At 66.6% G+C, this 53,821-nt stretch carries 64 protein-coding genes and 2 tRNA genes (1 of these 66 cut by a window edge); 36 read left to right on the top strand and 30 right to left on the bottom strand.

Annotation, left to right across the window (positions count from 1 at the left end; genetic code table 11):
- The 18 genes from ACT54L_RS19850 to ACT54L_RS19765 all read right to left on the bottom strand — a co-directional run.
- On the bottom strand, positions 1-2,176 hold the 5' portion of the coding sequence (locus ACT54L_RS19850) for a host specificity factor TipJ family phage tail protein (RefSeq protein ID WP_476087360.1). The gene continues 1,742 nt to the left of window position 1, outside the view; 2,176 of the gene's 3,918 nt are visible here — the first part of the coding sequence; the start codon lies at positions 2,174-2,176; the stop codon falls past the left edge of the window.
- A 2-nt stretch (positions 2,177-2,178) separates the two neighbouring features.
- Positions 2,179-2,604: a hypothetical protein gene (locus tag ACT54L_RS19845; RefSeq protein WP_476087359.1), complete on the bottom strand. Its 426-nt coding sequence runs from the start codon at positions 2,602-2,604 to the stop codon at positions 2,179-2,181.
- A 63-nt stretch (positions 2,605-2,667) separates the two neighbouring features.
- Complete coding sequence (locus tag ACT54L_RS19840; RefSeq protein WP_476087358.1) at positions 2,668-3,072, bottom strand: hypothetical protein; 405 nt, start codon at positions 3,070-3,072, stop codon at positions 2,668-2,670.
- A 69-nt stretch (positions 3,073-3,141) separates the two neighbouring features.
- On the bottom strand, positions 3,142-3,675 hold the full coding sequence (locus ACT54L_RS19835) for a DUF1833 family protein (RefSeq protein ID WP_476087357.1): 534 nt from the start codon (positions 3,673-3,675) through the stop codon (positions 3,142-3,144).
- Between the two features lie 9 nt (positions 3,676-3,684).
- Positions 3,685-4,140 (bottom strand): hypothetical protein, encoded by a 456-nt coding sequence (locus ACT54L_RS19830; protein ID WP_476087356.1) that lies wholly within the window; start codon positions 4,138-4,140, stop codon positions 3,685-3,687.
- A gap of 2 nt (positions 4,141-4,142) precedes the next feature.
- Positions 4,143-6,437 carry a phage tail tape measure C-terminal domain-containing protein gene (locus tag ACT54L_RS19825; RefSeq protein ID WP_476087355.1) on the bottom strand — a complete coding sequence of 765 codons (2,295 nt, stop codon included), beginning with the start codon at positions 6,435-6,437 and terminating at the stop codon, positions 4,143-4,145.
- Positions 6,430-6,657 (bottom strand): DUF7697 family protein, encoded by a 228-nt coding sequence (locus ACT54L_RS19820; RefSeq protein ID WP_476087354.1) that lies wholly within the window; start codon positions 6,655-6,657, stop codon positions 6,430-6,432. Before ACT54L_RS19820 ends, ACT54L_RS19825 begins: the two co-directional genes overlap by 8 nt.
- The gene (locus ACT54L_RS19815) at positions 6,642-7,097 is read right to left on the bottom strand and encodes a hypothetical protein (RefSeq protein ID WP_476087353.1); all 456 of its coding nucleotides are present in this window, start codon (positions 7,095-7,097) and stop codon (positions 6,642-6,644) included. The genes ACT54L_RS19820 and ACT54L_RS19815 overlap by 16 nt, the downstream gene beginning before the upstream one ends.
- Entirely contained in the window at positions 7,094-8,032 is a 939-nt protein-coding gene (locus ACT54L_RS19810) for a phage tail tube protein (protein ID WP_476087352.1), read from the bottom strand. The genes ACT54L_RS19815 and ACT54L_RS19810 overlap by 4 nt, the downstream gene beginning before the upstream one ends.
- An 18-nt stretch (positions 8,033-8,050) precedes the next feature.
- The gene (locus ACT54L_RS19805) at positions 8,051-8,482 is read right to left on the bottom strand and encodes a hypothetical protein (protein WP_476087351.1); all 432 of its coding nucleotides are present in this window, start codon (positions 8,480-8,482) and stop codon (positions 8,051-8,053) included.
- A 10-nt stretch (positions 8,483-8,492) separates the two neighbouring features.
- Entirely contained in the window at positions 8,493-9,149 is a 657-nt protein-coding gene (locus tag ACT54L_RS19800) for a DUF6441 family protein (RefSeq protein ID WP_476087350.1), read from the bottom strand.
- Positions 9,146-9,460: a head-tail joining protein gene (locus ACT54L_RS19795; RefSeq protein ID WP_476087349.1), complete on the bottom strand. Its 315-nt coding sequence runs from the start codon at positions 9,458-9,460 to the stop codon at positions 9,146-9,148. Before ACT54L_RS19795 ends, ACT54L_RS19800 begins: the two co-directional genes overlap by 4 nt.
- Before the next feature lie 2 nt (positions 9,461-9,462).
- Positions 9,463-9,795 (bottom strand): DUF2190 family protein, encoded by a 333-nt coding sequence (locus tag ACT54L_RS19790; RefSeq protein WP_476087348.1) that lies wholly within the window; start codon positions 9,793-9,795, stop codon positions 9,463-9,465.
- Between the two features lie 72 nt (positions 9,796-9,867).
- On the bottom strand, positions 9,868-11,871 hold the full coding sequence (locus tag ACT54L_RS19785; protein WP_476087347.1) for a prohead protease/major capsid protein fusion protein: 2,004 nt from the start codon (positions 11,869-11,871) through the stop codon (positions 9,868-9,870).
- A gap of 17 nt (positions 11,872-11,888) precedes the next feature.
- Positions 11,889-13,406, bottom strand: coding sequence for a phage portal protein (locus ACT54L_RS19780; protein WP_476087346.1), 1,518 nt, complete (start codon positions 13,404-13,406; stop codon positions 11,889-11,891).
- A gap of 5 nt (positions 13,407-13,411) precedes the next feature.
- Positions 13,412-13,621, bottom strand: coding sequence for a phage head-tail joining protein (locus tag ACT54L_RS19775; RefSeq protein WP_476087345.1), 210 nt, complete (start codon positions 13,619-13,621; stop codon positions 13,412-13,414).
- 13 nt (positions 13,622-13,634) lie between these two features.
- Entirely contained in the window at positions 13,635-15,596 is a 1,962-nt protein-coding gene (locus ACT54L_RS19770) for a phage terminase large subunit family protein (protein ID WP_476087344.1), read from the bottom strand.
- Positions 15,597-15,599: 3 nt separating this feature from the next.
- Positions 15,600-16,202 carry a hypothetical protein gene (locus tag ACT54L_RS19765; protein ID WP_476087343.1) on the bottom strand — a complete coding sequence of 201 codons (603 nt, stop codon included), beginning with the start codon at positions 16,200-16,202 and terminating at the stop codon, positions 15,600-15,602.
- Positions 16,203-16,627: 425 nt separating this feature from the next.
- Here ACT54L_RS19765 and ACT54L_RS19760 point away from each other — a divergent pair, with 425 nt between their 5' ends.
- Positions 16,628-16,888 carry a helix-turn-helix domain-containing protein gene (locus ACT54L_RS19760; RefSeq protein ID WP_476087342.1) on the top strand — a complete coding sequence of 87 codons (261 nt, stop codon included), beginning with the start codon at positions 16,628-16,630 and terminating at the stop codon, positions 16,886-16,888.
- 96 nt (positions 16,889-16,984) lie between these two features.
- Here the strand turns inward: ACT54L_RS19760 and ACT54L_RS19755 are convergent, their stop codons facing one another.
- The 4 genes from ACT54L_RS19755 to ACT54L_RS19740 all read right to left on the bottom strand — a co-directional run bounded on the left by ACT54L_RS19755 (position 16,985) and on the right by ACT54L_RS19740 (position 22,878).
- Positions 16,985-17,845: a hypothetical protein gene (locus ACT54L_RS19755; protein ID WP_476087341.1), complete on the bottom strand. Its 861-nt coding sequence runs from the start codon at positions 17,843-17,845 to the stop codon at positions 16,985-16,987.
- Between the two features lie 337 nt (positions 17,846-18,182).
- Entirely contained in the window at positions 18,183-20,003 is a 1,821-nt protein-coding gene (locus ACT54L_RS19750) for a DNA primase family protein (RefSeq protein WP_476087340.1), read from the bottom strand.
- Complete coding sequence (locus ACT54L_RS19745; protein ID WP_476087339.1) at positions 20,000-21,454, bottom strand: DNA cytosine methyltransferase; 1,455 nt, start codon at positions 21,452-21,454, stop codon at positions 20,000-20,002. The genes ACT54L_RS19750 and ACT54L_RS19745 overlap by 4 nt, the downstream gene beginning before the upstream one ends.
- On the bottom strand, positions 21,451-22,878 hold the full coding sequence (locus tag ACT54L_RS19740; RefSeq protein ID WP_476087338.1) for a DNA-methyltransferase: 1,428 nt from the start codon (positions 22,876-22,878) through the stop codon (positions 21,451-21,453). The genes ACT54L_RS19745 and ACT54L_RS19740 overlap by 4 nt, the downstream gene beginning before the upstream one ends.
- A gap of 122 nt (positions 22,879-23,000) precedes the next feature.
- Here ACT54L_RS19740 and ACT54L_RS19735 point away from each other — a divergent pair, with 122 nt between their 5' ends.
- Positions 23,001-23,600 (top strand): hypothetical protein, encoded by a 600-nt coding sequence (locus tag ACT54L_RS19735; RefSeq protein WP_476087337.1) that lies wholly within the window; start codon positions 23,001-23,003, stop codon positions 23,598-23,600.
- Positions 23,601-23,608: 8 nt separating this feature from the next.
- On the opposite strand, the gene ACT54L_RS19730 is transcribed toward ACT54L_RS19735, so the two are convergent.
- From ACT54L_RS19730 to ACT54L_RS19710, 5 genes are all read right to left on the bottom strand, one after another.
- Positions 23,609-24,850 carry a DUF7146 domain-containing protein gene (locus ACT54L_RS19730; protein WP_476087336.1) on the bottom strand — a complete coding sequence of 414 codons (1,242 nt, stop codon included), beginning with the start codon at positions 24,848-24,850 and terminating at the stop codon, positions 23,609-23,611.
- Between the two features lie 214 nt (positions 24,851-25,064).
- A complete protein-coding gene (locus ACT54L_RS19725; RefSeq protein WP_476087335.1) occupies positions 25,065-25,403 on the bottom strand; it encodes a DUF4326 domain-containing protein in 339 nt (112 codons plus the stop codon).
- Positions 25,400-26,188, bottom strand: a complete 789-nt coding sequence (locus tag ACT54L_RS19720) for a hypothetical protein (RefSeq protein ID WP_476087334.1) — start codon at positions 26,186-26,188, stop codon at positions 25,400-25,402. The genes ACT54L_RS19725 and ACT54L_RS19720 overlap by 4 nt, the downstream gene beginning before the upstream one ends.
- Complete coding sequence (locus ACT54L_RS19715; protein WP_476087333.1) at positions 26,189-26,680, bottom strand: hypothetical protein; 492 nt, start codon at positions 26,678-26,680, stop codon at positions 26,189-26,191. It abuts the gene before it with no gap.
- Positions 26,681-26,786: 106 nt separating this feature from the next.
- On the bottom strand, positions 26,787-27,020 hold the full coding sequence (locus ACT54L_RS19710; RefSeq protein WP_476087332.1) for a hypothetical protein: 234 nt from the start codon (positions 27,018-27,020) through the stop codon (positions 26,787-26,789).
- Positions 27,021-27,095: 75 nt separating this feature from the next.
- On the opposite strand from ACT54L_RS19710, the gene ACT54L_RS19705 reads away from it, so the two are divergent.
- Complete coding sequence (locus ACT54L_RS19705; RefSeq protein ID WP_476087331.1) at positions 27,096-27,845, top strand: LexA family transcriptional regulator; 750 nt, start codon at positions 27,096-27,098, stop codon at positions 27,843-27,845.
- Between the two features lie 2 nt (positions 27,846-27,847).
- Here ACT54L_RS19705 and ACT54L_RS19700 read toward each other — a convergent pair whose 3' ends face one another.
- Positions 27,848-29,197, bottom strand: coding sequence for an SNIPE associated domain-containing protein (locus ACT54L_RS19700; RefSeq protein ID WP_476087330.1), 1,350 nt, complete (start codon positions 29,195-29,197; stop codon positions 27,848-27,850).
- Positions 29,198-29,341: 144 nt separating this feature from the next.
- On the opposite strand from ACT54L_RS19700, the gene ACT54L_RS19695 reads away from it, so the two are divergent.
- The 12 genes from ACT54L_RS19695 (at position 29,342) to ACT54L_RS19640 (ending at position 36,807) form a co-directional block, all read left to right on the top strand.
- Positions 29,342-29,773 carry a hypothetical protein gene (locus ACT54L_RS19695; RefSeq protein WP_476087329.1) on the top strand — a complete coding sequence of 144 codons (432 nt, stop codon included), beginning with the start codon at positions 29,342-29,344 and terminating at the stop codon, positions 29,771-29,773.
- A complete protein-coding gene (locus ACT54L_RS19690) occupies positions 29,770-30,048 on the top strand; it encodes a hypothetical protein (protein ID WP_476087328.1) in 279 nt (92 codons plus the stop codon). Before ACT54L_RS19695 ends, ACT54L_RS19690 begins: the two co-directional genes overlap by 4 nt.
- The gene (locus ACT54L_RS19685) at positions 30,045-30,722 is read left to right on the top strand and encodes a hypothetical protein (protein WP_476087327.1); all 678 of its coding nucleotides are present in this window, start codon (positions 30,045-30,047) and stop codon (positions 30,720-30,722) included. Before ACT54L_RS19690 ends, ACT54L_RS19685 begins: the two co-directional genes overlap by 4 nt.
- A 13-nt stretch (positions 30,723-30,735) precedes the next feature.
- A complete protein-coding gene (locus tag ACT54L_RS19680) occupies positions 30,736-31,071 on the top strand; it encodes a hypothetical protein (RefSeq protein ID WP_476087326.1) in 336 nt (111 codons plus the stop codon).
- 28 nt (positions 31,072-31,099) lie between these two features.
- Positions 31,100-32,029: a DUF2303 family protein gene (locus ACT54L_RS19675; protein WP_476087325.1), complete on the top strand. Its 930-nt coding sequence runs from the start codon at positions 31,100-31,102 to the stop codon at positions 32,027-32,029.
- A 162-nt stretch (positions 32,030-32,191) separates the two neighbouring features.
- On the top strand, positions 32,192-33,100 hold the full coding sequence (locus ACT54L_RS19670; RefSeq protein ID WP_476087324.1) for a TAXI family TRAP transporter solute-binding subunit: 909 nt from the start codon (positions 32,192-32,194) through the stop codon (positions 33,098-33,100).
- A gap of 1 nt (position 33,101) precedes the next feature.
- Positions 33,102-33,311 (top strand): hypothetical protein, encoded by a 210-nt coding sequence (locus ACT54L_RS19665; protein WP_476087323.1) that lies wholly within the window; start codon positions 33,102-33,104, stop codon positions 33,309-33,311.
- A complete protein-coding gene (gene dnaN, locus ACT54L_RS19660; RefSeq protein WP_476087322.1) occupies positions 33,308-34,420 on the top strand; it encodes a DNA polymerase III subunit beta in 1,113 nt (370 codons plus the stop codon). Before ACT54L_RS19665 ends, dnaN begins: the two co-directional genes overlap by 4 nt.
- A gap of 220 nt (positions 34,421-34,640) precedes the next feature.
- The gene (locus ACT54L_RS19655; protein ID WP_476087321.1) at positions 34,641-34,997 is read left to right on the top strand and encodes a dATP/dGTP pyrophosphohydrolase domain-containing protein; all 357 of its coding nucleotides are present in this window, start codon (positions 34,641-34,643) and stop codon (positions 34,995-34,997) included.
- Between the two features lie 2 nt (positions 34,998-34,999).
- Entirely contained in the window at positions 35,000-35,464 is a 465-nt protein-coding gene (gene ssb, locus ACT54L_RS19650; RefSeq protein WP_476087320.1) for a single-stranded DNA-binding protein, read from the top strand.
- Positions 35,448-35,711: a hypothetical protein gene (locus ACT54L_RS19645; RefSeq protein WP_476087319.1), complete on the top strand. Its 264-nt coding sequence runs from the start codon at positions 35,448-35,450 to the stop codon at positions 35,709-35,711. Before ssb ends, ACT54L_RS19645 begins: the two co-directional genes overlap by 17 nt.
- Positions 35,665-36,807 carry a tyrosine-type recombinase/integrase gene (locus ACT54L_RS19640; RefSeq protein ID WP_476087318.1) on the top strand — a complete coding sequence of 381 codons (1,143 nt, stop codon included), beginning with the start codon at positions 35,665-35,667 and terminating at the stop codon, positions 36,805-36,807. The genes ACT54L_RS19645 and ACT54L_RS19640 overlap by 47 nt, the downstream gene beginning before the upstream one ends.
- A gap of 59 nt (positions 36,808-36,866) precedes the next feature.
- Here ACT54L_RS19640 and ACT54L_RS19635 read toward each other — a convergent pair.
- Positions 36,867-36,940: transfer RNA gene (locus tag ACT54L_RS19635), tRNA-Gln, on the bottom strand.
- Between the two features lie 225 nt (positions 36,941-37,165).
- Between ACT54L_RS19635 and ACT54L_RS19630 the strand changes: the two genes are divergently transcribed.
- From ACT54L_RS19630 to ACT54L_RS19580, 11 genes are all read left to right on the top strand, one after another.
- Positions 37,166-37,372, top strand: coding sequence for a hypothetical protein (locus ACT54L_RS19630; RefSeq protein ID WP_476087317.1), 207 nt, complete (start codon positions 37,166-37,168; stop codon positions 37,370-37,372).
- 1,490 nt (positions 37,373-38,862) lie between these two features.
- A tRNA-Gly gene (locus tag ACT54L_RS19625) sits at positions 38,863-38,937 on the top strand.
- 313 nt (positions 38,938-39,250) lie between these two features.
- Positions 39,251-40,444 (top strand): DUF932 domain-containing protein, encoded by a 1,194-nt coding sequence (locus tag ACT54L_RS19620; protein WP_476087316.1) that lies wholly within the window; start codon positions 39,251-39,253, stop codon positions 40,442-40,444.
- A gap of 174 nt (positions 40,445-40,618) precedes the next feature.
- Positions 40,619-42,682 (top strand): ParB/RepB/Spo0J family partition protein, encoded by a 2,064-nt coding sequence (locus ACT54L_RS19615; protein WP_476087315.1) that lies wholly within the window; start codon positions 40,619-40,621, stop codon positions 42,680-42,682.
- Positions 42,683-42,751: 69 nt separating this feature from the next.
- On the top strand, positions 42,752-43,786 hold the full coding sequence (locus tag ACT54L_RS19610; RefSeq protein ID WP_476087314.1) for a DUF7146 domain-containing protein: 1,035 nt from the start codon (positions 42,752-42,754) through the stop codon (positions 43,784-43,786).
- A 370-nt stretch (positions 43,787-44,156) separates the two neighbouring features.
- A complete protein-coding gene (locus ACT54L_RS19605; RefSeq protein ID WP_476087313.1) occupies positions 44,157-45,083 on the top strand; it encodes a DUF2493 domain-containing protein in 927 nt (308 codons plus the stop codon).
- A gap of 84 nt (positions 45,084-45,167) precedes the next feature.
- Entirely contained in the window at positions 45,168-45,422 is a 255-nt protein-coding gene (locus ACT54L_RS19600) for a FitA-like ribbon-helix-helix domain-containing protein (protein WP_476087312.1), read from the top strand.
- On the top strand, positions 45,419-45,841 hold the full coding sequence (locus ACT54L_RS19595) for a PIN domain-containing protein (RefSeq protein ID WP_476087311.1): 423 nt from the start codon (positions 45,419-45,421) through the stop codon (positions 45,839-45,841). Before ACT54L_RS19600 ends, ACT54L_RS19595 begins: the two co-directional genes overlap by 4 nt.
- A 282-nt stretch (positions 45,842-46,123) precedes the next feature.
- Entirely contained in the window at positions 46,124-46,291 is a 168-nt protein-coding gene (locus ACT54L_RS19590; protein ID WP_476087310.1) for a hypothetical protein, read from the top strand.
- Between the two features lie 129 nt (positions 46,292-46,420).
- Entirely contained in the window at positions 46,421-46,861 is a 441-nt protein-coding gene (locus ACT54L_RS19585) for a hypothetical protein (protein WP_464106251.1), read from the top strand.
- 636 nt (positions 46,862-47,497) lie between these two features.
- Positions 47,498-47,824, top strand: coding sequence for a DUF736 domain-containing protein (locus ACT54L_RS19580; RefSeq protein WP_163074017.1), 327 nt, complete (start codon positions 47,498-47,500; stop codon positions 47,822-47,824).
- An 84-nt stretch (positions 47,825-47,908) separates the two neighbouring features.
- On the opposite strand, the gene ACT54L_RS19575 is transcribed toward ACT54L_RS19580, so the two are convergent.
- The gene (locus tag ACT54L_RS19575) at positions 47,909-48,157 is read right to left on the bottom strand and encodes a helix-turn-helix domain-containing protein (protein WP_476087309.1); all 249 of its coding nucleotides are present in this window, start codon (positions 48,155-48,157) and stop codon (positions 47,909-47,911) included.
- Positions 48,158-48,411: 254 nt separating this feature from the next.
- Here ACT54L_RS19575 and ACT54L_RS19570 point away from each other — a divergent pair, with 254 nt between their 5' ends.
- The 10 genes from ACT54L_RS19570 (at position 48,412) to ACT54L_RS19525 (ending at position 53,667) form a co-directional block, all read left to right on the top strand.
- Positions 48,412-48,672, top strand: coding sequence for a DNA -binding domain-containing protein (locus ACT54L_RS19570; protein WP_415455186.1), 261 nt, complete (start codon positions 48,412-48,414; stop codon positions 48,670-48,672).
- A gap of 118 nt (positions 48,673-48,790) precedes the next feature.
- On the top strand, positions 48,791-49,132 hold the full coding sequence (locus ACT54L_RS19565) for a transcriptional regulator domain-containing protein (protein WP_476087308.1): 342 nt from the start codon (positions 48,791-48,793) through the stop codon (positions 49,130-49,132).
- The gene (locus ACT54L_RS19560; RefSeq protein WP_476087307.1) at positions 49,113-49,523 is read left to right on the top strand and encodes a DUF2285 domain-containing protein; all 411 of its coding nucleotides are present in this window, start codon (positions 49,113-49,115) and stop codon (positions 49,521-49,523) included. The genes ACT54L_RS19565 and ACT54L_RS19560 overlap by 20 nt, the downstream gene beginning before the upstream one ends.
- A 121-nt stretch (positions 49,524-49,644) precedes the next feature.
- Complete coding sequence (locus tag ACT54L_RS19555) at positions 49,645-49,926, top strand: helix-turn-helix transcriptional regulator (RefSeq protein ID WP_476087306.1); 282 nt, start codon at positions 49,645-49,647, stop codon at positions 49,924-49,926.
- 9 nt (positions 49,927-49,935) lie between these two features.
- Positions 49,936-51,045, top strand: a complete 1,110-nt coding sequence (locus ACT54L_RS19550) for a replication initiator protein A (RefSeq protein ID WP_476087305.1) — start codon at positions 49,936-49,938, stop codon at positions 51,043-51,045.
- Positions 51,042-51,695: a ParA family partition ATPase gene (gene parA / locus ACT54L_RS19545; RefSeq protein WP_476087304.1), complete on the top strand. Its 654-nt coding sequence runs from the start codon at positions 51,042-51,044 to the stop codon at positions 51,693-51,695. Before ACT54L_RS19550 ends, parA begins: the two co-directional genes overlap by 4 nt.
- Positions 51,692-51,943 carry a ribbon-helix-helix protein gene (locus tag ACT54L_RS19540; protein ID WP_476087303.1) on the top strand — a complete coding sequence of 84 codons (252 nt, stop codon included), beginning with the start codon at positions 51,692-51,694 and terminating at the stop codon, positions 51,941-51,943. The genes parA and ACT54L_RS19540 overlap by 4 nt, the downstream gene beginning before the upstream one ends.
- Entirely contained in the window at positions 51,940-52,461 is a 522-nt protein-coding gene (locus tag ACT54L_RS19535) for a DUF2840 domain-containing protein (RefSeq protein WP_476087302.1), read from the top strand. Before ACT54L_RS19540 ends, ACT54L_RS19535 begins: the two co-directional genes overlap by 4 nt.
- On the top strand, positions 52,458-53,003 hold the full coding sequence (locus ACT54L_RS19530) for a S26 family signal peptidase (RefSeq protein ID WP_476087301.1): 546 nt from the start codon (positions 52,458-52,460) through the stop codon (positions 53,001-53,003). Before ACT54L_RS19535 ends, ACT54L_RS19530 begins: the two co-directional genes overlap by 4 nt.
- Before the next feature lies 1 nt (position 53,004).
- The gene (locus tag ACT54L_RS19525) at positions 53,005-53,667 is read left to right on the top strand and encodes a lytic transglycosylase domain-containing protein (RefSeq protein WP_476087300.1); all 663 of its coding nucleotides are present in this window, start codon (positions 53,005-53,007) and stop codon (positions 53,665-53,667) included.
- The last annotated feature ends 154 nt before the right edge of the window (positions 53,668-53,821 follow it).

Below are 53,821 nucleotides of genomic sequence, written 5' to 3'. Positions count from 1 at the left end.
TGCCCACGCCAAGGGCGAAGCTGGGCAGGTCGCCGCCTTTGGGCCGGGCCAGCACCTCCTCAAGGGTCAGGCCCTGCTGGCTCTCCACCAGCGCCAGGTCCGCTGCGTCCACAAGGGCCTCGGCGTCGCCAGCGCCGCGCGCTACCTTAACCGGCCCGAATGGCCGGCCGGTGCGGGTGCGCAGCGACATATAATGCTGGCTGCCCGCCGCCCAGCTGGGGGCCGGGTCGAGGGCCAGCGTGCGGCCCACATGCCACGCCACCGCGCCGGACTGGCCCCAGCGCGCGGGGATCTCCGATTGCACGGTGACGGTGGCGCCCAGCGACAGCAACCGTCCGTCATGCTCGGTGGAGAGCGAGGGCCGCACCCGCCGATAGGTGTTCTGTTTCCAGAGAAATGCCCCTTCGCGGAAGGCCTGCGCCCGCTGCACCACCCCCTTCAGCTGGAATCGCATGGGGTTCTGCGCCACCACGTCGGCGGGCACCTGCACCTCCTCGGCGCGCCACGTCTCCTCGTCCAGATATTCGACGATCACCGCATCGGCGGCGGCCTCGCTCTGGAACAGATAGTCCACCGCGAACGAGCCGCGCACGATCTCCCGGTCGGTGAGCATCATGGAGGGCAAGGCCTGCCACTCGTCCCGCACCAGGGACAGCACGTCGCCGAGCCACCGGGTGCGGGCGCGGCAGGCCCCCAGGATGGTGTCCAGCGCGTCGGCGGCGGGCCCCGCGTCCCGGAACTCATAGTCAAAGCAGTCGCCGCGCGCGGTCGCGGTGGCCGCCAGCGTCGCCGCCGCCTGCACATCCACCTTGGTGAGCGGACGGCGGGCGCCATAGGCGGTGTTGGTGGCGGCGTCCAGAAACGCCCAGCCGGGGTTGCGGGTGGGCTGCTCGCTCCAGCCGCTGCCCGTCCACACCGGGAGGATGCGGGTCTCCAGCAGCGCGAACCGGCCGGAGGAGGCCTGCGTCAACTGCGCCGTGGATTTCATGCGCACCGCGAGCACCGAGACATCGGCGAAAGAGCGCGGCCCGGTCAGCGCTGCCCGCAGGCCCGCCCAGAGCACCTGGTCCTGGGCGTTGGAGGCGAAACCCTCCGGCACGTCCCGGCGCGCCCGCACCTCATAGCGGCCGGCCGGCACCTCCACCCGCAGGCTGGCGCGCAAGGGCTTGGTGCTGCTGCCCCACCGCTCATCCACAATGAGGGTGGACCATCCGCCCGTGGGCAGGCCGAGCGTGTTGACAGGCCGGTATTCCACCCGTGTGCGGGCGAGATAGGGGCTATAGGAGCCGTCCGCGTTGCGGAGATAAAGACCCTGCGGCCAGATCAGATCCACCATGAGCGCGGTGGCGCTGGTGCCGGCGGCATTGGCCACATAGCCGCCCACCCAAGTGGAGGTGGAGGCCAGCTCCTGGCCGGACACCTCCACCGAGGCCGCAATGTTGAGCGGAAAGAGGGTCACGTCCTCGCCCGGCTCGCACCATTGCAGCTCGACGCCCTCGAACCCCTCGGCGACGCCGTCCTCGGCGGTCCACAGCACCGTGTCGTCAATGCGGATCTGGTGCGGCTGATAGCGTCCGCAGCCGCGCACCAGCAGCAGGTGCAGATATTGATCGTCCCCGACGAATTCCGACCAGGGCACCGCGGCATAGTCCGGCGTGCTCAGCACGCGGCCATATTTGACCGGGATGGTCTGGAGGGGCCGGGCGGAATTGGTCTGGGCGCCGAACGTGTAGAGGGATTCTTGTTGGGTCTGCTGGGCGCTCGCGACGGTGGGCGAGAGCAGGGTGTTGAGGAGGAAAGCGCCGCCGGCAACGAAGGCCGCGCTGGCGATAGTTGATGCCCCGGCAATTCCCAGCGCGCTTGCAGCGAGGCTTCCAACCCCAGGAGCCAGGGCCGCCAGCGCAATCACACCCACCAGCCCGATCACGCTCTTGGTACTATTGGACGCGCCACCGCCGCGGGGGCGCGACTGGAACACCACCGCATCGCCCTTGCGGATGCGTCGGCGGCGCCACTGGGCGCGCAGCACCGGCGCGCCGTTGATGATGCAGATGGTGGGCAGGGTGGTGGTGCTCCAGCCCACGCGCCGCAGGAAGGAGGCCACGGTCTCGCGGGCACGGCTCTCCGCCTCCCCGATCACTTGGCCGGGGAGCACCACATGGGTCACGGTCGCCATGGTCAGGCCCGAGGCTCGAAAAAGCGCAGCCGGCCCCAGCCCCGGGCGCGCAGAAGCGCCGGGGTCTCGAACACCACTCCGGCGGCCGGGTCCGCGTGGATAATGCCGCCCTCCGGCGCCAGCCAGACGCCCACATGGGCCGGCCGGTCGGCCCGCGCCATCAGCACCAGGGCGCCGTCCTCGGCCGTCACCAGCCCATGGGCAAGGGCGCACTCCGACCAATGGTCCCGCTCGGGATGGCCGGCGAAGCTGTCGATGATCCAGCGCAGGGTCGGGGCCTCAGGCACCGCCACATCGGGCAGGCCCCGGCCCCACAGGCGCGCCTCGATCTCCACCGCGAGCGCCCAGCAGGAATAGCTGTCCGGTCCCTGGCCCTGGGCGGCCCAAGGGCGGCCGATCAGGGCGGAGAGGTAAGAGGTGCGGTCCATGGAGCCTCAATAAAAAAGGCCGCCTCGCGGCGGCCTCTGGGGGTGATTTAGATGGGCTGAACGTCAACAGGACATGTCGCCAGACGCCCAGCGCAGGAGATACGATTTGTATCCCTCCGGGTTGAGCGTGTTGGCGACGAGGACCGACATGGATGATCCGGTCGGAGTTTTTTCAATTTTCACAGACCAGAAGTAATTTTTTATCCCAGATGTTGATGAGGCGAAGTTGACCTCCCCATATCCCAGATCTGGATACAGGTCCGAACCGATGTCTATCGACGCGGGAAATCCTACAATCCCAGGCATGCAGCGTTTGGCGCCGCTGGACACACGGCGGTATATTTCTTGATAATTCTCGCTGAACGTAAATGTCTCACTCTTTGCTTTCGTCCCGAGATCTTCGGGCGTGCTTGAGCACGAGACGAGGAGCAAGGCCAGCGCGGGGGCAACAATATCTGTGCGGTTCATTCTTCTCCTCCTCGCCGCCGCTACGTGATCCCGTAGCGGCGCGAAGAGTGCCCGCAGATGTTTCAAGGCTCAAGCCGCCAGAGCCGTATATTCCGCCCGGCTATAGACCAGGCGCGGGAACTTGGTGTTCACCAAGTCCGCCAACTTGGCCACCCCGTCAATGCGGGTGCCGGTCATGCGAGCCTGGCGCACCTGGAATTCCACCGGCCCGTAGCAGGGTTCCGACACATCATCGGTGCGATACTCGCGATAGATGAGGGTGAGGTCTGCCCGCACCGCCACCGCCGCCTCCATATGCTCGGTCAAATCCTGCCCCACATTGTCGATGGAGACCTTGCATTGCGGCGCCTGGCCCTCCGCCACCTCCGGCCGGGAGGCCGAAAAAGCGATGGGCAGGAACTCCTGGAGGGTGCCGGGATCGAAAGTGGCGCCGGCCTCGATGCCCAACTGGCGGGGCTGTACGTCGAGCACGAACCGCAGCGCTACCGGCACGCCGGCCTCCAGGAAGGCCGGGTGCTGCAACTCCAGCGTCACATAGGTCTCGCCCTCGGAGGGGCAGATGGTTTCCGCCTCTTCCCAGGCGGCGGTCCACGGCTCGGCCATGAGGCGCCCTCAGCTGATGGTGACGGTGACGGGCGCGCCCGGGGCGCCGGTCACGGTGATGTAGGTGTCGATGGCGAGGCTTGGTGCCGGCGGCAGGAGTCCGGCGGGGAGCACCCGCATCTGAAACGTCACCTGCAACCGGCCGCGCACATCGGCATAGGCGAGCGTGCCCGACACCATCTGCACCATGCGGGTCTCATAACTCACATGGTCAATGCAGACCGGCATCACCCAGCGCCAGCCATTGGCCTTGATCTGCGCCAGGAAGGCTTCCCAGGCCGAGGCCTGGTCCGGGGTGAACCGGCGAGACCATGGGAAGACCGCCACATCGTCGCCGGGCCGGGAGCGATTGCGGGTGTTGCCGCCTTCCATGTCGGTGGCGAGCGGCGCCAGCACGGGCGCCCCCTGCCAGGTATCCCGCAACGGCGCATAGGGCAGGTCGGCAGGCCAGGTGGGAATTGCCATGGTCACGTCCGCCGCAGTGGATAAGTGGCTTCCAGGGCCTTCGCGAACCCGCCCCGGCTTTCCAGGTCACTGGCCAACTCGCTCTTGAGCTGCCGCACCACCAGGTCGAGGCTGATGGTCCCGTCCGGCTCCTGTCTCTGGGTCACGTCCGCCGTGGTGCCGGGCAAGGTCTGCACATTGACCGCGACAGCCAAACTCGACGCCTGCGCCCCCATGCGCACGGCATCGCCCACATAGCCGCCCTCTGCATAGCCGCGCGCGGACTGGCGAAGCCGCTCCAGGTTTCCGACACCGAGGGTACGGGTCGCTGCAGCATCGAACACATACTCGCCTCGGTGCACCACGCCGGCCACGTCATATTTGGCGCCTGGGCCGGTATAGCCGCCCTCGGCATAGATGAGGCCAAGGGCGCTGGACGCGCCGCTCATGGTCGACAGACCGGATGATCCGCCGCCGAACAGGCCGGAGAAGACTCCCGCGCCAGACGTGCCCCCCAGCGCCGATTGCAGGCCGGAGGCCAGCGGCCCGGTGATGTTCTGGCGGACAGCGATGCGCAGCAGGTCCGCGATGATGGATTGCGCCAGGTCCTTGAACGAGGCCTTGCCCGTGGTCGCGAAGGAGACGAACGCATCTTCCAGGCCGGAGAGGACGCCGGTGGTCAGGCTCTCCACCTGGCTGGCCATGTCCTCGACGCCCTCCAGATAGGACTTGATGGCGTTGGAAAATCCCCTCACCGCGTCGGTGGACTGGCTCTCCAGCTTCTCGCGCGCCTTCTCGGCCGCGCGGTTGAACGTCTCCTGGTCGATGGCGCCGGACTTGAGCAGCTTGCTCAGCCGCTCCATCTCCAGCGCATAGGTCTCGGCCGCCGTGCGGGTGGAATTGTAGACCTGTTCGGCCTCCCGCAGCGTCTTGTTGCGCGCGGAATTGGCCTCGGTGTCGCCCTTCTCGATGGCGGCAACGCGGCGGCGGGTCAGCTCCTCCGCCGCGCGGATCGCATCATTCACCGCGCCATCATTGGAACCATCTGGATTGCGCAGGCGGTTGAGCTCGTCCACCGTCTGGGAGAGCGCCGCCCGCACCGCCGCGATCTTCTCAGCGGGGGTGCCGAGGTCGGCAATCTCCTTCTTCATTTCCTTGAGCCGGCCGAGCGCCTTCTCGGTGCGGGAATCCGCTTCCGCCTGGGCGCGGCCCTGCGAGGCACGGGCCTGGCTTTCCTGTGTCCGCGCCACCAGCGCATCCTGCTGCGCCTGCAGTCGGTCCACTTCCTTCTGCCAGCTGGCGACCGCCTGCCGGTCGATATCCATGCCGGTATTGGCGGCCAGTTCCTGCGCCTGTTTCAGCTGCTCCTGGGCATTGGCCAGCTTCTTGGCGATGTCCCCCGTCGCCGCCAGCGCCGCAGCGCCGGCCTGGGCGCCCTTGGCGATGATCTCATCCATCACATAGGAGAGGCCGGAGGCAATGCCCGTCGCCTTCGCCATCTCCTCCCAGAAATTCCCCACCGCGTCGGCCACGCGTTTGAACGCGCCAGACAGGCCGCTGGCTTCCGCGGCGCCCGCGCCACCCACCTGCTTTTCCAGCGTGTCGAGGATGGTTTTCTGGGCGCCGGCGGTATCACCCATGCGCACCATCTGAAGGATCAAATCCTTCTGCACATCGGAAAACGTCACGCCCACGCGAGACAAAGCGGTCAGGCCCTGCTCGGGATCTTCCAGCGCCTTGCCCAGCTGCGTCGCCGAGGAGGACAGCGACTGCCCGAACACGGCGGAGAGGTCCTGCGCGAGGCTCAAGGTTCGTTTGAATGTATCGCCCGAAATGGAGCGGAAGGTGGCGAGCACGGCGCCCGCTTCCTTCACCTGCTCTGCCGACGCCATGGTGGTTTGCTCCAGGGCATCTGCATAATCGTTCATTTCGTCGGCGGTGACGCCCGCGGCATATCCCGTCGCCTTGAACACCTGCTCCAGCCGCAGCGTGACGCGCTCGGCCTCCTGGGCATCGGAAAGTCCCTTGGTGATGCCCAAAGAAAACACGCCAAAGGCCGACGCCGCAATGGCGCCCGCCGGTCCCAGCGCCCGCAGCGCGGCGCCGGCGAGGCCGGCCCCTTCGCCGAACCCTTCCATCCGCCCGCGCATCTCGCCCGTCACGGCGCCCACGGCCCGCAGGCCCGCCGAGGCCGGCGTCGTGGCCGAGGTGATGCGCTCCAGCGCCTGCTGGCCGACCGAACCAAAATCCTTCAGCTCCGCCTTCGCCTTGCCGCCGTCAATGACGGAGAGGCGGACACCGATCTGTCTCTCAGCCATTGGAGATCACCTGTTCATTGATGCGGCGGGCCGCGATGGCGCCAACGTCGGACAGCACATAGGCGGTGAGGGTGGGGTCGCAGCCGGCGGCCGCCGCCAGGGCCAGCACGGCCCCGGCATCGAGGCCGATCACGACGGGCCCGAGCGTGCGCATCTGCCCCTCGGCGGCCCGCATCACCTCCCACACTTGCGCCCCCTCCAACGTCACGGGGGCGAGCACGCGGTAGGGGCATTCGGGGCATCGGGTGCCGCAGGCATCGCAATAGGCGCCGCCCCCGCCGAAATGCCAGTCGGCGAGGGCGATGATCCGTTTTTTTCCGCATCCATCAGGATTGCGGGTTGCAAGACCTTCTGCTCGAAGGCGGCGGACAGGAGCGGCAGGTCCAGCAGCGCGTCAATGGCCTCGCCACTCACCGGCGCGGGCTGGCCGTCCGCGCCTTCCACGCCCTCCCATTCGCGGATGAGCGCGCGCCCGAGGCCCTTGATGAGCTCGCCGCCGCGCCAGGCGTCGGGCGCGTCCACGCCGACCGGCACGTCCAGGAGACGCACGGCCGCCCGGGCCGCCATGAGGATGGCGGCGGTGACGGGGTCCACCAGGACACGCACGCCATGGCCGAGATCCACCCATTGCGCGGTGCGCGCGAGATTGAGCCGGATCATGCGTAGCTCGCCACGTCATTGGTGAGGACGGCGGTCAACATGCGCGTGGCGCCCTTGGCCGCCTGCCAGGCGAACGGCACCTGCACGCCCGCCGGGCCCTCCAGCGAGATCTTGGGCTTGGGCAGAAAGACCTTGTGCGCGGTGATGACCAACTTCTTGGCCGCCGCGCTGGTGAAGGAAAATTCCAGCTCCACCGGCGTGCCGTTGGTCGCGAGGTTCAGCAGGGTGGTGTCGGCGAACCGGGTCTGCAAATTGCCGGTCAGGGTCGCCGCGCTCGGGTCCAGCCCGTCGATCTTGCCATCGGCGCGGATAACCTCGGCCGGGTCCAGATTGTTGCTATAGGTGAAATCGGCCGACACCACATTGCCCAGCGCCACGGTGTCCCGCTTGATCGCGCCCTGGAACTGGACGAACCGCTCCAGCACCGCCTCGGTGGGCGTGCCCGCAGCCGTGGTGGTGGCCGTGGTCTCGCCCTGGGCGCGGCATCCGATGGTGGCGCTCACCGTGCCCGCCCGCTGCATGGTGAGGGCCAGCGTATTGGCCATAAGGCCCGCCACCAGCGCGTAATGGGGCACCTCGGGGAACCCCACCTCCACCGACATGGAGGGCAAGGTCCAGCTGCCCGAGCCGAAGGTGTGACTGTAATTGCCGGTCGTGCCCGTGGTGGTCGGCGCCCCCAGCAGCAGCTTGAGCCAGTGGCCGAAATTGCGCACGTCCACCGGCACCACAAGGTCGCCCTCCGCCGTGATCACGTCGCGGGACGGGGCGGCGGGGTCGCGGCCGGTGCCCAGCAGATCGTCGGCGATCAGGCCCTGTTCCGCGCCAATGGTCGAGCGCAAAAAGGGAAACTTGATGAAACCGGAGCCGGGCGCGGTGCCGTAGGCGGATTCGAATGCGCCCGCGAGTTGAGCGCGGGCGCCTTGGGCGCGAGCCATGGGGATGTCTCCTGGAAATCAGGCGAGGGGATCGGAGGTGACGTAAGACAGTTCAATTGTGACGGTGGCGCCCAGTAGCGGCGTGGCACCGTCAATGGGCACGGCTTCGATCTGCGGCGCGGACGCCATCACATAGTCGGCGCGGCCGCCCAGGGTCCGGTCGGCGGCGAGCGCCGCCGCGATGCCGGAGAGCAGCGTTTCAAGGGCGGCCTGCCGGGCGGAGTCCGTGGCGGCTGTGACCACCGCTTCCACCACGGCCCGGTGTTGCCAGGCATAGGCCAGCGGCGAGAGCATCACCTCCGGCTCGCCCGGGTCCCCGTCGCGCACGCTCACGCGCCCGCCGGGGCCGAGCCGATCCAGCACGACGCCGTTGCGATCCACCACGGCGGCCGGCAAAGCGGTCGCTATGGCGGCGGTCAGGGCGGTGAGGATGTCGTTGCGCAGGCTCATGGGCGCCCCTTCATGGCCAGTTCTCCAGCACAAGCCCGGGCACCCGGGACTGCCACCGGCGACCAGCCCCCTCGATATCCAGGCGCTTCTTCAGGCGGGCCTGCGGCACCAGGATGAAGATGACGGAACTCGCCACATTGCGCAGGCGCGTATAGGTGGTGCCGTCCTTGCGCTTGCCCATATTGGACACGGCGGCGCCGCGCGAGTTGACGCGCACCCCTTCGGCCACCAGTACCGGCAAGCGGCCGGGGCGCTGCACATAGCGCAGCGGCAATCCCGTGCGCTTCTGCCAGAGCTCGGGCGTCAGGCGCCCACGGGTGGGGGAGCCGGCAACCTTCCCCGCCGCCGATGTGGGGATGGCCAGCAATTGCCGCCCGCCGCCCGGGCGGATGATCGCGCCGCGATTGAACGCGTCCATCAGGAGCGGCGCCTTGCTCCACACCATCGCCGCCGCATTGGTGCTAGGCCGGCCCGGCGGATAGACCTCGGAGCGCCACGTCTTGGACAGGCGCTCGCCGAGGCCCGCGCCCGTGACCTGTCCTCGCAACTCGGCCTTGAGGCCCTCGGCACCGGCGGTAATCCCGCGCGTGACGCCAAGCTGCGCGTCGCGGATCTCCTGCGCCATGTACTCTTCAAGGTTGCCCGTCAGGGCCGCGATAACCCTCACACGGGCACCAGCTGGCACCGCCAGGTGAGGCGGTGTTCGTCCATCTCGGGCGCGCCCTGGATGCGATAGGTGATGCCTGCGAGGGCGAGGGTGTCGCCAGCCGCGGGCGCCGGCACCTCACTCATGCGCAGGTCCAGCAGCTCGCCCGCCGCCTTCAGGCGCATCTCGCCATAGACGGGCGTTTCATCCGGCCGCCGGCGGATGCCGCGCACGGTCACCGGGGCAGCGGTGCCGCCCTGGCAATAGAGGGCGTCGACGCCGAGATGGGGGTCCAGGAAGAACACGTCCATCCCGGCGTCGAAGACGCTCATGGTCAGAACGAGCCGTTCAGCCGCACATTGCCCACGGTGTCGCCGGCGGCGGCCGCCGCCGCCGCCACGCCGATCTTGGTGTTGCCGGACGCCGTGGTGGTGACGTTCTTGGCCGTGTTGTCCCAATATACAGCGGCGCCCTCGGTCCAGGCCGCGCCGGTGGCCTTGGTGAGCGTGAAGACGCCCTCCAGGCGCGCGGCGAAGGTGGCGCCGGCGGCCGCCGTGACAGACGCCACCGCGAACAGGGTGCCGATCAGATAACCGGTGCCGGAGACCACGCCGCCGGCGGGCGCGGTCAGGTCGAGCGTGTGGCCCGGCTGGACATAGTTTTTCATGGGTGAACTCCCATTGCGAAAGGGGGAAGGAAGGAAGAGCCCGGGCGCGGGGCCCGGGCTGACGGCGCCCGGTCAGGCGCCAGCGTTGCGATAGGAGCCGCGGAAGTCGATGGCGCCGCAGCCAAAATCGTGCTCCACAGACACAGACTGTCCCTGGCGCCCGAACGGCTCGTCCATGCGCATGCGCGGTGCGCTGTAGCCGTCCAGAAGGCCCCACTCGAACACGGGGAGCTGGCTGGGATCGGCGAACAGGTACCAGGCATTGCCGGTGATGCGGGCCGTGGTGATCTGGGAGAGCACGCCCGAGAACAGCGGCACGTTGGAGGCCTGCGTCGCCTGCACCGGGGCCAGCACCATCTGGGCCTCGGTCTCCTTGTCCGGCCCCACCAGCAGGATCGCAGGCGCCACGTCGATGGTCTGGCCATCCCCGCGCTTCTGCTTCCGCATCGCCGCACGCCCAAGCGAAATGCTGCTGGTGGTGATGGCCGCCGCAGCGGCGGCCAGGGTGCCATCCGTGGTGTTGTAGACCTGCCGGCCGGTCTCCAGCAGCGTCGGGCCATTGTTGGAGGCCCCCGACAGGAGCATGGCGTAGAAGACCTGCTCCTCGAAGATCACCACATTGGTGGCCTGGGTGGCGAGCACATCGTTGATGGCGCCCAGATTGTCATTCACCAGCATCTGGCGGGTGATGGAGACACTGATGGCGTAGGGCTTGACCGCCGTCTTCTCCTTCGCCTCGGTGAAGGTGCCGGACTTGATTTCGCCCGCCTCGGTCACCGGCTGGAGCATGGGGAAGTCGCCGGGGCGCACGGTGTTGTGGTCCCGGAAGTCGCTATAGGTGCGCTGGCGCGCGAGGCGGCGATAGGTGGGCTGGGCCGCCTGATAGCGCGCACCCAGCGCGGTGTTGAGCGCGCCCTCGAAGATAAGCGGGAAGTCGCTGGTGGTGTGGAACGCGCGGCGGAGCACATCCTCGCGCTGCGCCACATTGGAGAGCCGCCCGCGATGGCCGATGGCGTCCGCCGCCAGCTCCACCAGCGAATGCTCCATATAGGAGCGCGCGCGCTCGGGCACCTGCGGCACGGACGCGCCGGGCGCGGAGAGCGGGGACAGACGGGCCGAGAGCGCCTCGGTCATGGCCAGCCGGCGGGTCTCGGTCTCGTCCATGGAGATGGTCCCCACATGGCTGCGCACGGCCGTAGCGTCGGAGCGGCCAGCCAGCGCGTCGATGGCGATGCGCCGGAACTCCTCCACGCTGGTGCCGCCGTCCACCGCCTGGTCGATGGCCGCCGCCTCCATGCGGGTGGTGGCGCCGATCTGGCGGATCTCGGCGATGCGGCTGCGCTCGGCGCGGCGGATGGCCTCCGCATCCACCGCGGGCGCGGGCGGTGCGGCGCGGGTCTCGGTCGCCACCGGCGCCTGCGGCGCGGCGGGCGGGTTGGCGGGCGGATTGGTGGTTTCGGCGGGGGCGGCGCCCGTCGCCTGCGGCACATTGCGACGCATGGCGTCTTCCTCTTGGCTGGGGATCGCGGACCCGGAACGCACCATCGCGGCAGGGTCCGCAGGGACCGCGACGAGTGAAACCTCAAGGAGCACCCAGCGGTCGGCCCGCCAGATCTCCACGTCGTTTTCGATGCCCGCACGGCCCCACGACGTCACGTCGTAGCCGATTGAGATCCCGGTCAGATCGCCGGAGGACACCATAGCCTCGGCTTTTCGGCCTGCGTCCGTGTCCGCGAACCGAAACGTTCCGACCAACTGGCCGCCCTCGATGCGGGCAGACACAACTGCGCCCAGGACGCGATCTATGGATGAGTCATCATGGCTGTCGAGAAGCCGGACGGCATTGGCCTGGACGCGCGAAAGGTCGATGGCCTCCGGCGTCATGGCTAGCTCTTCCACGATGCCCCACCGCCGCACGCGGGCGCCGGTGGAGAAGACAGCGCTCACCGTGCGGCTGGCGCTGTCATAGGAGGTGGGCGCCAGCCGAGCGGACGCATCCGCCGTGGCGAGGCGCGACATAAGAGAGCCGGGCTGGAAGCCATTCGGCGTCGCCCGCGGCTGCGCGGATCGGGTCATGGTCTATGCTCCAAAGGTCAGGGCGCGGCGGAGGTGGCCGCATCGGCCGGCGCGGGGTCGTGGGCGGCGGGCACCTGCTGCACGCTGCCCGCCTGCGCTGTGCGGCGCGGGTCGATGTCCAGCACCACCCCGCCCGCATCGAACAGGCCGTTGATGCGGATGATCTCTTCCAGATGTTCGTCCGGATCGAACCCCCAGGCGGCGACGAATTGCGGCCAGGTCATGCGGCCGGAGCGCACAGCGAGGATGTCCGCCTGCAAATCCTTCACCGGGTCGATGGGCTCATAGGCCGGGACGATCCATTCCACTGGATAGCCCTCGGCCCGGCGCGGCAGCGCGCCGGAAAGGATGGCCGCGTCGATGAAGCGCCGCCAGGTGGGCGCGCACCACATGGGAATGAGCGTGTGCCACTGCATCTGTTCGATGAGGCGGCGGAACTCGATCTTGCCGGCCCGCAGGCTGGAATAATTGGCCTGCCGCAGGTCGCCGGTCACCTGGTCATAGGTCACGCCCGCGCCGGCGGCGAACGTCATCAAGTTCTGCACCAGGAAGGGGTCATAGGCCCCGAAGGTGCCGGGCTGGGCGAATGAGATGCTCTCGCCCGGCTTCAGATAGGTCAGCATGCCCGGCTCGAAGGACTGGACGCGGTTGCCGTCCTCGTCCCGGCGCTCCGGCCCCACGGGCGCGCGGTCGCCATCCAGTTGCGCCACGAATCCGCCGAAGCAAGCCGCCACATGGGCCTGGGCGAGGGCGGCCTCGTTGAGGTCCGCAATGTCGCGGGCCACGTTCATCACCGGTGCGAAGGGCGTCACGCCCCGCACCTGGCCGGGCCGGAGCTTACGATAGAGGTGCAGCACCTCGTCCGCCGGCACCCGCACCGAGGACAGCGTGCCCACGGTCATCTCACCGGGATGGTCCCGGTAGAGCCAATAGCCCGAGCGGCGGCCGATGCCGTCGAAGGCAACGCCAAGGATGGCCCGCGCCCCGTCCACATTCTCGCCGTGGCGGGAACTGTCCAGATGGTCGGCCTCCAGCAACTGGAGTTGCAGCGGAACAGCAAGCCCGTCCTCGGCCCGGCGCGGCCGGAATCGCTGTAGCACCTCGCCGGATTCGGTCATGGACCGCACCGCCAGGGCCTGAAGCCCGTAATAGTCCAGCTGTCCGTCCGCATCGCAGGTGTCCGCGAAGCGCTTGAACAGGTCATTGACGCGCCGGTCCAGTGCGCGCCGCCCCGTCTTCGAGACCGGACGGATTCCCGTACCCACGAGATTCGACGTGAGGATATCCACCACGCGGGCCGCATGGCCATTGTTGCGCACCAGGTCCCGCGCGCGGTTGCGCAGGCGGGTTCCGGCCGGCCCGATCTCCGCATTGGCGGAGGTGGAGGGCGCCCGGCCATTGCCGCGCCGCCCTACGCGAGCGCCGTCATAGGCACGGGTGGCGGCATCGAGATGGGTGAGAGCCGCCCGGGCGCGCACGCGGGAAAGCCCGGCGGAGGGCGAAACCCAGCCGATGAGACGGTCGAGCGTGTTCATGGCGCTCACCAGTCCCGCCGGCGCTCGACCAGCACCGAGCGCGGCTCGGGCGCGCCGCTGCCCTGGGCGATCTCGTCTTTCATGCTCGCCTTGAGGCGCAGCATCTCGCCAAGCGAGTGATATTCCACCGCCCGCCCGTCGCTATAGGTGACCCTGCGCACCCCCTGGGCAATGGCGGCCGACAGCCGGTCCAGGTCCGTATGCGTCCATGCCATCGTGTTGCATCCTTCAGTTGCGGTCGAACCAGCTCCGGCCTTCCTCCCGCCGGCGGCTCATGAATCCGGACGGTGCAGGCGGAGGCGGCGGTGGGTCGGATTGCTGCGGGGCGGCATGCGCGGGGATCGCGCTCGGCACGCCGGCGGGGTCGAACAGATCGGGCTGGGCGGCGTCGGGCAGGCGCTCCAGCTCGGCGCGCAGGGCGGCCCAATCCTCCGGCGTCCGGTTGTACCAGCCGCACCGGATGGCCGCTGCCTCCGCGTAAATCTCGGTGTCCAGCACCTCGTTGCGGTCCTGGACCTTCTTCCACTTGGGGTGCGGCTGCCCCCAGCGGTCATTCTCCACCACCCGCACCTCGGCGGTGAGCTGGCGATAGAACTCGTCGCCGAGCCCCTGCGGATAGCCGCAATAGCCCCGCGCCAACGGGTCAATGCGCTTCAGCTGCTCATAAAGCGCGGCCTTGAGGCCGCTGGTGCCAACGTTGAAGAAGCGCTTCTGCGTCTTCCGGATCGAGCCGTCATCCTTGCGCTCGTCGCGTGCCAAGGCGATGGGCGGAGCGATGTCGGACTTCGCGCCACGTACCACGATGACACGCAGCCAGGGATGTTCCTTGGCCCACCCGAACACGTCGCGGGTGTAGGCGTTGCCGTCGATGGCGAGCATGTCGATGCGGCGGGTCCGCCCGAACGCATCCGGCCATGTGGCCTTCAGGAGCTTGTCCAGATCGGCCCGCGCCTCCACCGTCGAGATGTGGTGCGGGATCACCAGATAGTCGACAGTCCAGCGGCGCAAGTGCTCGCCATAGGCCTTGATGTGCACTTCCACCCGGTCGCCCTGGCAGTCGACGCCGGCGGTGATGATGAGTCCGCCCGCAGGCACCCGCCCCCGGTCATGACCGGCGGCATTGGCCCGGTCCCGGATCTCCTCCCAAGGCGGCGCCTCGGTGGCCTGTTCATAGGGCAGGCCCAAGATGTCATTGTAAAATGTCTGCTCTGCCTTGGGGTCACCCGAGGCCGACAGCCATTCCCGCGCAATGCTCTCCCAATCGCGTGACGGGCTCAGCGCCCGCCACACATGAAAGCTCGGGTTGGGCGCGGACGGATTGTCCGCCACCCAGCGCCCCGCCGCCAGCATGGCCCGCTTGTGCCGGTGCTCGATGGCGCACCCGCACCCGGTGCAGGTGAAGTGCGCGTCCGCCGGATTCTCCGGGTCCAGATTGGCCAGGAAATTGGGCCATTCCAGCGGCTGGAAATGCCCGCAATGGGGGCACGGCATGTGCCACTTTTCCTGCGTCCCCGCCTTGTACGCCCTCGCGATGCGGCAGGTCTTCTCGAAGAGCGGCGTCGAGATCTTGAGGACCTTGGCCGCGTCGAACGCCGCCGAGCGGCTGTCCGCCTGCTTCTCCGGGTCGCCGCCGCTGTTCGGCTCCCATTTTGACAGGTCATCCTGGACCTGTTTCGGCACCGAGATCATGGACAGCGAGGCCGGCGAATTGGCCCCGGAAATCAGCAGCGAGCCGCGCCCGTCCCGCCGTTCCTGATAGAGCAGATTGTCCGTGGCATCGCGGCTTTTCGAATCCGCGAAGATGCGGCGCAGGGCCGGCGATTGCTGGCGCATCTGGCGCCATTTGCCCCGCGCCCAGCGCTTCGCATTGTCGTGCGAGGGGTGGACATAGAGCATGTCGCACGGGTCGAGATCCATGGAGCCGGCAACGAAGATCTGCGCCAATGTGGTTTTGATGATCTGGGCGGAGCCCATGAGCGTGACCACCCGGGCCGGATGGTCGGCGCCAAGCACCTCGAGCATGCGCTCGGCCGGCGGGAAGGTCTTCCGGCTGTAGGGGCCGGGGAAGGGGCTCTCCCGGCCGAACTTGATGTTGTCCTCCGCCCAGCGGTTGAGGTCGGGCGGCGGCGGCGGACGCAGGACGGACGCGACCACGGACGCTGCGATGCGGGCCGGGTCGGTCAAGAACATGGGTCAGCTTTCGGTTTGCGCCTCCGATGCGCGGGCGGCGGCCTCATCCGCCACCTTGGCGCGGCGCTCGCGCCACAATGCGATGACGTGCGCGGCCACCTCGCGGGGCTCCAAATTGAACTGCTCGCCGATGGCGCGCGGCAGGGTCGATGTGACGAAGGTTTCGATCTCGGTCATGACCTCCGACAATTCCTTGCCCCAGGCGCGCTTGGCCTCGGCGGCGTCCATCCAGCGCCCATGCTCGCGCTCGGTGCGCAGCTTCGCCATCTCCGCCTCGCGCTCGGCGCGGTCGGCATCCGCCTTCCGGCGACGGCGCAGGTCCTCGTCCTCGCTCGTCTCGGGCGGCAGCAGGTCGCCGGCTCCAGGCGTCACGGGCGCTGCCGCCACCGGCGCGGCGCCGATGGGCCGTTCCTGCGAGAGCTGCTGCCCGGGGTCGAGGTTGCGGGCGAGATCGCGCTCGGCTTGCTCCACCCAGATCCTCGCCCGCACCCCGGTGCCCACGATGGCCGCCGGCGTGATCCGGCCGTCCGCGATCCAGTTGGAGATGGCAGACGGCGCCCGCTGCTTGCGCGCCGCGAACTCGCCCTTTGAGACGATAGTCCTCATCGCGCAACCCCTTGAACTTCAATGCCGAATTTCAGCCTTCCCCTGAACTTCAGGCCTCCCCAAACACCCCCCATCGAGCGCCCCCCAACGCCTCGCCCGCCCGTATACGTGCGGCGGGGGGAAGGACCCAGAAGGGGTGGGGGTGGGGCGGAAGGTCTGGAAAGTCAGCAAATACAGGGTCAAAATACGCAAAAACCGCGCATTTCGGTTGACGAATGCGCGGTTTCTGCGTATAAAAAACCTACCAAGCAATCCCGCTTGGCAACGGACTGGAGCTAACCATGAGCATCAAGCTCACCATCCAAGTCCGGTTCGGCAAATGGAGAGTGAAAGTCTCCATAGGCCGGTAAGCCGGGGCCGGGGGGCGTTGCAGCGCTCCCCGGTTCCAGACCCGAATAAGATAAGCAACGGCGAGCCATCTGACAATGACAAGCGAAGAACTCACCAGCCTTCGGAAGGCGTTAGGTCTCACCCAGGCCGAGATGGGCGAACGGATGGGCCTGAAGCTGCGCAGCTATCACGAACTTGAAGCCGGTAAGTCCGACCTGCGGAAGATCCACGAAGAGGCCGCCGCCATGGTGTCTTTGCATGTGGCGGTGGAAAAAGCCGATCCGATGCTTGCTATGCCGCATGTTCGCAAGTTGGCCCTGCGGCTGGCACATCAGATCACCGGGGACGCCACTTGAGCTTCGCGCCAGGACCAACAAAAAACCCGGTGCGCGGGGAGCGAACCGGGTTTCTTTTTATCTGTGACAAGTGATGCACCAAGAAACTGTCGCACGTCAAGCGGCAATTGAATTCTTCTTTCGCCGCGTCGCGCGGGGAATCGGGGAGGGCGTCAGAAGAGAGGGCAGGATGCGCGGGGCCTCGCTCGCCGCCACCTCCCACGGACGGGCGGGGCGGGACGGCGGCACGACCTCATGAGCGGTCAAGCCGGTCTCGGCCAAGTCCTCGGCCAGCACGCTCAAGGCGCCTTGCCACAGCTCATGCTCGGCCCGCGCCGTCACCAGAGGCGCCATGTCCGGCTCCAACACATACTTGCGATAGGCGTCCGCATAGGGACGGCGCCGCTTATAGTCGAACCCGTCCACCTCGACCTCATAGCTCGCAGGCCCGAACGCGCCGTCTTCCGTCCGCGACGCGCGGCGGAACCATGCGGGCCGCCCGAACCGCCGCACCTCCTGCACCTGCGGCACCTCCGACCGCCACTCCGGCGCGACGCCCAGCACGGCCTGGCGGATCACCAGGCGGCTCAGGGGACGGCGGAGGCGGGTGGCGCCGGTTTCGTCGGTGGTGGTGAGCGAGGCGAGGCCCTGCGCCACGGCGGAGGCGCCCAGCGCGCCCAGATCGCCCATATCGGAGAGCGGCGCCCAGCCCTCGGGGATGTCGAACACCAGGGCGTCGAGCCGCTCCACCGCATCCGCCACGGCCAAGGCGTCGGGATGAGGCTCATCGGAGGCGCAGGGCAGGGCGACCACGCCATAGCGGTTCTCCTGGATCACCGTGCCGAGCGTTCCCAGCTTCGCGATGGCGTCCCAGGCCGGGCGCATCGCGGGTGCGAAGGACGCCTCAGCCGCTGCCACCTTGGGCAGTTCGTCCCGATAGGCCCACCGCACCAGCGCCTCAATGTCGATCTGCTTCATGGCCTTCATCCCGGCTTGAGAGGGTTGCGAGGGTTTCGCGATAGTCTGAAAGCAACTATCGCACTCATAAAACGTATTATTTACAATAACTTATCTGATATTTGCGAGGGTCGCGAAGGTTTTAAGGTCTCTATACGCATGAGAAATTCCCCAACATCTGGAATTCCCCTCAACCCCGTTGCGCATTGCTATACGCGCGAAAACCCTCGCAACCCTCGCATAACGCTCATAACCCACTGACACACATCACATATTCGCTGCGCGATAGTCTTGCGAAACCCTCGCGCCACCCTCGCAACCCTCGCAGCACATGGCGCGCGAGGGTTGCGACAAGGCCTCAATCCTCATAGGGGTTGCGGGACATGGGCGGCGGCGGCACGTCGTGCAGGCGGCATCCCACATAGCGGCGGATGCGCCCGTCCTCGCGTCGGAAGCGTGCCTTCATGAGCTTTCCGAACCGCGTCTCGAATATGGGCGATATGGAGTTGCTGTCCGCCCAGGCGCGATAGGCCTGATACATCTCCCGCGCCGTCACCTCGCCGCCTTCGACGGCCTCCACACACTGTTCGATGAATTGGCCGATAGGGTCCATTTCATCGCGATACTCCTTCGTCGCGGCCCGCACCTCCGGCGGCACGATGAGCCCCTCGGTGAGGTAGATCTTCGCCCCCTCGATCAACCAATTGAGGATGCCGGAATATTCCGGGCGGAATTCGTCCACCACGTCATCGAAATTGCGCTGCTCTTCATCGGCCAGGGTCACCGGCCAGTGCACCACGGCCATGCGGCGCCAGATGCCGTGATTATTGCCCTCGATCTTGGGATATCCGTTGCCGGACATGTGCGCCTTGAACAGCGCCTTGAAGTCGAACAACCCCTGGAACAGGTTGCGGACGGCGATTTCCTCGCCGCCTGACAGCCGCTTGACCAGTTCCTCTTGCAGCGGCACACCTTCCGGCAGCTCGGAGACGCGCACGAAGCGCTTGCCATAGAGCCGGGCCAGTTCGGGGCTGGCCTGGTTGCCCTGGCGCTGGTTGGTGCCGGTGATGGCATCGGGTGAAAGCGTGCTGCCAAGCGCGCCCAGCACGTTGGCGATGGTCTGCATAAAGACGGACTTGCCGTTCGCGCCTTCGCCATAGTGGAAGACGAATTTCTGAATCACCAGCCCGAGCAGCGAAAGGCCGGAATAGACCTGCACGAAGCGCCGCACGGGCGAAAGCGGCAGGAATCGCCCGGTGAAGGCATCGAACTTGGGGCAGGTGGCATCGGGGTCATAGGCCACGTCGATGATCTGGGTGATGAGATCCTCGCGCATGTGCCCTTCCACCGCGTCCATGCAGCCAATGAGGCGCTGCACATCCGCATCCGGGCATTCCGGGTCTTCCCGCCGGCTGAAGATGAGCGTGTGCGTGCGCGTGGCCACCCGCAGCGTGTCGGCATTGAAGGCATGGGGCGGGCGCGTCAGGCGTGGCGCGGCGCAACTCAACATGGCATCGAGGCGCGCCTTGTTCTTCGAGCTCACACCGAACTTGCGGCGGGCCGCCTTGCGCTTGTCCAGCGCTGCCCGTGCTTCCTTGCCCGCATCGATCAGCCGGCCGAGGTCACGCGCCCGGATCTTCTCGGCATCGCCCCAGCTTTCGCGCCGGGCCTCCAGCGCCGCGAAGTCGATCTCCGCAGTCTCGCCGTCGCGGATGGCGCGGGCCTCCTGCGGCGTCGAGGCGAGATGGTCCGCCTCAAGGGCGATCAACCCGCCGATGCGCTGGGCGAGAGCGAAAGAGGCATCGTTTCCGGTGTCGAGATCCCAATGGGTGCCCGTCCACACCAGAAAGTCGGAATTGCGCACCCCGGCGCGCTGGAAGACCGCCAGATCGGCCCCGTAATGGGCGATCAGCCGCCGGCCATTGTCCGTGTCGGAATGGTCAAGGCTGGCGCACTCCCGCACGGCGGAAAGGTCCACCCGCCCCAGAACACCGTCCCCGGCGGTCTCGGAAGGCGCATCGGAGCCGTCATCCTCAATATCCTCGCCGCGCGGGGAATCGCGAAGGTCGGCCATGTCGGAAGGGGGCTGCGGGGCAGGTGCGCGCGAAGGGATCGCCTGGGCGAGGATAGCGGCGATGTCCGCCGCGCCATCCGGCTGGCCGGTGGGAAGTGTGGTCATTCCGCCGTCTCCAGTGCAACCTTCAGCGCCTCGACAGCGGCGATGCGCTCGCCGATCCAGCGCATGGGCGGGATGGCCATGGAATTGCCGAGCGACTTGTAGCGCGGGCCGTCCGCCGCCATCTGCCACCACTGCCCATTGATGCATTCCCACATGTCCGCCGGGCGCTTGGCCGCGATGCGTGGCGCCTTCACCTTGCGCATGGGAATGCGCGAGTATCCGTCCGGGAAGCCTTGCAGGCGCTCGCACTCGGTGGGCGTCAGCCTGCGAACCCGGTTGGGATAGATGACGGGGTTTGACAGCCCCGGATTGTTTCCCGCCGTGGCGCCGCCGCTTTCCGCCCACGAGGCCGTCAGGGCCGTCGCCGTCGCAACCAATCCCTCGCGGCCATCATGGCCACCCCCGCTGCTTGAGGTGAGCGTGGGCGCGCAGATGAAAGCCTCGGTCTCAAAATCCAGCCGCCTGGAGCCGCCCCCATGCGCATTGAGCGCCGGGGAGACATCAAGCGCACCGGATGTGCGGTTGCCGCCGAACGCGACGGAGGGCGGATGGCCGTTTGCCGTCAGGGGGTGGCAGGGATCGCCGAAACGGGGCTGACTCCCGTTGATGGGACTGTTGATTTGCGCGGTGTCGAACGGCATGGCGACCAGGTGCGAATGGCCATGATTGGCGTCCTGGCCCGCACAGCCCTGCAGGCGCCCAAAAGAGGCGTCGAGGGTCGCGGCCGTGATGGCGGCGGTCATGGGGACGTCGTCCGCGCTGTAGCCGCCACGGCCTCGAGCGCCTCCCGCAAGGGTGCCGGCAACGCCTTCCCGCGCTTCGCTGCCCGGCGCAGAATGCCCTTGCAGGCTGTGGCGCTCAAAAAGAACCGCTGCGGCAGCGCGCCAGTCTCCAAGATATCCAACAACGAAGACGCGGCGGCGCCGCTGTGGAACTCCGGTGTATTGAGCGTCCAGCACTCGGTAGGCGACGCCATACCCGAGTTGGACCATGCCCCCGAGGATGGCGCCAAAGTCCCGTCCGCCATTTGATGACAGGACGCCGGGCACGTTCTCCCAGACCAGCCAGCGGGGCCGCAGGCGGCGAGCGAGCCTAAGATATTCGAGCGCGAGGTTGCCACGCGCGTCGTCCAATCCGCCTCGCAGCCCGGCGATTGAGAAACTCTGGCAGGGCGTTCCGCCAACAAGAAGGTCGATTGCATGGCAGATCCCCAGGCGCCGCAGGTGGCGCGGCCGGATGGTTGTGAAATCACCCCACAGCGCGGGGCCGCCCACCGGGGCGCCATTCTGGCCAATGCCGCGCGCGCGGCGCGCATCCCATGCCCCATGCCGATGCGCGAGCACGCGGCGGGGAAAGTCCTCGATCTCAGAGACGAGCACCGCGCGCCATCCAAGCGGCGCCCAGGCCACGCTCGCGGCCTCAATGCCGGAACAGACGGATACGAAGTTCATTCCGCCGCTCCAGAGAACAAAGGGCCGAGATCGGCCGGGGTGTCGGCATTGGCGCGGGCGGCGAGGGTGCGGCGGCGCTCTTCGCAGCCCATCCAGTCGGATACGATGCGGCGTCGGGCGATGTCGGCATATTCGGGATTAAGCTCGATCAGCGCGGCGTTCCGCCCGTGGCGCAGCGCCACCAGGGCCGTGGTGCCGGCGCCGCCGAAGGGATCGAGCACCAGGCCGCCGCGCGGGCATCCGGCAAGGATGCAGCGCTCCGCAAGCTCGGGGGGAAAGGTGGCGAAGTGCGCTTCGCTGAAAGGTCGGGTGGCGATGGGCCACACCGTCAGGGGTGCGGGCTCATAGTTGCGCAGGTTGCGCCCGTTGGCGCATTGCTGCGCCTTGTCCATCCCATCCCAGCGCTCGTTGAAACCGGCGTGCCGCCGCGAATGGCCGCGCTGCTTATCGCCCCTCCGCTCCACCTCCGGTTGAGCCTCGCCAAGCGTATGGCGGCCATAGGTCGACCTTCCGCGTTGCTTATCGCTGTTTCCTACTCGCTTGTTTCCTGTCGTTATCCGACCACATGGCTCTCCACCGACGTAAGAGCCACCGCGAAACCCGACTGCATCTTCATCGCTGGCGCGCCCCTGCCGCACGGCTTGCGCGTCATAGAAATAGTCGTGCGCCGCCCATAAGTTGGTGCGTCTCCACAGGTCGATGCGCTTCCACCCTTCGGCGCAAGGATCGGCATCGACTAGGTCGCCAGTCTCTTCATGACGCCACCTGAAATCAGGCGCCGGCTCCAGCGCGACGCACCTCCCATCGGCGTGGTTCCATCTGAAATCAGGCTCTGGGCGTGCCCACACCCACCGCCCATCTATGTGGCGCCAGCAAGATGAAGACCCTGATTTTGCCAGCAGGAACACCTTTTCATGCGCCGTTGCAGGTCGGTCATGGACGCTTTCCGGCATCGGATTGGGCTTGGCCCAAACGATCTCAGAGCGCACCCACCAGCCCGCCTCTTGAAGGGCGATGGCGAGGCGGTTCGGCACCATGCAGAGGTCTTTGGGCTTCAGCACACCGCCGATGGTCGAGAACGGCTTGTCGCGGAACGTCCGGTCATCATTGCCGGACGCCTTGGTGGCGGCGGCGGAACGTCCGTTCGGGGTGGTGGCGTAGCAGTCGCCATAGTTGATCCAGAGCGTGCCGGAGGGCTTCAGCACCCGCCGCACCAGGTCGAACACCTCCACCATCACGGCCAGATGCTCGCCTAAAGTCCGCTCAAGACCGATCTGGCCTTCAACGCCATAGTCACGCAGGCCCCAATATGGCGGACTGCACACGACGCAATCCACGCTCTCCGGCTCCATGACGGCCAGAGCGGACCGCACGTCGCCGAGCCAGAGCAAGAGGCGCCCGTCCAGAAGGCTTTCCGGCTGCATCACACCGCCTCCCTGAACTCGACCCGCAGCTTCTCTTCACCCTCTGAAGAACCGTGGCAGGGGAACGCCATCTGGAGGCCTCCGAACGACACTGCTACGCTTGCTTGCGGGAGGGTGTGGGCATGCATTGGGTGCTGAACGCGGGACTGTGTGTTCTGAGTGGAGTCGTGGGCGGACTGCTCGCAGTCGGCTTTTGCTTCTGGCTTGCTGGAGCAGGAGACCCGTGGGTCGGCTTTGCCGGGTCCATCATTTCCGGCGCTTTGACACTCGTCGCGGCCGCAGCGGCATTCGGCCTCACCAGGAGGCAGGTGGACATGCAGGCAGATGAACTGAAAGGGTTCAAGGAGGAGCATCAGCAACGCGCAAATACCCTTCGCGCGATGAGCCTGAAGGCTGTTTATCATGTCGCATCGACTGCAAAAATTGCAAAGGATGCATTGAATAATCGTAACGTAATCAGCATACCTGCTAACGAATCTCCGAATGTTGGAAAAGTCAGCAGCATAATAAGCGTCGGAGAAGTGTGGCGACTTAATCGTGAAACGGCAGTAAAGATAATAGAAGTTGAAGTTAAGTCCGAGTATTTCAATAGTATTAAGTGGGCGGTATATTCCGCGGGGTCGATTGAGGTGGAATATTTGATTAAGAACCTGCAGGATCTCATTTCTGCGTGCGATGCTGCAAGTAACGTGATCAGAGATGAGATCGAGGCGGCTAGCTAGATACTGGCTCATGCCGCCCTCCCTTCGCGATGCCGCCCCAGCAGCATGTCGTTGAAATCAAACCCTTCCGGCGGCCAGGCCACCGTCACCAGCCGGCCCGGCGCGGCGTGGCGCGCGACGGCGCGGTCCATGGCGCAGCGGGTGGTGAAGGGGTCGCTGTCGCCGTCCCCCAGCAGGATGAGATGGCTGATGCGCGCGGGCACATGCATGGCCGCGCTGCCCTCCGCAGAGACGGGCCCGGGCACGCAGGTGGGCCGGCTGCGGCCGGCCTTGTCCACCGTGCGCACGGTGGGGTGCATCACGCTCGCCACCGCCGCGCCGGCCAGATTGCCGAGGCTGATGCCGGCCACGAAATCAATGCCCGCCGCGCGCCCCTCCCGCGCCATGGCCTCCCAGGCCGAAAGCGTGGTCTCAATCCCCTCACCGGAGATCTGGCGGCTCGCCTGCGCCTCGCCCTTCGGCGCGCCGCGCACCAGCCAGATGCGCCCGCCGCGCAAGCTGCCCCGCACCTTCTTGGCGGGCAGTTCCTTGCCCGTGTCGGGGTCGAACACCTGCGCCTTTCCCTTCGGCTGGGCCAGATCCAGCCAGGTGATGTGCACGCCCGCAAAAGCATCGTCCGCGCCGATAATCGCCGCCAGCATGGCCGGCCCGCGATGGATGATGCGCCCCACCTTCGCGCCGCGCTCATCCTCCACCGAGCCGTGCCAATAGGGCATGTCGGGCAGGTAGCGCAGCGCGCCCCCCGGCGGCAGGCCGATGCCCCGCCGCCCGAGATAGGCTTCCACCGGCGTGCCGGCGGGCGCCACGGCCGCGCTCCAATGCGCCCACAGGGTGCGCCGCTCCCGCTCGCGGAAGGCGTTGTGGGATGCCTCCCGCTTCGCCTCGGCCGCCCGCCGCTCCTGCGCCCGCGCGGCCAATTCCTCGGCACTCAGGCGCTGGCCCTCGCCGCGCGGCGCCGGCAGGCCGGTGAGCGTCTCGCACGCGCCCAGGAAATTGGCGCCGTCCAGGTATTCCACCAGGGCGATGGCATCGCCGCCGCGCCCCGCCTTGCGGCAGCACCAGATATTGCGCCGCAAATTCACGCCGAACCGATCCGTCCCGCCGCACACGGGGCATGGCCCCACCAGCTCGGTGCCCGCCCGGCGCAGCGAGATGCCCCGCCGCTCCAGCACGTCGGCGACGCTGACAGCGCGGGCTTCTTCCACCCAGGCGGCGAAAGCGGCGTCTTGGGCAGTGTCGGCGGCGGTCATCTGGTGTAGCTCCCACGGTGCCCGCATGCGCCATACATTTCGCGGCGCGTCGCCCATGCCCGCGCGCGGATCTCACGAACCTCATCGGCCGGCTTGGGCGCCGGGCGCTTGCGGGCGGGATGAAGCGGGGGGCCATCGTCGAGGCCGGAAAGATCCTCGCGATGATCGTGCTGCCATGTGAGTTTCCCCCCGCAGACAAGGCATTGAGCGGGGCTCATAGCGCGCCCTCACACACCGGCCCATTGGCCAGTTCCAGCAGCACGTCCGCATGGCAGGGCGCGTCCAGCGCGCACCAGCAGGCCAAGTCCTTGCCGTGCAGATGCGCCAGATGAGTCCGGATGCGGGCCCGCGCCTCCATCTGCTCCATCACGCCGATGCCGCAGGTGAGGCAGGCATAGCCGGCCATCAAAGCCCGAAAACGGTCCACCCGCGCCGCCGGGTCAGTCAACTCAAACGGGCTGCCGTAGACTGTGAGGCGGTCCACCCGCACGGCATTGTCCGGCATACGCCAGCCCCAGGCGCAGGACAGGCGAATGCGCTTCGGCTGGCTCATGGCGCGGCCTCGCTCAAGCTGACCGAAAGCGTGTCGATGTTGCCGAGGCGCGGCACGAACGTGTAGGCCACCACCCAGGGGTTCGCCTCCCATGCGCCGGGGCCGTTGATGCGGTCCCAAAGGTCGGCGTACCAGTGCCGCGAAGACGAAAACCAATGCCCAGCTACGGCCATAGTGGCGTAATCGTCAGATATACGGCCGGACCGCTTTGCCACGTAGGCGCCTTCCGCAACCGCATCTTCTTCGCTGATCTCCTGGAGCCTCTGCACCCTCACGTCCGTGACGTAGAGCGTCAGGCGGGATGCCCAGCGGGGCATGTGGATCGATGACCGCCACTTCTGGCCTTTGAACCATTCCCTGGCTCGGTCGCTCTCTCGATAGATCGGCTGAACATCAACACGATACGCCGCATCTTTGATCTCGCGGTATTCACCGGCTGTTGGGATAGTGTTACAGGGCCATGCTTCATCGCCATCTTGCGAGAAGGAAAAGGCATTCCAAGCCTCGCGCACCCATAGGCGGTCGCCTGGGCGGTAAGGCACATATCCAAGGTGGCGGTTATAGCCGCGCGGCCCGCTCTTACGAGCCCAGATGCCGCTTTCAGCCCACTCATTGATGATGCCCTCTTTCGGGACATGGGCCGGCGCAAACCACGTCAGCACCTCGTCGTGGCCCTCAAGCGAATGCTGCCACGCGCCTTTCAAAACGCGCCGCGTCTGCGTCTTCGTGCCGGAAATAAGCGCCCGCACCATGGGGGCGCTGAAAAGAATAGGATGATCGCCCATTCACCCCTCCTTGATACCGGAGAGGTTGCGCCCCGCGCGGGCCACCACGTCTTGCAGGCGGGCCTTGGCCTTGCGGATCTCGGCCTTCTCGCGCGGGGTCACCACGCCATCGGCCAGCGCCGCGCCATAGGTGCCCGAAACGGCTGCCGCGGCGGCGGTGAAATCCGCCATGTCGCGGATATGCGTGGCGGCATCCGTTTCCGGCCCCTCGGTTTCGGTGATGGGCACCAGGCGGTGCCCGGTCAGCGCCGCCAGGGCGCGGGCGAATACCGGCACCTGCGTGGTGAATTCCAGCAGCGCCACCACCTCCAGCGGCATCAGGTCCGCATGCGCATCGCCCTGCCAGCGGCTGATCTGCCCGGCGGAATAGCCGGTCAGCTGCTCCACCCGCTGCGGCCCGGTGGAACCGGGCACCACGGCTGCGGCCACGGCGGCGCGCGCGGTGTGCTTGAGAAGGGGGATGATCCCGTCAGGCAAAAGGGTGGTGTCCACGAAAAAAGCTCCTGTGCTTTTTCGTTCTGAAAGCGGGGGTGAGGTGAGAGAGTGAGCCCGTCAGATCACGGGGGCGGGCGGGGTGGAAAATGATGAGACCGGACGATCATGCAGCCTCCTCGGCCTGGGCCGGAGTGGCCTCCAGATGGAGAGAGGCAACCTCATGATACGAAAGAGCGATCTGCCGCCGTGCAGCGGCGGAGACGACGGACGGCCAACGAGCGGCGGGGATGACGCCGCGCACCTTCATGACATGGGCGTGTTTCAGGCTGACGCCGATGTCCTCGGCGAAGCATCTGACGGTTGGCCACAGGCCGATGATGGTGGCAGCTGCGCTCATAACCGAATTGCTACATCAGGTAGCAATTCTTCGCAACTACCAAATGTAGCAACTCGCCCGCTAGGCTGCCGCCCTATGAAAACACGCGGTGAGCGCCTCAAATATCTGCGGGAAAAGGCCGGCTTCCGTTCCGCGCGCGAATTCGCTCAACTCATGGGCGTGCCCGTGTCCACATATAATGCGCATGAACGAGCGGGGACCCCTGGCGCCAGGGACTTCGATGAAGAGGCTGCCGCGAAATATGCCCGCAAGTTGCAGGCTGACAAAATTTGGCTTCTTTTCGGCGACGGCGTCACACGGGGCTCGGCCTTGATCGAACCAGATGCGCCGCCGGACCCGGATCGCCTTGCAGCGGCTCAGCGCCGCAAGAGACAGAAGCTCTTGCCGGGTGAGGTGATCGAAGTGGACGCATATGGCGGGGCTGGGAATGGAGGCATCGGCACAGAAATCATGGTGGACGGCGAGGTGGCCGATGGTGTGCGCGCCACATGGAGGATGCCGGTCGACTTCCTGCACAGCGAGCTGCGCGCCGCCGAACGCGATGTGGAAATGCTGCCCATCGAGGGCGACTCCATGATTCCGACTTTGCTGCCCGGCGACCGGGTGATGATTAACCGCCGGCAAAACATGGTCTCAGTGGACGGCCTCTATGCAATTGGCAGTCCGTTTGGCGTGCAGGTGAAGCGTTTGGAATGGGTGAAGGGGTCTCGCGACCCCATTGTCATCCGCATCATCTCCGACAACCCCCTGCACGCTCCCGTAGAGCTCAGCGTGGACGAAATGCACGTCATCGGCCGGGTGATATGCCGAGTGACGAAGCTTTAGCCTTATATAGCGGCCGGGAGGTCATCCACTTCGTTCACCATAACGCCTGCGCTCACAAGCACGGCGTGCCGCCGCGCCAGCGTTTCCTGAAACTCCTGCGCCTCAATGTCTTTGATAAAGGGCGCGCCTGGGGCGAGCCTGCGCACCGCATCTTCCACTTCGTCGAGTGAGACCCGGAAGAACTCTTTCCGATAGTTGCTTGTATTCACTCGGCCATGCTCGAATTCCGCGTGAAGGGCTCGCTCCAAGGCGGGCGCATCGTCGCTGTAGATGATGGCATGTGTATCGAAAATGAAGGGAACACTCGCGTCTCCAAGCTCGCGCACCCGATCGGATGGGTCAAGGCGTCGGGTCAGCCCTATCTTGACGACACCGTCCCCGAACGATCCCACATTGGAGATGATATAGACGTATCCTGTGCGCGTGCGCTCTGCCATCGACATGGCCCGCTCGACCTTTGCGTGGGCTTCGGCCAAATCGTTTTCCAGGGTTCGGATCTGTTCTTGAAAGACGGCAAGCCTTTCACCCGTGAAGGACTGCGCTTCGGCTTTCGCCTTGGCCAAGAGCTTTTGATAATGAGCCTCTTCCTCCTCGGCCTTCTCGAGGTCGCGGATAAGCTTCTGCTCTTCGCGTGATAGCCGCGCTGCCTCGGCTCGCTCCTCCTTTTCCTTCTTAAGGCGTTCTCGATACTCGTGAGTGAGGCGCAGTTCCTTTAGCTTCAACGCAAGGTATTCAGACGATATGTGCACATGAGTTGTCTCGTTAAGTTTAGAAATCTGATTGAATGCGGTCTCAATGCGCTTTTCCATTGCTTTTGCATTGTTCCAGCGCACGTTGGATATGGCCGCGTCACACTCGCCATTGAAGGCTCGCAGCGTCAGCCGGATGTTGCGGTCCGCCATCTTTTTGCCGGCGGCGCGGCTGCCGTCGATCTGCCAATCAACAGAACAAGTGACGGCTGTCTTCGCGCTCACCATTCGTTTCTGTTCATCGCTGACCTTCAATATCTCGGCCCTGAATTCTTCTGGATCATCAAATTCAAAGTGCGGCTCGTATAGCCCGACATCGTAAAACGATGTTTTTTCATTGTAAGCGGCAATCATTTGTTTCAATGATTCAAGGTATTTATGCTTGTCTGCATATTCTTGCTTAAGGTTTGCGATGGAGGCCTCTGCGGCCGATGCTGCATCTTGCAATTTGCGGACGTAAGACTGGGCGTCGTCGATGCCCTCATACTTCTTTTCAATTGCCTTGGCCCTTCGGCGGGCGCGCCACCAGAGAATGCCAAGCAGGATCGCCAGAAACGGAGACCCCACCAATACCGTCACGATGATGATATGCGCTACGTTCACGGCATCCCCCGTCCGCCTGAACCGCAACCATAGCATCACTGACCGCTGCTGACGCAACGTGCGCGGTATTGCTACAAATCGTAGTTGACAGTGCTACGAAACGTAGCAATCATGCCCCCCATCAACCCAGATGGGGAGCCACCCGTGACAATCTCCTATTCCCAGCAGGGGCCGGGCGCCCTGCATTTTGCCGTGGGCGACGTGGTGCGCTGCGCGTCCGTCGCCGGCCTGTCGCCCGGCTGCCCGCTCAAAAAGGGGCACATCTACACGGTCCGCGCCGTGGAGGGGGAGGCAGGCGCCCCCGGTGCATTCAAAGGCCCGCTCCTGCATCTGGCGGGCATCCCCGGCGCCTACGCACCCTTCCGCTTCACCCGTGTGGCCGGCGCCGCACCCGCCGCCCAGGCGGACCCCACCGCCTTGCGCATGGCCGATGTCTTCCGCGAGTGGGAGCGCGAGACCGGCGCTTGCGACGTGGATGATCTCGCCCGCGCGGGATTCACGGCCGCCGAGATCATCGAACACGCCGATGCAGCCCGCCGCCTCGCCTGCCCGCCGGCTGGCCTGGTGGCGGCATGAGCACGCTCGCCATCCTCCATCCTCCGCAGGGTCTGGCGCTGGTGACGCTGTTGGTCTGGCAATCCAGCCAGGCCATGCAGGAGGCCATTCGCACAGGCGACCGGAACAAGGCCATTGCCACCGGGATGTGGTTGGCCAATACGCGCGATGCGGTGGGATGCCCGGATAATCTCCGCCGCGTCATCAACGGCATCCTCGAAGACGCCCTCGCCACCTTTGGCGGGAGCGGGCCAACGCTGGAACCGCTTCAGCCCGATGATGGAGAGGCGGCATGACCGCCGCACCTCTCATCTGGTCACAGACTGCCACCGGCCGCGCCGTGGATCTCCTGGCGCCCCAGCCGCACATGATCGACCTGGCGGGCGACGTGGCCGATGCCCTGGCGCGCCAGGCCCGCTTTGCCGGGCAGGTGGCCTCCGGCCCCTATTCCGTGGCGCAGCACAGCGTGCTCGGCACGGACGCCATCCTGGCCGAGACGGGAGACGTGGAGCTTGCCCGCGTCTTCCTCCTCCATGACGGCCATGAATACGTCTTCGGCGATTGGATCACCCCGGCGGTGAATGCCATCGCCTATCGCGTCGGCGCCAGCATGGCCGCGACCTATCCCGCTTCCGCCCCGCGCGCCCGCCTCATGGGCGAGGCATTGGTGCACAACGGCATTGCCGACCAGAAGAAGGCGCTGGACGAAGCCATCTATGCCGCCGCCGGCCTGCCCTGGCCGTTGGCCCCGGCGCGCGCCACCGAGGTCCTGCATTGGGACCTGCGCATGCTGGCCCTGGAGCGCCGCGAGCTGCTGGCGAGGCCGCCTCATTCATGGGGCGTCCACCTCGAAAAGGTGCAGCCCGCCCCCCATCGCGGCCGCATCCGCGTCTGGCCCTGGGTGGAGGCGGCCGACCGCTTCCGCGAGCGCCTCTTCGCCCTTTTCCCCCACCTTGCCCCCCTTCGCTGAACAGGAGCACAGCATGCAGCGCATTCGCGACGCGCAAACCATTCTCGGCGCCCTGGAGGGCGGCGAGCTGGCGCGCGAACTGTCCAACCAGATCACCGGCGCCCTTGCCCAGCTCAAGGAGCAGGCGGGCAACCGGCCCAAGCACAAGGTGAAGGGCAAGGTGGCGCTGGTGCTCGACCTCGAGGTGGAGGCGGGAGCCGCCACTATCACCGGCAACATCGAAACCAAGCTGCCGAAGCCCGCGCGCGGCAGCTCCTTCTTCTGGGTGCTGGATGACGGTGCGCTTTCCACCGAGCACCCCCAGCAGATGAACTTCTTCGCCGGCCCCCGCGCCGCCGACGTGGCTTGAGCTTCCCTCCCACCTGAAAGGACCATTCATGGCCCAAGTGCTTGAAACCGACGCCGTCGCTGTCAAGCTCATTTCCGAGCTTGGCGCCAAGGCCGCCGAGGTGCAGGTGTTCAACCTGCCGACCAAGGACCTCGCCGACCCCGGCCTGCCCGAGACGGTGCCCATGGGGTGGGACCCCAAGGGCAGCCAGATCATCAGCATGGCGCTGGAGTTGGAGAAGTACAGGCGCGCGCCGAAGCGGCGCCTCGGCACCGCCAAGGCGCTCACCCTCGACAGCTTCATTGAGCTGACCAATCGGCACAAAACCGAGCACAGCGTGGTGTTCGCCAACACCGATTGGACGAAGCCCTCTTTCACCGCCGTGATCGATTATCACGAGGTGGAGGCGCAGGGCGCCGCCAACTTCGGCAAGCACCGCGTGCTCTATGATTTCCCTCTTTCCGACGAGTGGAAGGCCTGGGTGGAAAAGGACGGCGAGGACATGAGCCAGATGGAGTTCGCCACCTTCCTGGAAGACCGCATCGCCGATCTGTCCTCCCCCACCGAGGCCGAAAAAATCGAGCTGGAGCGCGTTTTCTCCACCACCGTGGCCACGCCTTCCGAACTGATCCAGCTTTCCCGCAAGCTGCAGGTGCACGTGGAGAACAAGGTGGCCAACGCCCACACCCTCCAGAACGGCACCGGGCAGATCGTTTGGGAAGAACAGCACAAGGGGGCGGACGGCAAGCCGCTCATCGTGCCCGGCATCTTCCTGCTGTCCATTGCCCCCTTCTTCATGGGCGAGCGCGCGCGCATTCCCGTGCGGCTTCGCTACCGGGTTAACGGGACGATCACCTGGCTCTTCCAGATCTACCGGCCCGACGTGCACGTGACCGACCGCGTGCGCACGGACCTGGACATCGTGCAGAAGCGCGTGGATCGCCCCTGTTACGAGGGCGCGCCCGAGATGGCCGCCTGACATGTGGGTGGCCGTCTTCAACAACCTGCCCGAGATGCTTCTCGGGGCCTGCTGGACGGCGGTCATCTTCGCCGCCGGCCGGCGCTTCGAGCGCTGGCGCGCTCGGTAGCGGGCGGGCGCCCCGCGCCCGCTCTTCCATCCCCTCATCTCATGGAGCCTGCCGTGAAACGCGCAACCTTTCTGCTCTTTGGATTCGTGGTCTTTTGCTTTGCCTTCCTGGTCGGCGCCGTGCTTGCCGCCCGCGCGGCGCCCATGGAGGTGCGCTTGTGCACCGGCGCCGAAGGCGGCCCCTATGCCGAGGCAGGCAAGATGATTGCCACCATGGCCAAGGGCGATCAGAACATCACCATCAAGCTGGTGCCGGACACCGGCGGAACGTGGGGCAACATCCAGCGCACCGCGCTCGGCGCCGAATGCGATGCCATGATCGGCCAGCCCGATGGGGCCGCTCTGCTCAAGCGCCAGAACCCCGGCGCCGCCCAGGCCTTGAAGCCCATCGCCGACCTGCACCGGGAGTATCTGCACGCGCTGTGCAGCAAGGACAGCGGCGTGAAGGACATCGGCGACCTGGAGAGCCACCCCAAGCAGAATGGCTATTCCATCGCGCTCGGCGACGTGGGCAGCGGGGCGTGGCTGATCTGGCAGAACTTCGTGGCGCAGGATTCCGATTACGGGGAGGTGCCCGTCCGGAATGAAAGCGGCGTGGTCGCGCTGGCAAGCGTGGCGGCCAACGAGACCACATGCGTGCTGGTGCCGGCGGCGCTTGGCAATTCCACGGTGCGGCAGGCCGATGAGCAATTCGGCGACGGGCTGCGCCTGGTGGGCGTGAACGATCGGGACTTCGACAACGCCACCGATCCGCAGGGCAAGGCCCTCTATGTCTACGACAAGATCCCCAGCGGCACCTATCCCAAGAGCCTGCAGGGCTGGTGGTCGAGCAAGTCGACGGTGACGTGGATGGCCAAGGTCTACGTGAACACCGAGCGGTTCGCCGACCAGAAGGCTCTGGCCGCCTTCATCACCGCCGTGGCCCGCGCCCGCCCTGCCATCCAGGCGCAATACGGCAAGTGACATGGCCAGCGCCGCCACCCTCCACCGGCGCCGCCGCGAGATGGCGGCCGCCTATGCCACTGCGACGCGGCGCCACGCGCCCCGCACCGCTCTGCACCGCCACCTGGTGCAGGCCACTTGCGAGGCCCTGAAAGCCGAACTGCGCGCCGCCCGCCGGACCGCGCAGCCCCAGGAGCCCGATCTTTTCAGCCAGTCCGGAGCCACCCCATGAAACTCACCCTCGCGCGGGATGCGCTCCTCGCCGCCCTCCAGCACGCCGCCCGCGTGGTGGAGCGGCGCAACACCATCCCCATCCTCGCCAACGTGCTGCTGCGGGTGGCGGAGGGCCGCGCCACGCTCAAGGCCACGGACTTGGACCTGGAGATGAGCCAGACGCTCACCGCCCAGGTGGAAGCGCCCGGCGCCCTCACCGTGCCCGCCCATACCCTGCTCGACATCGCCCGCAAGCTGCCCGCCGGCGCCGACGTGAAGCTGGAGGAGCGCGACGGCACGTTGCGCCTCGCCTGCGGCCGCGCCCGCTTCACCCTCCAGACCTTGCCAGAGGGCGACTTTCCCGACCTCGCGACAGGAGATTTCATCCACACTTTCACGGCGCGCGCCGGCGACCTGCGGCGCCTCATCGACCGCGTGTCGTTCGCCATCTCCACCGAGGAGACGCGCTATTATCTGAACGGCATCTATCTCCACCTCGCCACCAACGAGGAAGGGCCGACCCTGCGGGCCGTGGCGACGGACGGCCACCGCCTCGCCCAGGCCGAGGTGCTCGCGCCGGAAGGCAGCGCCGGCATGGCGGGCGTCATCCTGCCCCGCATATTGGTGGGCGAGCTCGCCAAGGTCTTGGACGAGAAAGCGGGGGAGGCGACCGTCTCACTCTCCCCCACCAAGATCCGCGTGGCCGTGGGCGGGCTGGTGCTCACCTCAAAGCTCATCGACGGCACCTTCCCCGACTATGGCCGCGTCATCCCCGCCGGCAACCGCCAGATCGCCGAGATGGACAAGGCGGACCTCGCCGCCGCCGTCGACCGCGTGGCCACCGTGGCCAGCGAGCGGGGACGGGCGGTGAAGTTCTCCTATGCCGAGGACCGGCTCGTCCTGTCCGTCACCAATACGGACACCGGCCAGGCCACCGAGGAACTGGAAATCAGCTGGGCGGGCGACGCGCTCGATATCGGGTTCAACAGCCAGTACATGGCCGGGATCTTGGCCATTCTTCCGGGCGACACCGCCCGCCTCGCCATGGATGGCCCCGGCGCCCCCTGCCTCATCACCACCCCGAGCGACGCGTCTTTTCTGGCCGTCCTCATGCCCATGAGGGTGTGAACATGAACATCGAGGCAGAAGTGCGCGAGGCTCTCGAAAGCATAGTGGCCCCGCCGTCAGGAGCTTTTAAGCCGGTCACCGCGCGCGCGACGTGACCATCATGAAACGTCGGGTAGCCCAGTTCCTGGAGCAACTCCCGGGAGAATACACAATTGAGGAAGTCCGCGAAGCCCTGGACTCCTCTGGCGTCCATAACCCTGAAAGCGATGAGGAGTAGACCATGGACCTCGCAGAGCACCTCAAGCGCCAGATTGCTTTCTCGCGCGCCACCTTCGGCCCGGGCGCACGCACCGAAGGCGTGATCGACCACATCCGCAAGGAACTGGCCGAGGTGGCGAAGGCCGGCACCAAGGATGAGCGGATTAAGGAGTGGGTGGACGTGGTGATCCTTGCCCTCGACGGGCTCACGCGCTGCCTCGTGTTTGAAACGGGGTACAACACCTCAACTGCAGCCTACATGGCGCAGGCCGCCATTGCAGGAAAGCAGGGGCGGAACGAGGAGCGAATCTGGCCCGACTGGCGGACCGCCGATCCGAACAAGGCCATCGAGCATGACCGAAGCGGGGAGGGCGCCTGACCATGGCCGGCAGCGTCAATAAGGTGATCCTGATCGGCCATCTCGGCCGAGACCCGCAGATCCGCACCTTCCAGAATGGCGGGCGCATCTGCAATCTCAGCCTCGCCACCTCCGAATCCTGGCGCGACAAGGCGACCGGCGAGCGCCATGAGCGCACCCAATGGCACGCCATCACCATCCTCAACGAGACCCTGGTGGGGGTGGCCGAGCGGTTTCTGAAGAAGGGCTCCAAGGTCTACATCGAAGGCCAGTTGGAAACCCGCAAGGCCACCGACGCCCAGGGCCAGGACCGCACTTTCACGGAAGTCGTGCTCCGCCCCTTCCGCGGCGAAGTCACCCTCCTCGACAAGAACGACACCGGCGCCCAGGCCACCCCGGACGACTACGACCGCGCCGACCCGCCCCGCCGCCCGGCCGGCACCGCGCCCACCCCCTCGCAGGACATGGACGATGAAATCCCGTTCTGAGCCGCGCGCGATTGAGCCCCGCTGCCTCACGCGCGAACAGGCCGCCAGCTATTGCGGGCTGACGCCGGAGGGCTTTTCGGCATGGCATCGGGGTGGGATTGTTCCGGGGCCGATCCCGGGCACGAAGCGATGGGATCGCCGCGCGCTGGACGCGGCGCTGGATAAGATGAGCGGGCTGGCCTCGGCTGGTGAGCAAGCGGATGATCCGCTGGAAACCTGGAAGCGCGAACACGGCTATGCGAGTTAGATCGCACCTCAAGGGTATCGCCTCTGCCACTTTCCGTCTGGCCGATGGCACCCGCAAAAAGCACTATTACGCATGGCGTGGCGGGCCAGCCATCAAGGATGGCGACGAGTACCTGCAACCGGACGATCCCCGCTTCGTGACCATCTACACCGAATTGGTCCGCCGGAAATCACCCAGTGCCGCGCCTATCTTCGGCACCTTGATCGACCTCTATCTGGATTCGGACGAGTTCCTCCGATTGGCGGAGCGAACTCGGGCCGATTATCGCAAGCTGATCTTCGACCGACCTGACAATATCGCCGGCAAGTTTGGCAAGCTGCCCTTGTCCGCCTTCAGCCAGAAAAACCGGAACTGGACGCGCGGCGTCTTCAAGGAGTGGCGGGACAAGATCGCCAAGCGCTCGCCCCGCCAGGCGGATTATGCCTGGGTGGTGCTGGCGCGCATCTGCGCGGTTTCCCTGGACCGCGGCAAGATCGAGACGAATCCGTGCGAGCGGGGAGGGCGGGTCTATCGGTCAGACCGGACGGACAAGGTGTGGAGCGACGAGGACGAGGCGAAGTTCCTGGCCGCCGCGCCTGGGCATCTGGTGCTACCCTATTTGCTCGCTGTCTGGACCGGGCAGCGACAGGGCGATCTCCTGCGCCTGGCCTGGACCAACTATGACGGCACCACGCTGCGCTTGCGGCAGGGCAAAACGGGCAAGCGGGTGGTGATCCCGGTGGCCGAACCATTGCGGGCCGCCCTCGACGCGGAACGCGCCCGCAAGCGCGGCGCCCTGATCCTCCTGACCAAGGAAGGCACCCCTTGGACCGATGGCGGCTTCCGCGCCTCATGGAGAAAGGCCTGCGCCAAGGCGGACATAGAGGGCCTGACCTTCCACGACATCCGCGGCACGGCCGTAACCCGCCTCGCCATTTCCAGCAGCACCGTCCCCGAAATTGCCTCTCTCACCGGCCACAGCCTCAAGGACGTGGAGGCCATCCTCGACGCCCATTATCTCAGCCGGGACCGCAGCATGGCCGAAAGCGCCATCGCCAAACTGGAGCGCCATCAACGGCGCAAAGAGCACGTTCCGGGAACGAAAAATGCAAAGTGACCTGCAAAGTGCAGGTCCGTTTCCGCCTGCTTGGCGGTGATTTCTCAAGAAAAATCAAATGGCTGGGGGACCTGGATTCGAACCAGGATTAACGGAGTCAGAGTCCGCGGTTCTACCGTTGAACTATCCCCCAACGGTGCGCTGCTGGCCGCCAGAGAAGCCGTGCGCTGCAAGCGAGGCGCTCCTATACGCAATTCGATGCGGGCGGTCCAGAGGGGGCGCGAACTTTTCCACATGGCCGGGAGGATGGCCGAGCGGTGGTCCCTGGCATACGGCATCCGCAATGGTGCTATGCACAATCGCTCATGTTGCGTTGCACTATCTTCCCCTATGTTAGGGGCAGCAGATGGAGGCACACATGACCACGATGACCGCACAACACCACGGCGCCGATCGTCACTTCGGCCGGTTCGGTGCCATCGTGTCCGACTTCGTCGCCGCGGTGCGCGAGGCGCGCGAGATGAATGCGCGCTACCAGCACCTCACCCGCCTGTCCAATTCTGAGCTCTCCAAGATCGGCCTGACCCGTGAGGAGATCCCCCAGGCGGTGGTTCGCGGCTTCTGAGCCGGATCGACCGTAACGTTTTTTGGCAGCGGGCTGCGTTTCTCGTGCCCGCTTCCGGGGCTGGCCCTCAGGGTCGGCCCCTCGTTCTTCTCCAGTCCGGGAACGCCCCCATGCCGCGCTGCGGCGAGGCTGGCGCGTCCTGACCGCTGGCGCCGTGACCCAAGCGGCGCGGGCCTTGTGGCTCGTCTGGATCGTGGCTCGCCTGGATCCCGGTCCGCCTGCGAACAGGATGGATGCGCCCGGTCGCCGTGTGTCGATCACCGGCATCCTGATCTCCCTTTTCCACGCCCTTTTCTCCCGCCCCTTGCCGAGCTCTCCCCCTTCGGGAGGCGAGCTTTGATCCGTCGGCGCCGGCGGTGCTGCGCCAGCGATGCGATCGGCCTCCTTGCTCTGGTCGCGCACCGCAGGCCTTCGGTGCGGCCCGCCTTGTTCTCCCTCCTCGGTTGGCCGCCTGATCTTCGCCGTCTGTCCCCGGTCCTGCGGCTTTCCGCATGACCCGTGGGAGCGGACGGCGCGTCGCCCTGGGCGCGGCCGGCGGTCCCCCAGTCCAGAGGGCCCTTAAACTTCCGTTTCCGCGCCCTCCCGTGTCCCGCTCCGTTTCCGCTTCACCCACGCCTCACCTTGCCCCTCCCTGACCTTCCGCCGCTTTGCGGGAGAGGGGACTTTGGTGCACTTGGCGGGGCGCTGGCTCTGTCTGTCAGGGCGTCTGTCATCCGGACCTCTTCGCCGGCGGAACCGGCCCCCTCTCCCGCGAAGCGGGGGAGGGTTGGGGAGGGGGAAGACGCAACGCCAACACCCTGCGCGCCCCTCTGACGCCCCCAGCACCTTCATCCCCGCCAATGGCAGGGGTGGAGGGATGCGGGAGCGGCCGGCGCGCGGCGGCGCGCCGTAAACGAGTGGGATGAGGTGGAGCCGGGCTCCGTCCGCTCCCGCGTGGGGATTTATGGCCTCGGCCCCGCGCCGCGTGGGCGACAGGTTCTCCCATCAGCACCGGCCGAACCACTGCCGGATCGGTGCGCCTGGGCCTTCAGCCTCCTCTGCTAACGGTTCGGGGTGCGTTAAGCCCCGTCCCGTCGGACACCCGCCCCCGACACCACCCGTCAGGCCGCTCCGGACGCGCCCCTCCTTGGTGCCAGGTGAGGACACCATAACAGAGGTCCAAGAAAATAGGAATATGATCTAGGATATTTTTCTTATGAACCGTGCGCCCCGCTCCGTCACCCCCGTCACGGCCCGGGCGATTCCCCCGCCATTGGGGGCCGACCTGCCCCCTGAAGTGCCCGGCCTTCGCGGCTTGGCATGCTGTCCTGTGGAAAAGTGATGACGCTCATAAGCTTATGAAAATAATGGAAAAAAGGAGATTTATGGAGCCTGTTCCGGTCAATTTCTTCGCCGCCTTCCGATAAAACCCGAAGAGGGGTGTTGCATTCGCCCCCAGCATTTGGCAATAGAACGCACCGCCGGCCGAGACATCGGGTCGGCAGATGGATGCGGGTGTAGCTCAGGGGTAGAGCACAACCTTGCCAAGGTTGGGGTCGTGGGTTCGAATCCCATCGCCCGCTCCAAATTTTCCCAATAAAATCAGATACTTAGCAAACGCCCTTCGGGGCGTTTTCTGCTTACCGACAACAGCTCTGCCATTTCGGTAAGCACGCGGTAAGCGCGGCAGGGAAAGCCGTGGCGCGCTCCAGCGGAGGCGACCGCCCTGTCCGACCGGTCAGCGAAAGCGCGGAAAAGCGGTGCGGCTGTTCGGCAGGCACCTCTCCCGCGTACGGGATATCCTTTCGCCCACTGAGAGTGAGAGGCCGGATGGGATTTCCGTGACGGGTTGAGGGTCGGGAGAGAGGCTTCCGCCGCCCGTCATGGAGGTTGATCCCCATGAACATGCAGGTTCTGGATGCCGATCGCGACGCCAGTGGCGGCTACAAGGTGGATGTCACGCGCGGCGAGCGGGTCGGCCGCGTGTCTTCGGAGTGGTTCTCCCGGCCGGATGATGAGCGGTTCCTGTCGCTCGGCGAACTGGCCGCGATGGTGCGGGGGCGTGCCGATCACAGTCGGTCGCGCCTGGTGGAGACGTCGCGCATCCATGTGGAGGCGAGCCGCTCCAATGCCGAGCGGTTGGCGCTGGTCATTCCCGGGGCGGATGCCCCCGTCGAGCCGAACCATTGGTCCTTCGGCCAGCTCGCGGCCCAGATCGGGGCCCCGGCCGCCTATCTGCGCCAGCTTCCAGCCGCGCTGGCCGGCATTAATCTGCAATATGGCCTGACCTCGCACCGCGCCGAGCAGATCAAGACGTTCGAAACCGCCAATGGCCGCGTCGAGCTGCGCGCGGTGACCGGCCCGGATTATGGCCGGATCTATGATCATGAGCTGGTCGAGGCGGTGCAGCGCATCGCCGGCAACGGCACCGGCGACACGCGCTGGAAGGTGCCGGGCGTACTCGACTGGTCGACGGGCGTCTACAATCCACGTGTCGACATCACCAAGGATACGACGACGCTTTATGCGTCCGACCGCGACGTCTTCCTGTTCCTGGTCGACGATCTCAATCCGATCGAGGCCGGGCGTTTGCCCGACGGCTCGCCAGACCTCTATTTCCGGGGCTTCTATTGCTGGAACTCGGAGGTCGGGGCCAAAACGCTCGGCATCGCGAGCTTCTATCTGCGTGCCGTGTGCCAGAACCGCAATCTCTGGGGCGTCGAGGATTTCCAGGAGATCACCATCCGCCACTCCAAATACGCCGCCTCGCGCTTCGCGCATGAGGCAGCGCCGGCACTCACCCGCTTCGCCAATTCTTCGCCCATGCCCTTCGTCAACGGCATCAAGGCGGCACGGGAGAAGATCGTCGCGCGCACCGATGAGGACCGCAGCGACTTCCTGCGCAACCGGGGCTTCTCCAAGGCCGAGACCGCCAAGATCATCGACACGGTGCTGGCCGAGGAAGGGCGCAAGCCCGAGAGCATCTTCGACTTCGTGCAGGGCATCACGGCGGTTGCGCGCGACAAGCCCCACCAGGATGCCCGGCTCGATCTCGAGGGCCGGGCCAAGAAGCTACTCGATCGGGCAGCCTGATTTCCGGAAAGCTGGCGATGCGGAGATCCGTGTCTTCGGCTTTGTGTCTTTCCGCTTGTGCGGATCTGCGGTTCTGCGGCGTTGCCCTCCAGAGTGAGAGGGCGGCGCTGCGCTTCGTGACGGGTTGGAGGCCGAGAGAGAGGCTCTTGGCCGCCCGTCGCGGAGGTGCCTTCCATGGCGACCACTGTTCAGAAGATCACGCTCTCGCCCTCGCGTGACATCCCCTTCAACAAGCTCCTGCTCAGCCAGTCGAACGTCCGGCGCATCAAGGCCGGGGTCTCAATCGAGGAACTGGCCGAGGACATCGCCCGCCGTGGCCTGCTGCAGGGCCTCAGCGTTCGGCCCGTCGTTGACGACGCCGGCGTCGAAACCGGCATGTTCGAGATTCCGGCCGGCGGGCGGCGCTATCGGGCGCTGGAGCTGCTGGTGAAGCAGAAGCGCCTCGCCAGGACCGCGCCGGTGCCTTGCGTCATCCGTGAAGGCGGTATCGCCGAGGAGGATTCACTCGCAGAGAATGTCCAGCGCGCGCCGCTGCACCCGCTCGATCAGTTCCGCGCCTTTCTGGCGCTGCGCGAGAAGGGTCAGTCCGAGGAGGAGATCGCCGCTGCCTTCTTCGTCTCCGTTGGCGTGGTGAAGCAGCGCCTCAAGCTCGCCTCGGTCTCGCCGGTGCTGCTGGATGTCTATGCCGAAGACGGCATGACGCTCGACCAACTCATGGCCTTCACCGTCTCCGGCGACCATGCGCGCCAGGAACAGGTCTTCGAGCGGCTGAAGACCTCCTATGACAAGCAGCCCTATGCCATCCGCCGCATGCTGACTGAAGGTGCTGTCCGCGCCTGTGACAAGCGGGCTCAATTCATCGGCCTCGAGGCCTATGTCGAGGCTGGTGGCATCATCCTGCGCGACCTGTTCCAGAGCGACGATGGCGGCTGGCTGCAGGATGTACCGCTGGTCGACCGGCTGGTGGCCGAGAAGCTCAAGGCCGAGGCGGACGCTGTCGCCGGGGAGGGCTGGAAATGGGTCGAGGTGGCCCCTGACTTCGCTTATGGCCACACCTACGGTCTGCGGCAGCTGCGTGGTGAGACGGTCCCGCTCAGCGTCGAAGAGGAGGCCAGCCGCTCCGCCCTGCAGGCGGAATATAATCGCCTCTCGGAGACCTCTACCGAGGCGGATGAACTGCCGGACGAGGTCGACGCGCGGCTCGGCGAGCTCGAGACGGCGATCGAAGCCTTCGAGGCGCGTCCGATCACCTTCGATCCGGCGGAGGTGGCGCACGCCGGCGCCTTCGTCAGCATCGCCCATGACGGCACGGTGCGCATTGAGCGCGGCTACGTGCGGCCGGAGGACGAACTGCCAGTGGAGCCCGAAGTCGTCGCGGAAGACGCCGGGCCGCACCTTAGCCCGGCTGCGGCCATGCGTACCGGTGATGGCGTCATGGCAGACGCGCCGATGGCCGAGCCCGAGGAGGATGAAGGCCTGTCTGCGCTCTCGGACCGCCTGATGACCGAGCTGACCGCGCATCGCACGCTCGGGCTGCGCCAGGCGTTGGGCGAGCGGCCCGACGTCGCCTTCCTCGCGGCCCTGCATGCCCTGACGCTGAAGAGCTTCTATCGCTACGGCTCGGATAGCTGCCTCGAACTCGACCTAAAGAGCGTGGTGTTCAGCGCGCAGGCGCCGGGGCTGAACGACAGCGCCTCGGCCGCGGCGATCCACGCCCGGCATGAAGGCTGGGCAAAGGTCCTGCCGAAGGACACGGCCGATCTCTGGGAGGCTCTGCGGGACTGGGACAGCGACAGCCGCTCCGGCCTATTCGCCCATGTGGTGAGCCTGTCGGTGAACGCCGTTCATGAGGCCTGGAACCGGCGCCCGCGCGCGCTCAACCATGCAGATCAACTCGCCCGCGCCGTCGACCTCGACATGGCGGCCGCGGGGTGGAAGCCGACCGTGGACAATTTCCTCGGGCGGGTCACCAAGGCCCGCATCCTGCAGGCGGTGAGCGAGGCGAAGGGGCCACGTGCCGCGGAGCGCATCGCGCACTTGAAGAAGGGCGACATGGCCCGAGAGGCCGAAGCACTGCTGGCGGATACCGGCTGGCTGCCGGAACCGCTGCGCGGAGCCGAACCCGCCGTTGGCGAAGACACGGCGGCGCAGGACGGCACAACGGCCATGGGCGAAGACGAGAGTCTTGAGGATACTGAAGACACCACGGACATCCCCCCTGCCGTGGCGGCGGAGTAACTCTCAACACGATCCTGAACCTCGGCCCGCCGGCTCTGTCGGCGGGCCTTTGTTTTTGAAAAGCTCGCCATGTCCGGGATTGCTCACGATCTGTCGCGCCGGCTCGCCGATCGGGCCGAAGCCGTGTGCCGTCACTATCTCTCCAATGGGCGCCGGGAGGGCCGCTACTGGCTCGTGGGCGATGTCCGCAACATGCCGGGCCGCTCGCTCTTTGTCCGGCTCCAGGCATCCGCGAAGGGCCCGGCGGGCAAATGGACCGATGCCGCCACCGGCGAACATGGCGATCTTCTCGACGTCATCCGCGGATCGCTGGGGCTCCTCGACTTCGCAGATGTTGCCAAGGAAGCGCGGACGTTTCTCAGCCTGCCGCATCCCGAACCGGAGCCCTCAGCACCACGTCGCCATGTCATGTCGGGTCGATCAGGGGCCATCGAAGCCGCGCGCCGGCTGTTCGCCATGTCGCAGCACCTCGCCGGGACGCTTGCAGAGACGTATCTGCGCCGACGCGGCATTACGTATCTGCACGGAACCGGAAACCTGCGTTTTCACCCGCGCTGCTACTACAAGCCTGACGACGGCCCGACGGAGGCGTGGCCCGCGATGATCGCGGCCGTCACCAATCTCTCCGGCAGGATCACCGGCGTACACCGCACCTGGCTAGCGCCCGACGGCTCGGACAAGGCTCCGGTCGACACGCCGCGCAAGGCGATCGGTGATCTGCTTGGGTCGGCCGTCCGCATCGGCCGGCCCGACAGCGTGATGGCGGCGGGCGAAGGCATAGAGACCATGCTGTCGCTTCGGCAGGTCCTGCCCGACATGGCGATGGCACCGGCGCTCTCGGCCGCGCATCTGGCCGCCATCCTGTTCCCGCCTGCCTTGAGGCGGCTTTATATCGTCCGCGATAACGATCCTGCCGGTGACGCCGCACGGGACATGCTGATCGAGAGGGCGAACGCCGAGGGCATCGAGGCTATTTGCCTATCGCCCGTCTTCGGGGACTTTAACGAGGATCTTCAGCGGCTCGGTTGGGATGCCCTCCGGGCGTGTGTTCGGTTGCAAGTCGCCCCGGAAGATGTCGTGCGCTTCATGAGCCTGACCCCATAGCCGGAACGGGCTGAACCGCGATCCGAGGCTGACACACCCGCAAGGATGCGTCAGTTACGGCAAGAGGACCGCGCCTTGCGCCTTCGAGAGGGCGATCGGCCGTCAGCCGGGCCGGATCGGCAATGGCTGGCGCCGACGATTTTCCGGCGCGGCCTTCAGGCCGCTTTCCATCGCGAAGCAAAATCGCCGGCTTGTCGCCATCCTCCGCTGGCGCTGCGGCCCTGTGCGCTTTTCCGGCATGGTCTCGTCCCGAAACCGGTTCCCACTCTCGGGGACCATGCCCGCGCTCCGGGTGCAGGTCCGTCCCGCCCGACGGCGTCGTCGCCATGAAGGCCGCCACGGCAAGCGGTCCAAGCCGGTGGAGCATCCCATGAGCGCGCATGACGACCACGAGCCGCACCACGTCTCATCCCCGACCGACCACCTGATCCAGGAATTGCAGATCCACGGCTACCGTCCTTCCGAAGACGAACGCGACCAGCGCCCGCCACCGGAGGACCGCCTCATCGAAGGCGCCATCGCCGACATCTTCGATGCCCTGGTCGCGACGATCACCGACACCAGCCTCGATGCCGAGCTTCCCGATCTCCTCTGGTCGACCGTCAACATGTTCCACCGCGCCGTAGACCGGATGGAACAGAGGCTCGACAACAACGAGCAGGCCCAGAAGCAGCTTCAGCGCGAACAGGACGGCTCGGAGGTGAAGTCTCTCGAGCTCGAGCGCCTGATCGACATCGGCATGAACCTGATCGGCCGGCGCGATGGCATGGAAACCTTCCGCGAGGCCGCCGCCGACCGCTACCGCATCGTCACCGGCTCGCCCTGGACGCCACGGGCCGGATCACGGGTCAACCATCGACACCTCACCGCATCGCTGATCGACAGCCGGGATTTCCTCGCCGCCAGGAGGCGTGCCGAGACCGAGGTGCTTGTGCCCGCCGGGCCGAAGATCGCCTTCTCGGGTGGCGACACCGCCGATCACAGGCAGATCTGGGCCAAGCTCGATCAGATCCACGCCAAGCACCCGGACATGGTGCTGCTGCATGGCGGCTCCCCAAAGGGCGCCGAAAAGATCGCGTCCCTCTGGGCCGACAGCCGCAAGGTGCCGCAGGTGGCCTTCAAGCCTGACTGGACGAAGCACGCCAAGGCCGCGCCCTTCAGGCGCAACGACCAGATGCTGAACGTGGTGCCGATCGGGGTCGTGATCTTCCCCGGCACCGGCATTCAGGACAATCTGGCCGACAAGGCCCGTAAGATGGGCATCCCGGTCTATCGCTTCGGCTCCGGCGGCGCATAAGCGCCGCCACACCCGCCATCTTGAATGTGATGGCAAATTCTCTATTTTGCTATCAACGCTATCAGCCTAACTGGAGGCGCCATCATGCCCGCAGTGACGATCCGGAATCTCTCGGAGGCGACGCACCGCGCCCTCAAGGTGCGCGCGGCACAGCATGGCCGCAGCACCGAAGCCGAGATGCGCGACATCCTGGAGACCGCCGTTCGCCCTGACACGCGTCTTCGGCTCGGCACGGCGCTCGCGGAGCGCAGCCGCCGCCTCGGCCTGACCAATGAGGACATCGACGCCCTCAACCCGGCGCGCGACAGGACGCCTGCCGAGCCCATGAGCTTCGAATGATCCTTCTCGACACCAATGTCATCTCGGAGGCGATGAAGCCCACGCCCGACGACACCGTGCGGGCGTGGCTCGACGAGCAGGCGGCCGAGACGCTCTATCTCTCCAGCGTCACCATTGCCGAACTGCTGTTCGGCATCGGTGCGCTGCCCGCGGGCAAGCGCAAGGACCGGCTCACCGAGGCCCTGGACGGGGTGATGGAACTGTTCGCCGACCGTGTCTTGCCTTTCGATATCGCTGCCGCACGACGCTATGCCGACCTCGCCGTGAAGGCGCGTGCGGCCGGCAAGGGCTTTCCGACGCCCGACGGTTACATCGCCGCGATCGCGGCCTCCAGAGGCTTCGTGGTGGCCACGCGGGATACCAGCGCGTTCGACGCCGCTGGTGTGGCGGTCATCAATCCGTGGAACATGCAACGCTGACGGCTTCCCACAGGCAGCACGTGTTGCACCTCGCAACCCGGCGGAAGCGACCTGCACAGCAAACCGCCATCAAGGTCTCCTGACCGGACGACCACCCCCGCTTCACGACGCTGATCCTTGGGTCCAGCCGATGGCCTGACGCCATCAACCCATGAAGGGTCGGACTACGCTGTGCGTGTCGCCGCTCCGGCTGCGCCTGACGCGGTGATCGCGGCCAACGGCCGGCCCTTTCGGGCGCCTGTCAGCGGGGGATGGACCTCCGCTCGCGCAGGAGCCAGGTCGATGTCCGCCCAGATCGCTCACGCCTTCGCCTTCAGCCTCGCCACCACCCTGATGGCCACCGTCGTCATCTTCCGCGCCGGCGACGGCACGCTCTCCGTCACCCCGGCTGCCGAATATGACGGCGACGAAGCCGCAATCGTCCGCGAAATCGACCCCTTCCCATCATGAGCAGCCGAAAAGGCGGCTGTGAATGGTGGCCGGTCGCGTCCACACCGAGACTGCTGCCAACTCTGCCCATCGTGCCGGTGTGACTGAGGTGGTGGAGGCGCATCGATCTGATTTTATGGAGCCGCCCCCATGATCTTCATCGGCATTCTCCTCAGCATGGCGACGATCGCATTCCTCTGCTGGCTGCTCTTCACGCTGGCGGTATTCGCGTTGCCGCTGTTTGCGGGCATCACGGCGGGCACATGGGCCTATGGCACCGGCGCCGGATGGCTCGGCGTTCTTGTTGTCGGCCTTGCCGCCGCTGGCCTGACTTACGGCCTCGGCCAGTTCCTGTTCGCGATCGTCCGCCCGATCTGGGCGCGCCTGCTCATCGCCGCCGCATTCGTCGTCCCGGCCGCGGTGGTGGGCTTCCACGCCACCCATGGCATCGTGAAGCACACCATGCCCTCGCAGACGTGGCAGATGGTGTTTTCGATCCTCGGAGCCGGCGTGGTTGGCATTGTCGCCTTCGTGCGGATCACCGAAAGGAAGGCGTTCCGCCCTTCTGACGGGCACAGCTCCCCTCCCTGACGCCGCGATAGCCGTTCGGCGCACCGGACAGCAAACGGCATATCGTCCGCGTCAACCGGCTGGGCCGGGAGGGAGCGGAGATCCGGCGCGCCGGCTTCGCCCTCTAATGCGGCAAGATTGGTGCGCGTGGAGGACGGCGGCCGCGTCGCAGCCGAAAGACCTCTCGGGGCTGAGCATTCGCGACGTTGGCGCGGGGGTCGGGGAATGCGCAGATTGGCCAAGCTCAGGGTATCGTCCGCCGATGCTCGCCGGTCGGGTCGCTATAGCCGGCGCGAGGGCCACTACCTCTCCGTCATCCATCCGTCCGTGCCCGCTCCAGACGGCCTCTTCAATGGCCTGATCTGGCCGAAGGACGGCTGCGCCTCGAGCGCCTATGCCACAACGGCTGGTCCCGACTTTCTTCCCCTGCCGACGCCCACCCCGCGCGCTACGCGGGGACCCCGGATCGCCGTCATTCCTCGCGCAGCAACAAAGTCGCGCCTGCGCCGTCCTCCGCTGTGCTGCGGTCGCAATCCTCACCCCATCGCGCCAGCGCGACGGGGACCCCGAGGCGATGTGGCGCCGCTCGCCTTCGGCCTCCCGATCGCCATCGAGGCCGCAATGGTGCGGGCTCAGAAGACAGGACGGAGACGGAACATGGCCACCATCGGCACCTTCAAGAAGACCGGCACCAACGAGTTCACCGGCGACATCGTGACCCTCGGCGTGCAGGCCCGGGGCGTGCGCATCGTCCCCGACACCCGCGCCACCGGCGAGAACGCCCCCAGCCACCGGGTCCTGGTCGGCCGCGCCGAGATCGGGGCCGCCTGGTCCAAGCGCTCCACCGAGGGCCGCGACTATCTGGGCCTCAAGCTCGACGATCCGAGCTTCACCGCCGCCATCTACGCCAACCTCTTCGACGACGAGGACGGCGAGAATTTCTCCCTCATCTGGTCCCGCCCCAACGGGCGCCGCAGCGACTGACGTGCGGGCCGCGTCCCCGGCCACCGACGCCGGGGACGCACTCCATCGGCAAGCAGCGAATTTCGCGATGGCTAAAATCGAGCCCTACTTGCCGTCCTCGAGATCGGTCTCGGTCGTGCCTGTCGGCCGACGCAGGAGCAGGTCGGAGGCCTCGACGCCGAGAACCGAAGCGAGCCGCTGCACCACATCGATACTGGCGTTGTAAACGCACCGCTCGAGCGAGCTGATATAGGTGCGATCAATGTCCGCGAGGTGCGCAAGCTCCTCCTGCGACAGCCCCTTGGCCAGCCGCAAGGCCTTCAGATTGCGCGCGAACACCTCTCGGATCTCCATGACCGAGAGAGCAGTCGCTTGATGAGTATTTCACCACGGAGTATTCTCTACATCGCACTCGCCACGGTCAGGCAGCGGTCGCCGAGTGCCTCGCATCGTCAGTGCCAAAGAGACCGTGGATCAGGTGTGCGCACCGGCGACGCAGCGTTCGGCTTTATGAGCACGCATGATAGAATGATCCCAAATTGCAGCCCCACGCCGTCGCCGACGGCTTGGTTTGCGACAGAAGAAACGGCAGCCTGCGGGGGATGGACGTGGCCAAGGCGTTTGATGATAAGGCGCCGTCCGGTCAGGAACTGACCGCCTATGACCGCACCCATATCAAGCTCTATATGCGCCTCCTCGACGCGACCACTGAGGGAGCCGACTGGCAGGAAGTGGTGGTCGTTCTGTTCGGGATTGATCCGGCGCAGGAGCCTGCCCGCGCCCGCGCGGTGCATGACAGCCATCTGGAGCGCGCCCGCTGGCTCGCCCAGACAGGCTATCGCGATCTGCTCCCACATCGCGTGAACTGAAGCGCCGCTGTCCAGGTGATGCGTGCGACGCATCACCTGTTGCCTGTGAGGTGAGTTCTGCCCGGCAATACAATCTTCAATTGATGACCCCACGGCATGCACCGTCTGGGAGTCGCTCATGAAGCCCGATACGTCGCGCTGGCGAGACAGTCGGACCTACGACTATTTCGATGATCTCTCGGTAGAGGGATTGGCCTGGGAGTGCCTGAGGCGGGATCCATCCTACCAGCAGGCGTATCGGGACCTTGTGGGCGCCGAGAGAGCGGATGCACCTCTCCCGGCAGAGGCCGAACGTCTCTGGGGGTTGCGATGTCCCCGCGAAACCCTCGCTCCCCGCGACCCGTCAGCCCGTCCACTGGTCCCCGCGGATCAATCCGGCCGTCACCGTCCTCACCGAGCTTCCCGACCATCTGCTGAGCACGGGCACGGCACCCCACGATGTGCCTGCCGAACCACCTGATCACGCGGCGCCGCCGTACCTTCTGCTTCCCGGCGTTGAACCGGGCGCATCGATCGCCGCCCTGATCCCCTTCGACGACGATATCCCCGGCCGCATCGAGGCTCTGAATCGCCTCTGGCATGCGCAGCGTGGGAAACCCGTGCCACCCGACACCCGACTGACCCGCCAGCAGCGCGGGCGCCTGCGTCTGATGCTTCAAGCCTGCGACGGACGAAACCGGGGCGCGAGCTACCGTGCCATCGCGGAGGCCATCTTCGGCACAGAGCGTGTCGCGGCCGATCCCTGGAAGACGTCTCCCCTGCGCGACCGCGTCATCGGCCTCGTGGAAGGCGGCACCGGCCTGATCGCCGGCGGCTATCTGCGGCTGTTCCGCCACCGTCGCCGGTCGTGAGGGGTGGGGATTTTAGCGCCCCATTCTTCCCCATCCCTCCCGACATTCCTCCTCCGCCACCGTGGTCACCGTCCGCCGCCGCACTCCGGCGGCACCCGCCACGCCCACGGAGGCCCGCTCCATGCGACCCGATCTCGCCACCCTCCCGCCGCGCTACCTGCGCACCAAGGAAGCTGCTGCGTTTCTCAGCCTGTCGGCCCGCACGCTGGAGAAACATCGCACCTACGGCACCGGTCCCGCCTATCGCAAGCTGGGCGGACGCGTCGTCTATTCCATTGACGACCTGCAGGCCTGGACCGATCGCGGGGCGGTCACCTCGACCTCCGATCCGCGCGGCACAGTCCTTCCGGCCAAGCGCCATGCGCTTGCCGCAGGTTCGTTCGCCGGCCGCGCCGCGCGCTGACCGCTCCCCATGGCGGCGCGGCATCACAGCCTCTCGGAGCGCGGACAGCTGGATCTGTTCCGCGCACTGCCAGGCGACTTCGCGCCACGAGATGCGCAGGATCTCATGGCCTATCCCTTCTTCTCCCTCTCCAAGACACCGCGCGTCGCGCCGATCGATTTTCGGACCGGCAGCATCGCCATCCGGGTCGAGGCCGTGCCCGACCACGGCATGGCGACGATCTGGGACGCCGACATTCTCATCTGGGCCGCGAGCCAGATCGTCGAGGCGCGCGACGCGGGGTTGCGCACCTCGCGCCTGATGGCGGCGACGCCGTATGAGATCCTCACCTTTGTCGGGCGCGGCACCTCGCTGCGGGATTATCAGCGCCTCAAGGCCGCGCTCGACCGTCTCCAATCCACGACGGTCTCGACCACCCTCCGCCAGCCGGCAGAGGGACGCCGGCACCGCTTCTCCTGGATCAATGAATGGCAGGAGCGCACCGACCGCAACGGCCGGCCCGATGGCGTCGACCTCATCCTGCCGGACTGGTTCTACCGCGCCGTGCTCGACGACGCGCTCGTGCTCACCATCGACCGGGCCTATTTCGGGCTGACGGGCGGACTGGAGCGCTGGCTCTACCGGCTGGTGCGCAAGCATGGCGGGCGACAACAGGATGGGTGGCGGTTCGATTTCCGGCACCTGCACCAGAAGTCCGGCAGCCTGTCGCCGTTCAAGCGCTTCGCCTTCGAACTCAGGGATCTGATCCGGCGCCAGCCGCTTCCCGGCTACATGCTGTTCGTCGAGGTCGAGGTCAGCGGCCGGCTGCTGCTCGCCTTCGAGCCAGCCGCCCCCTGTGGACAGCCTGTGGATAGCCTCGTGCTATCGGGAACCCGGACTATCGTGCCATCGGGAACCGGTGCCTCGTGCTATCAGGAACCAAAACAGGCCTTAACCCACTGTCCTAAATCAGGAAATCTCGCCCTTAACTTAGAGTCTAACTCAGAATCTAACCTTAAGAGGCGCGCGAGCGCTTTTGCGCGCGCCGTCGATCAGCCCCGACTGGGGGCGAAGTGGCCGGGAAAGACGCCGCCTGACAGCGTCTCACAGACGCCCCCTCGCTCGAGGGGGCATCGATGATCATCGCGCTCCTCAACCAGAAGGGCGGGGTCGGCAAGACGACGCTGGCGCTGCATCTCGCCGGACAATGGGCCCGGCAGGGACAGCGGATCACCCTGATCGACGCTGATCCGCAAGGCTCCAGCCTCGACTGGTCGCAGCAGCGCAGCCGCGAGGGCCTGCCACGGCTGTTCGGTGTCGTCGGGCTTGCACGCGATACGCTGCACCGGGAGGCGCCGGCGCTCGGGCGCGACGCCGATCACATCGTCATCGATGGACCGCCCCGCGTCGCAGGGCTGATGCGCTCGGCGTTGCTCGCCGCCGATCTGGTGCTGATCCCGGTGCAGCCCTCGCCCTTTGACGGTTGGGCATCGGCCGAGATGCTGGCGCTGATCCGCGAGGCGCGGATCTACCGCCCGGAGATGCTGGTCCGGTTCGTCCTGAACCGCTGCGGCGCGCGCACGGTTCTCGCCCGCGAGACGGCGCGGACGCTGGCCGACCACGATCCTCCGGTGCTCGCCAGCACCGTCGGACAGCGCATCGCCTTTGCGGCGGCCGCGCAATCCGGACGTCTCGTCTTCGAGCGCGACGATGCAGGGCCGGCCACGCGGGAGATCGCTGCGGTGACTGCGGAGATCGACGGTCTCGAGGTCGGGAGATCCTCGCCATGAGCGAACGTCCGATCCGCCGCGACTTTACCTCCCGACCGGCCGATCCCGAGCATTGGGTGAAGGCGGCAGATGTCTGCGCCGAACGCCGTCCCGGCGCCGCGTTCACTGCGCGCCTCACCATCGATGTGACGCCCGACCTGCGCGGCCGGATCAAGGTCGCTGCCTTCCGGCGCGGCGTCACCGTCGCCGAGATGCTGCGCGACCTGCTCGCGCGTGCATTCCCTCCCCAATCTGGAGACCAGCCATGAGCGCGGCGTTTGCACCCCGTGCGGCAAGCACGGCATCCCCGTCCAGTCCCCCATCCGATGCCCTGACCCATGTCGAGCTGACCCATATCGACAAGCGGATCGAGAACTGGATCCGCTTCGGCCATCACGCACATGAGCAGGTTCTGGATCGTCGGCGGCGCATCCTCTCTTTCCCTCCCGGCTGCATCTTCGCCTTTGTCCGGTGGGCATCGAACGACTTCGGCACGGTGGCCTCCCGCCTCGACATCGTGCGCTGCGTGGCGCCGGGCGAAGGCTACCAGACGCTGCCCTTCGTTCGGCCCGGCGGCGAGATCCTGCTGCGGGTGGATGGCTGGCCGAAGGTCGAGAAAATCCTGCAGCATATCGACGCCATCGAAGCGATCGGCATCGATGGGGCAACCGTCGCCCCTGATCACTGGGGGCATGTCGCCCACCGCACCAGCGTCGGGTTCGAGCCGCGCGCCTACACGATAGAGCGCCATCAGGCGTGGCTGAAGCGGCGGGAGTGCGGACAATGAACCGCGCCGCCAATGTGATCATGACGACGGTCGCCAGCGTCGGTGTGGCCTATGCCGCCACGCTGCCGACGCCGCTCAAATTGATCTGGAACGTCTCGGAGAGCGTGCCTATCGGGCTCTATGCTCTCGAGCCGGCCGATGCTCTCGAGATCACCGATCTGGTGGCGGTGATGCCACCGCCGCCGCTCGCCGCGTTCCTCATCGCACGTGGCTATATCGGCGAAGGCACACCGCTGCTGAAGCGCGTGATGGGGCTTCCGGGGCAGGTTGTCTGCCGCGTCAGTGACGCCATCACCGTCGATGGCGTGCCGCTTGGTGAAGCCCTTCGGCGCGATCGCTTGGGGCGCGATCTGCCGGTCTGGCAGGGCTGCCGGCGTATTGCTCCCGGTCATCTGTTCCTGATGAACCCGGACGTCGGCGACAGTCTCGACGGCCGTTACTTCGGACCGATACTAGCTACGACCGTCATCGGCCGTGCGATGCCACTCCTCACGGATGAAGCGGGCGACGGCAACTTCATCTGGCGCGCGGCGGTGCGCTGACATGCGTCGCGCCGCGCTCTTCCTCGCATCCGGACTGCTGATCGGCGGTGCGTCGCCTGACCCTACCACCGCGCAAACCACGATGCCGACCGTGGCGTATTCCGTCACATCCTACGCCGCCTTTATCGACGAGGCTGCGCAGCGCTTCGAGCTTCCGGCCAGCTGGATCCGTGCGGTCATGCAAGCCGAGAGCGGCGGCGATCCGCGCGCCGTCTCACCGGCCGGTGCCATGGGTCTGATGCAGATCGTGCCCGTGACCTGGGACGAGCTTCGCATCCATCACGGCCTCGGCGCCGATCCGTTCGACCCGCGCGACAACATCCTCGCCGGCACCGCCTATCTGCGCCAGCTCCATGACCGCTATGGCAGCATCCGCGCCATGCTCGCGGCCTACAATGCCGGGCCTGCGCGCTATGAGGCCTCGCTTGCCGGCAAGCCGCTGCCGCCGGAGACGCGCACATACATCGCGGCTCTGGTGCCGAACCTCGACAAAGAGTCTGCAGCCGGCGCCACCGCATCGGTGCGCCCAATGGCACAAAGCTGGCGCGAGGCGCCGCTGTTCGCCCCGCCGCCCGCGCGCAGCAATACAGCCGATGCCGCGCTCCTCGCGCCGCGCTCCGACGCGCTTTTCGCTGCACCGTTGCCATCGCGGAGGGCGCCATGAGCAGGGTGACCCGCTTTCGCATGGTGTCGGGCTGTGGCGTTCCTTGGCGAGCAAGGAGGCGCAGGACAACAACCACGACCGTATCCGTCCGGGGGCTGCACTGATGTCAGCTCTTGACGGGATTTCCCGCTTTCCACGCCCATGGCAGCAATTC

The sequence above is a fragment of the Aquabacter sp. DMC10 genome (assembly GCF_056314145.1).
This window is presented reverse-complemented; position numbering and strand designations above follow the sequence as displayed.

Excerpts from the sequence above, each read along its gene's own strand:
- ACT54L_RS19845 (WP_476087359.1), bottom strand. The coding sequence starts at position 2,604 with ATGGACCGCACCTCTTACCTCTCCGCCCTGATCGGCCGCCCTTGGGCC.
- ACT54L_RS19840 (WP_476087358.1), bottom strand. The coding sequence starts at position 3,072 with ATGAACCGCACAGATATTGTTGCCCCCGCGCTGGCCTTGCTCCTCGTC.
- ACT54L_RS19835 (WP_476087357.1), bottom strand. The coding sequence starts at position 3,675 with ATGGCCGAGCCGTGGACCGCCGCCTGGGAAGAGGCGGAAACCATCTGC.
- ACT54L_RS19830 (WP_476087356.1), bottom strand. The coding sequence starts at position 4,140 with ATGGCAATTCCCACCTGGCCTGCCGACCTGCCCTATGCGCCGTTGCGG.
- ACT54L_RS19825 (WP_476087355.1), bottom strand. The coding sequence starts at position 6,437 with ATGGCTGAGAGACAGATCGGTGTCCGCCTCTCCGTCATTGACGGCGGC.
- ACT54L_RS19815 (WP_476087353.1), bottom strand. The coding sequence starts at position 7,097 with ATGATCCGGCTCAATCTCGCGCGCACCGCGCAATGGGTGGATCTCGGC.
- ACT54L_RS19810 (WP_476087352.1), bottom strand. The coding sequence starts at position 8,032 with ATGGCTCGCGCCCAAGGCGCCCGCGCTCAACTCGCGGGCGCATTCGAA.
- ACT54L_RS19805 (WP_476087351.1), bottom strand. The coding sequence starts at position 8,482 with ATGAGCCTGCGCAACGACATCCTCACCGCCCTGACCGCCGCCATAGCG.
- ACT54L_RS19795 (WP_476087349.1), bottom strand. The coding sequence starts at position 9,460 with ATGAGCGTCTTCGACGCCGGGATGGACGTGTTCTTCCTGGACCCCCAT.
- ACT54L_RS19790 (WP_476087348.1), bottom strand. The coding sequence starts at position 9,795 with ATGAAAAACTATGTCCAGCCGGGCCACACGCTCGACCTGACCGCGCCC.
- ACT54L_RS19785 (WP_476087347.1), bottom strand. The coding sequence starts at position 11,871 with ATGACCCGATCCGCGCAGCCGCGGGCGACGCCGAATGGCTTCCAGCCC.
- ACT54L_RS19780 (WP_476087346.1), bottom strand. The coding sequence starts at position 13,406 with ATGAACACGCTCGACCGTCTCATCGGCTGGGTTTCGCCCTCCGCCGGG.
- ACT54L_RS19775 (WP_476087345.1), bottom strand. The coding sequence starts at position 13,621 with ATGGCATGGACGCATACGGACCTGGACCGGCTGTCGGCCGCCATTGCC.
- ACT54L_RS19770 (WP_476087344.1), bottom strand. The coding sequence starts at position 15,596 with ATGTTCTTGACCGACCCGGCCCGCATCGCAGCGTCCGTGGTCGCGTCC.
- ACT54L_RS19765 (WP_476087343.1), bottom strand. The coding sequence starts at position 16,202 with ATGAGGACTATCGTCTCAAAGGGCGAGTTCGCGGCGCGCAAGCAGCGG.
- ACT54L_RS19760 (WP_476087342.1), top strand. The coding sequence starts at position 16,628 with ATGACAAGCGAAGAACTCACCAGCCTTCGGAAGGCGTTAGGTCTCACC.
- ACT54L_RS19755 (WP_476087341.1), bottom strand. The coding sequence starts at position 17,845 with ATGAAGCAGATCGACATTGAGGCGCTGGTGCGGTGGGCCTATCGGGAC.
- ACT54L_RS19750 (WP_476087340.1), bottom strand. The coding sequence starts at position 20,003 with ATGACCACACTTCCCACCGGCCAGCCGGATGGCGCGGCGGACATCGCC.
- ACT54L_RS19745 (WP_476087339.1), bottom strand. The coding sequence starts at position 21,454 with ATGAACTTCGTATCCGTCTGTTCCGGCATTGAGGCCGCGAGCGTGGCC.
- ACT54L_RS19740 (WP_476087338.1), bottom strand. The coding sequence starts at position 22,878 with ATGCAGCCGGAAAGCCTTCTGGACGGGCGCCTCTTGCTCTGGCTCGGC.
- ACT54L_RS19735 (WP_476087337.1), top strand. The coding sequence starts at position 23,001 with ATGCATTGGGTGCTGAACGCGGGACTGTGTGTTCTGAGTGGAGTCGTG.
- ACT54L_RS19730 (WP_476087336.1), bottom strand. The coding sequence starts at position 24,850 with ATGACCGCCGCCGACACTGCCCAAGACGCCGCTTTCGCCGCCTGGGTG.
- ACT54L_RS19725 (WP_476087335.1), bottom strand. The coding sequence starts at position 25,403 with ATGAGCCAGCCGAAGCGCATTCGCCTGTCCTGCGCCTGGGGCTGGCGT.
- ACT54L_RS19720 (WP_476087334.1), bottom strand. The coding sequence starts at position 26,188 with ATGGGCGATCATCCTATTCTTTTCAGCGCCCCCATGGTGCGGGCGCTT.
- ACT54L_RS19710 (WP_476087332.1), bottom strand. The coding sequence starts at position 27,020 with ATGAGCGCAGCTGCCACCATCATCGGCCTGTGGCCAACCGTCAGATGC.
- ACT54L_RS19705 (WP_476087331.1), top strand. The coding sequence starts at position 27,096 with ATGAAAACACGCGGTGAGCGCCTCAAATATCTGCGGGAAAAGGCCGGC.
- ACT54L_RS19690 (WP_476087328.1), top strand. The coding sequence starts at position 29,770 with ATGAGCACGCTCGCCATCCTCCATCCTCCGCAGGGTCTGGCGCTGGTG.
- ACT54L_RS19685 (WP_476087327.1), top strand. The coding sequence starts at position 30,045 with ATGACCGCCGCACCTCTCATCTGGTCACAGACTGCCACCGGCCGCGCC.
- ACT54L_RS19680 (WP_476087326.1), top strand. The coding sequence starts at position 30,736 with ATGCAGCGCATTCGCGACGCGCAAACCATTCTCGGCGCCCTGGAGGGC.
- ACT54L_RS19675 (WP_476087325.1), top strand. The coding sequence starts at position 31,100 with ATGGCCCAAGTGCTTGAAACCGACGCCGTCGCTGTCAAGCTCATTTCC.
- ACT54L_RS19665 (WP_476087323.1), top strand. The coding sequence starts at position 33,102 with ATGGCCAGCGCCGCCACCCTCCACCGGCGCCGCCGCGAGATGGCGGCC.
- dnaN (WP_476087322.1), top strand. The coding sequence starts at position 33,308 with ATGAAACTCACCCTCGCGCGGGATGCGCTCCTCGCCGCCCTCCAGCAC.
- ACT54L_RS19655 (WP_476087321.1), top strand. The coding sequence starts at position 34,641 with ATGGACCTCGCAGAGCACCTCAAGCGCCAGATTGCTTTCTCGCGCGCC.
- ssb (WP_476087320.1), top strand. The coding sequence starts at position 35,000 with ATGGCCGGCAGCGTCAATAAGGTGATCCTGATCGGCCATCTCGGCCGA.
- ACT54L_RS19645 (WP_476087319.1), top strand. The coding sequence starts at position 35,448 with ATGAAATCCCGTTCTGAGCCGCGCGCGATTGAGCCCCGCTGCCTCACG.
- ACT54L_RS19640 (WP_476087318.1), top strand. The coding sequence starts at position 35,665 with ATGATCCGCTGGAAACCTGGAAGCGCGAACACGGCTATGCGAGTTAGA.
- ACT54L_RS19630 (WP_476087317.1), top strand. The coding sequence starts at position 37,166 with ATGACCACGATGACCGCACAACACCACGGCGCCGATCGTCACTTCGGC.
- ACT54L_RS19620 (WP_476087316.1), top strand. The coding sequence starts at position 39,251 with ATGAACATGCAGGTTCTGGATGCCGATCGCGACGCCAGTGGCGGCTAC.
- ACT54L_RS19615 (WP_476087315.1), top strand. The coding sequence starts at position 40,619 with ATGGCGACCACTGTTCAGAAGATCACGCTCTCGCCCTCGCGTGACATC.
- ACT54L_RS19610 (WP_476087314.1), top strand. The coding sequence starts at position 42,752 with ATGTCCGGGATTGCTCACGATCTGTCGCGCCGGCTCGCCGATCGGGCC.
- ACT54L_RS19605 (WP_476087313.1), top strand. The coding sequence starts at position 44,157 with ATGAGCGCGCATGACGACCACGAGCCGCACCACGTCTCATCCCCGACC.
- ACT54L_RS19600 (WP_476087312.1), top strand. The coding sequence starts at position 45,168 with ATGCCCGCAGTGACGATCCGGAATCTCTCGGAGGCGACGCACCGCGCC.
- ACT54L_RS19595 (WP_476087311.1), top strand. The coding sequence starts at position 45,419 with ATGATCCTTCTCGACACCAATGTCATCTCGGAGGCGATGAAGCCCACG.
- ACT54L_RS19590 (WP_476087310.1), top strand. The coding sequence starts at position 46,124 with ATGTCCGCCCAGATCGCTCACGCCTTCGCCTTCAGCCTCGCCACCACC.
- ACT54L_RS19585 (WP_464106251.1), top strand. The coding sequence starts at position 46,421 with ATGATCTTCATCGGCATTCTCCTCAGCATGGCGACGATCGCATTCCTC.
- ACT54L_RS19580 (WP_163074017.1), top strand. The coding sequence starts at position 47,498 with ATGGCCACCATCGGCACCTTCAAGAAGACCGGCACCAACGAGTTCACC.
- ACT54L_RS19575 (WP_476087309.1), bottom strand. The coding sequence starts at position 48,157 with ATGGAGATCCGAGAGGTGTTCGCGCGCAATCTGAAGGCCTTGCGGCTG.
- ACT54L_RS19565 (WP_476087308.1), top strand. The coding sequence starts at position 48,791 with ATGAAGCCCGATACGTCGCGCTGGCGAGACAGTCGGACCTACGACTAT.
- ACT54L_RS19555 (WP_476087306.1), top strand. The coding sequence starts at position 49,645 with ATGCGACCCGATCTCGCCACCCTCCCGCCGCGCTACCTGCGCACCAAG.
- ACT54L_RS19550 (WP_476087305.1), top strand. The coding sequence starts at position 49,936 with ATGGCGGCGCGGCATCACAGCCTCTCGGAGCGCGGACAGCTGGATCTG.
- parA (WP_476087304.1), top strand. The coding sequence starts at position 51,042 with ATGATCATCGCGCTCCTCAACCAGAAGGGCGGGGTCGGCAAGACGACG.
- ACT54L_RS19540 (WP_476087303.1), top strand. The coding sequence starts at position 51,692 with ATGAGCGAACGTCCGATCCGCCGCGACTTTACCTCCCGACCGGCCGAT.
- ACT54L_RS19535 (WP_476087302.1), top strand. The coding sequence starts at position 51,940 with ATGAGCGCGGCGTTTGCACCCCGTGCGGCAAGCACGGCATCCCCGTCC.
- ACT54L_RS19530 (WP_476087301.1), top strand. The coding sequence starts at position 52,458 with ATGAACCGCGCCGCCAATGTGATCATGACGACGGTCGCCAGCGTCGGT.
- ACT54L_RS19525 (WP_476087300.1), top strand. The coding sequence starts at position 53,005 with ATGCGTCGCGCCGCGCTCTTCCTCGCATCCGGACTGCTGATCGGCGGT.